The sequence below is a fragment of the Rhizobium sp. P28RR-XV genome, assembly GCF_012641385.1.
GTDB lineage: Bacteria > Pseudomonadota > Alphaproteobacteria > Rhizobiales > Rhizobiaceae > Rhizobium.
In genome coordinates, this window is sequence record NZ_JABAIG010000009.1 from 225,258 (window position 1) to 282,160 (window position 56,903).

The window sequence follows — 56,903 nt, forward strand, 5'->3', positions numbered from 1 at the left end:
GGGCCGAAGAAGGTATTCCTGCTCGGACCGGAGCGCGATATCGGCATCCTCGAAGACCTTGATGTTGAGCGTGTCGACGCCGGCGAGGCGGAAAGCATCGTCTGCACCGGTTTCTTCGATGACGAGACCGAAACGCCCGACGACTACACCGACATGCTGACGGCTTGGTCCGCCCGCAAGGTGCCGATGATCTGCGCCAATCCGGATCTCGTGGTCGAGCGTGGCCACCGGATGATCCCCTGCGCCGGCGCCATGGCTGCCTATTACGAGCGGCTCGGGGGTGAGACGCGCATCGCCGGCAAGCCGCACCAGCCGATCTATGATGCAGCGCTCGCCGCGGCCCGCGAAGTGCGCAGTGAATTCCCGCTGTCCCGCGTGGTCGCGATCGGCGACGGCATGCCGACCGACGTGCGTGGCGCGCTCGATTATGGCCTCGATCTCCTTTATATCAGCCATGGCATCCACGCCCGCGAATATGTCGTCGAGGGCCATACGGATGAGGCCGCTCTCGGCGCCTTCCTGGCGCGCGAGCAAGCTTCGCCGAAGTGGTGGATGCCGCGCCTTGTCTGAGGAGAGTGGCAGACGATGACCGTTTTCCATCGCAACGAGACCCGCGAGCCGCTTCCCGATGCCTTGAAGGGCGGTGTGGTCGCCATCGGCAATTTCGATGGTGTGCATCGTGGCCACCAGTCCGTGCTCACACGCGCACTGGAGATCGCCAGGGAACGCGGCATTCCAGCGCTCGTGCTGACCTTCGAGCCGCATCCGCGCACCATATTCAAGCCCGAGCAGCCGGTCTTTCGGCTGACACCGGCACCATTGAGAGCGCGTCTCCTGGAAGCGCTCGGCTTCAACGCCGTCATCGAATATCCCTTTGACCGTGCCTTCTCGCAGCGTTCGGCGGATGAATTCGTCCATTCGATCCTGATCGACTGGCTGCATGCCTCCGAAGTCGTCACCGGTTTCGATTTCCATTTCGGCCACGATCGCCAGGGCGGTCCGGCCTTCCTCATGAACGCCGGCAGCCATAACGGCTTCGGCGTGACGCTCATCGATGCCTTCCGCGATGAAAATACCGAGGTCATCTCGTCGAGCCGTATCCGCACACTGCTGGCCGAAGGCGATGTCGCCCAGGCCGCAGGCTTGCTTGGATATCGCTTCACTGTCGAGGCGCCCGTCATCGGCGGCGAGAAGCTGGGTCGGACGCTCGGCTTTCCCACGGCAAACATGCAGCTTCCATCGGAAATATCGCTGAGATCGGGCATCTATGCCGTGCGCTTCCGCACGGCCGATGGTGTCATCCGTAATGCCGTTGCCAGCTACGGACGCCGCCCGACGGTAACAGACAATGGCGCGCCGCTGCTCGAGACCTTCGTCTTCGATTTCAGTGGCGATCTCTACGGCCAGATCTGCTCCGTCTCCTTCTTTGGTTACCTCCGCCCCGAGCTGAAGTTCGATGGCCTGGACCCGTTGGTCGCGCAGATCCGCAAGGACGAGGAAGAGGCGCGGGCGCTGCTCGCCGGCGTTCAGCCGCTAAGCGATCTCGATCGCGTCATCGCGTTCGACTGATTTTATTCGGCATGCTGCGCGCGGAGATTGCGGCGGTGCAGTATGTTTTTGCCTTGAGCGGGGTAGGAAGATGCTGCAATGCTCATATAGCTGGGTGCGAGTCGCGGCACCCATTTTTCCGAGAGGCGCACGAGATGGACAAACGTTTCGGAACGGCAGCCTGCTGGCTGCTCGTCATTCCCTACATAGGCTTGCTTTGGGTTCCCTTCTATAACAGTCACGATCCGGTGCTGTTCGGTTTCCCCTTTTTCTACTGGTATCAGCTGGCCTGGGTGCCGATCACTGCCGTCCTGACATGGATCGCCTACCGGAGCATGCGCCATGACGACTGATATCGATCCGACAGCACTCGCCGTCTTCATCTTCTTCCTGGCGCTCGTCACGATCATGGGCTTTGTAGCCGCCCGCTGGCGCAAGCCGAAGACCCTTGCCCATATCGACGAATGGGGCCTTGGCGGCCGCAGCTTCGGTACCTGGATCACCTGGTTCCTGGTCGGCGGCGATTTTTATACCGCCTATACCGTGATCGCCGTTCCGGCCTTGGTTTACACGGTCGGCGCCTATGGCTTCTTCGCGCTGCCCTATACGATCGTCGTTTATCCTTTCGTCTTCATGGTCATGCCGCTTCTCTGGAGGCGCGCGAAGGATCACGGCTATGTCACCGCGGGCGATGTGGTGCATGGTCAATATGGCTCGCGCGCACTCGAACTGGCGGTCACTCTGACAGGTGTCATCGCAACGATGCCCTATATCGCCCTGCAGCTCGTCGGCATGACGGCGGTCTTCAAGGCGCTGGGACTTCATGGCGAACTGCCGCTCGCGGTGGCCTTCATCATTCTGGCGCTCTATACCTATTCGGCCGGCCTTCGCGCCCCGGCGCTGATCGCCTTCGTCAAGGACATCATGATCTATATCGTGGTGATCGCGGCCATTGCCCTGATCCCCGCCAAGCTTGGCGGCTATGCCAATGTCTTTGCGGCAGCCGATGCGGATTTCCAGGCCAAGGGGGCGGGCAGCCTGCTTCTCGGCGGTAACCAGTATGTCGCCTATGCGACGCTGGCGCTCGGTTCGGCGCTGGCCGCCTTCATGTACCCGCACACGCTCACCGGCATCTTCGCCTCCAACAGCGGCAATACCATCCGCAAGAATGCGGTGCTGCTGCCGGCCTATACGCTGCTGCTGGGTCTCCTGGCGCTGCTCGGTTATATGGGCCATGCGGCAAATCTGAAGCTGGACAGCGCCAATGACGTGGTGCCGGCGCTGTTCCAGACCCTGTTCTCGAGCTGGTTTGCGGGCTTCGCCTTCGCGGCCATCGCCATCGGCGCGCTCGTTCCCGCGGCCGTGATGAGCATCGGCGCAGCCAACCTCTTTACCCGCAACTTCTGGAAGGCTTACGTCGATCCTCAGGTTTCTGATGCTGGCGAGGCGAAGGTCGCCAAGATGACCTCGCTCGTCGTCAAGATCGGCGCGCTTCTCGTCATCATTTTCCTGCCGACGCAGTTCGCGCTCGATCTCCAGCTTCTGGGCGGCATATGGATCCTGCAGACGCTGCCGGCGCTGGTCTTCGGCCTCTATACCAAGTGGTTCCGTGCGCCCGCCCTGCTTGCCGGCTGGTTCGTCGGCTTCTTCGGCGGGACCTACCTCGTGTGGGATGCCGGCTGGAAACCACTGCACATGGTTGCGCTCGGAGACGCAAGCTTCACCGTCTATACGGGGCTGTTGGCGCTGGCCGCCAATATCGCTGTGTCCGTGATCCTTAACGCCGTCATGCCGGCGCGCGCGACAGCACGCGCCTGACGGGCCGGAGCTCCTCATCGGCCGCGGGCGGCAACGTCCGCGGCTTTTCCGTGCGTTGCCGGCGTTGTTTCCTCTTCCTTTCCGTGGAAAAAACGCCTATGAACCGGCGACCATGACCCAATTTCGGCTGAGCCACTCGATACGAATTATTGGCCCGGCCTTCCGCGCGCTGTAAGCTGCCGGAAGGTCCGGGTTTTCGGCGTCTCGTTCACGAGGCGCTTTCCGCCGCCGAAAAATCCCCATATGGCTGCGCCAGTTCAGGCGCAAGACGCCCGAGACACCGAGGCAATTGTCACGACTATGACCGATACCGCTGAAAAGATGGATTACTCCAAGACCCTTTACCTGCCGGAAACCGATTTTCCGATGCGCGCCGGGCTGCCGCAGAAGGAGCCGGAGCTGGTGAAGCGCTGGGAGGAGATGAACCTCTATAAGAAGCTCCGCGCCTCCGCTGCCGGCCGCGAGAAGTTCGTGCTGCACGACGGCCCACCCTATGCCAACGGCCACATCCATATCGGCCATGCGCTGAACAAGATCCTGAAGGACGTCATCACCCGCTCGTTCCAGATGCGCGGCTATGACAGCAACTATGTCCCCGGCTGGGATTGCCACGGCCTGCCGATCGAATGGAAGATCGAGGAAAAATACCGCGAGAAGGGCAAGAACAAGGACGAGGTTCCGGTGAACGAGTTTCGCCAGGAATGCCGCGATTTTGCTGCCGGCTGGATCAAGATCCAGTCCGAGGAGTTCAAGCGCCTCGGCATCACGGGTGATTTCGACAATCCCTATCTGACCATGAATTTCCATGCGGAATCCCGCATCGCCGGCGAGCTTTTGAAGATCGCCCGCACCGGTCAGCTTTACCGCGGTTCCAAGCCGGTCATGTGGTCCGTCGTCGAGCGCACGGCCCTTGCCGAAGCCGAAGTCGAATATGCCGACGTCGAGAGCGATGCGATCTGGGTGAAATTCCCGGTGGCTGAAGGCTCGGCTGGTCTCGCCGGCGCCTTCGTCGTCATCTGGACGACCACGCCGTGGACGATCCCCGGCAACCGCGCGATCGCCTATTCCTCGCGCGTGTCCTACGGACTCTATGAAGTCACGGAAGCGGTCAATGACTTCGGCCCGCGCCCCGGCGAAAAGTTGATCTTCGCCGACAAGCTGGCAGAGGAATCCTTCGCCAAGGCAAAGCTGCAGTACAAGCGCCTGGGCGATGTGACCGCCGACGATCTGGCCGCACTCACCTGCGCCCATCCGCTCGCTACACTCGGCTATGGCTTCAAGGTACCGTTGCTTGATGGCGACCACGTGACCGACGATGCCGGCACCGGCTTCGTGCACACGTCTCCCAGCCACGGCCGCGAGGACTTTGATGCCTGGACGTCGCACGCCCGCGACCTCGAAAAGCGCGGTATCTCCTCCACCATTCCGTTCCCGGTCGATGACGCCGGCTTCTATACCGCCGATGCCCCCGGCTTCGAGGGTGGCCGTGTCATGGACGACAACGGCAAGAAGGGCAATGCCAACGATCTCGTCATCAAGGCGCTGATCGAGACGAATACGCTGTTTGCGCGCGGCAGGATCAAGCACTCCTATCCGCATTCCTGGCGCTCGAAGAAGCCGGTCATCTTCCGCAACACGCCGCAGTGGTTCGTCTACATGGACAAGGACTTCGCGGACGGTTCGACGCTGCGTACCCGTGCGCTCAAGGCGATCGACGATACCCGTTTCGTGCCATCAGCCGGCCAGAACCGTCTGCGCGCCATGATAGAGCAGCGCCCGGATTGGGTACTCTCGCGCCAGCGTGCCTGGGGCGTGCCGATCGCGATCTTCGTCGACGAGCAGGGCAACATCCTGCAGGATGACGGCGTCAACGCCCGCATCCTCGAGGCTTTCGAACAGGAAGGCGCCGATGCCTGGTTCGCCGAAGGCGCGCGCGAGCGTTTCCTCGGCGAGAAGGCCAACGAGCCCTGGACGCAGGTCATGGACATCCTCGATGTCTGGTTCGATTCCGGTTCGACCCACACCTTCACGCTGGAAGACCGTCCGGACCTGAAGTGGCCGGCTGACGTCTATCTCGAAGGCTCCGATCAGCATCGCGGCTGGTTCCATTCGTCGCTGCTCGAAAGCGCCGCGACCCGGGGCCGCGCGCCCTACGACACGGTCGTCACGCACGGCTTCACCATGGACGAGCAGGGCCGCAAGCAGTCGAAGTCGCTCGGCAATGTCGTCGCTCCGCAGGACGTGATGAAGGATGCCGGCGCCGATATCCTGCGCCTCTGGGTCATGACCACGGACTATTGGGAAGACCAGCGCCTCGGCAAGGCCATCATCCAGACCAATGTCGATGCCTATCGCAAGCTGCGCAACACTATCCGCTGGATGCTCGGCACGCTGGCGCACGACAAGGGTGAAGTGATCGCCTATGCCGACATGCCGGAGCTGGAGCGGCTTATGCTGCATCGCCTCGCCGAACTCGACGAGCTGGTGCGTGAAAGCTACGACGCCTTCGACTTCAAGCGCATTGCCCGCGCCTTGATCGATTTTGCCAATGTCGAGCTTTCGGCCTTCTATTTCGATGTCCGCAAGGATGCGCTCTACTGCGATGCGCCGTCGAGCCTGCGCCGCCGCGCTTCGCTCGCCGTCATCCGCACGATCTTCGATTGCATGGTGACGTGGCTGGCGCCGATGCTGCCCTTCACCACGGAGGAGGCATGGCTGTCGCGCAATCCCTCGGCGGTCTCGGTTCATCTCGAGCAATTCGTCGCCATTCCCGCTGAATGGAAGAACGAGGCGCTGGCCGAGAAGTGGAAGAAGATCCGCGCCGTGCGCAGCGTCGTCACCGGCGCACTGGAAATCGAACGCAAGGACAAGCGCATCGGCTCATCGCTGGAAGCTGCCCCGGTTGTCTATGTCGCCGATCCGGAGCTGATGAAGGTACTTGAAGGGCAGGATTTCTCCGAAATCTGCATCACCTCGGGCATCACCATCCTTGGCAGTGAAGGTCCGGCGGAGGCATTCCGCCTTGATGACACCGCTAGGATCAGCGTGGTTCCGAAGCTTGCCGAAGGCCGCAAATGCGCCCGTTCCTGGCGCATCACCGCCGATGTCGGTTCCGATCCGGAATATCCGGATGTCTCGGCTCGCGATGCCGCGGCATTGCGAGAGCTGATGGCTGTCAACTGAAGAAAGTTGCCGGATGAATTGCCTTTGCGGCGTTCATCCGGTAAAAGCTGCCTGAAAATGGCCCGATTTTTACGGCAGTTGCCGTCTATTGGGGTCCTGTTACGTTTATTCCGGCATGGCTGGGAAGGGTTTTCATGAGAGCGATGCATAAGGTTCGTATCGGCGTCAGCTTGGCGGCACTTGTGGTTGGCTGTGGCGCAATGTCCGGTTGCCTGAGCAGCCCGACCTATGGCACCGACAAGACGGCCGGCGTGCAGCTCCTGGACGACCTCGGCGATATTGCCTCTGTTTCGGCCGCAACGCCGAAAGCGAAGGGCGTGAAATATCCGAACCGCCCCGGTCTGGTTGTCGGTGGTGCCAAGGATACTCTGACCGCGCCGCAGGAGTCGCTGGCAAGCAAGGACAATCCGGCTTGGCTCGAATCGCCGGAAGACGCCCGCAAGCGCCTTGCCGAAGAGGCCGACCAGAAGAAGAACGACGTCAATTATCGGTCGCCGCTGGCCCAGGCCGACAGCAGCAGAAACCGTATGACGGAGGCCCAGCAGACGGCCGCCTATCGCGCCACGCGCCAGGATCAGGCCGGCACCTATATCGACCAGCGCCGCTATCTGATCGACCCGCCGCAGCAATATCGCCAGGTTTCCGATCAGGCTGCCCTCAGCGATCTCGGCACGCCCGAATCCAAGAAGGAAAAGAAGCGCAAGAAGGATGCGGAGGCTGCGCAGCAGTCCAACAACAGCAGCTGGTGGAAGCCCTTCCAGTAAGAAGCTCTCGAAGCGGCAGCCCTAATCTGCCGCTTTCAGTCTTCGGAGCGTTTCGCTTGAAAGAAGCCTCTGAGGATATCGGCGGATGCGGTCTCGCCGAGGCCGGAATAGACCTCCGGCGCATGATGGCAGGTCGGCTGATGATAGAAGCGCACGCCATTGTCGACGCCTCCGCCTTTCGGATCCTCGGCGCCATAGTAAAGACGACGGATGCGCGCGAACGAAATGGCCGCGGTGCACATGGTGCAGGGCTCCAGCGTGACGTAGAGATCGGCGCCCGTGAGACGCTCCTGGCCAAGCTCCTCGCAGGCCAGGCGGATGGCGACGATTTCCGCATGGGCGGTGACGTCGTTGAGCTCGCGGGTGCGGTTGCCGGCCGTGGCGATGACCTTGCTGCCGAGAACGACAACGGCGCCGATCGGCACTTCGCCACGCTCTCCGGCGCGGCGCGCTTCGGTCAAAGCAAGCTCCATGAATTGATTTGTAGCCGCCATTCAAGTTTTTCCACTTAACCGCAAGGGCGTGACCTGATAGGAACACGCGTTAAAAATTCAGGCAAACAACAAATGACAATGAATGACAAGCCCAAGCGGCCTGGGTCGAAGCCCTTTGCTCGCGACAAGCAGACGAAATCGGATGGCGCGAAGCCGGCAAAGGCCGCGGCCGTCAAGGCGGCGGATGAAACCGTGACAGGGGATGGAAAGGCCGAGCGCATTTCCAAGGTGATGGCGCGCGCCGGCGTGGCGTCGCGCCGCGATATCGAGCGCATGATCCTGGATGGCCGTGTCAGTCTGAACGGCGTGCTGCTGGATACGCCCGTGGTCAACGTGACCCTGGCCGACAAGATCGAGGTCGACGGCGTGCCGATTCGCGGTATCGAGCGCACGCGCCTGTGGCTCTATCACAAGCCGGCTGGCCTGGTGACCACCAATGCCGATCCGGAAGGGCGTCCGACCGTTTTCGACAACCTGCCGGAAGAGCTACCGCGCGTCCTGTCGATCGGCCGCCTCGACATCAACACCGAAGGCCTGTTGCTGCTGACCAATGACGGCGGCCTGGCCCGCGTTCTGGAGCTGCCGACGACCGGCTGGCTGCGCCGCTACCGTGTCCGCGCCCATGGCGAGATCGATCAGGAAGCGCTCGACAAGCTGAAGGAAGGCATTGCCGTTGACGGTGTGCTCTACGGCTCGATCGATGCGACGCTCGACCGCACGCAAGGCTCCAACGTCTGGATCACCATGGGCCTGCGTGAGGGCAAGAACCGCGAAATCAAGAACGTGCTCGGCGCGCTCGGTCTGGAGGTCAACCGCCTGATCCGCATCTCCTACGGCCCGTTCCAGCTCGGTGAGTTGCCGGAAGGCCACGTGCTTGAGGTGCGCGGCCGCACGCTGCGCGATCAGCTGGGTCCGCGCCTGGTCGATGAGGCCAAGGCGAATTTCGATGCCCCGCTCTACAATGCTCCTGCTGTTGCCGATGCCGAAGAGGCGGATGCCAAGCCGGCTCGCACTGCCCCGGTTCGTGCGGCCAAGGAGGAGCGCCCGCGTCGTGAACGTCCCGAAGATAAGCGCGAGCGCGCCCTGAGCCGTCTGGACACGAAGCGCGACGCCAAGCACGACGATCGCCGCGAAGGCGGCCACAAGGACGACGACCGGGCAAAGCGCCAGCCGCTCGGCCCGCGTCGCAGCGCCAATGTCTGGATGGCGCCCGGTGCCCGCCCGCTGGGTGAGAAGGCAGCCGCAAAAGCCGCCAAGAACGTGAGGACCGCCGCGAAGCGCGGTGAGGCGGAACGTCCGCAGCGCAGCGGTTACGACCGTCCGGACGAAGGCCCGCGCGTTCGCGTCAACCGCGTCGACGAGGCGGATGGCGAATGGATCCGTTCGAGCGAAGAAGCTCCGCGTAAGGCGCGCGGCGATAATGATGACTTCGACCGCAAGCGCTCCGAACGTCCCCGTGGCGACCGCCCGTTCGGCGATCGTCCTCCGCGCGGCGACCGGCCCTTTGGCGACAAGCCCCGTGGTGATCGTCCCTATGGTGACAAGCCTCGCGGTGACAGGCCATTCAGCGATCGTCCGCGCGGCGAACGTGGCTCGCGACCGGAGGGTGGTGATCGGCCCCGCGCGAAGTCTTTCCAGGGTGAAGCCCGCTCGGAGCGTTCCTTCGGGGATCGTCCGGCGCGCAGTGAACGCCCATATGGCGACAAGCCGCGCGGTGACCGTCCGTTTGGCGACAAGCCCCGTGGCGACCGGCGTCCGCGCGCCGAGGGAGACGAGCGTCCGCGCGGCCGGTCTTTCGGCGGCGAGCAGCGGTCGGAACGTCCACGCGGCGATCGCCCCCAGGGTGATCATCCGCCGCGCGAGCGCCCGTTTGCGGATCGAGCTCCGCGTGGTGATCGGCCCTTCGGTGATCGCCCGCAAGGCGAACGGTCCTTCGGTGATCGGCCACCCGGCAAGCCCTTCGGCAAGAAGCCGGGCGGCGGCAAATCATTTGGCGGCAAGCCCGGCGGAAAGCCTGGTGGCCCGCGCGGCTTTGGCGGCAAGCCGGGTGGCGCAGGTCGCCCGTCCGGCGGTCCACGTGGCGGCTCCGGTCGCGGTGGCCCCGGCAGGGGCGGCCCCAAGGGCGGCAGGGGCTGACGCGCGGTGAGGATCGTCGGCGGTGAATTTCGCGGTCGCTCTCTTGCAACGCCGAAGTCGAACGATATTCGTCCGACGGCGGATCGCACGCGCGAAAGCCTCTTCAACATCCTGAGCCACGCCTACCCTGACGCCATCGACAGCACGCGGATGATGGACGTCTTTGCCGGCACTGGCGCCGTCGGGCTGGAAGCGGCCTCGCGCGGCTGCCGTCATGTGCTCTTCGTCGAAAGCAGCGTCGAGGGCAGGGGTCTTCTCTGGGAAAATATCGATGCGCTTGGCCTTCACGGCCGCACACGCATGCTCCGTCGCGACGCAACGGATCTCGGCAGCGTCGGCAATCTCGAACCTTTCGATTTTCTCTTCGCCGATCCGCCCTATGGCAAGGGATTGGGTGAGAAAGCCTTTGCTGCAGCGGCCGCCGGCGGCTGGCTCGTGCCGGGAGCGCTTGCGATCATCGAGGAGCGTTCCGACGTAACCGTTGCCGCGCCGCCGGATTTCCTGTTTCTGGAGGAACGGACCTTCGGTGACAGCAAGATGCATTTCTTCCGTTATCAGCCGAGGACGGCGTAACGGGGGAAGGAGAAGGATATGGGCGATTATGCTGATTTCGTCGGCAGCGATTACCCGGTTGCCGCCTCCGGCATGCCGAGCGTCGCGGTCGCCTTCGGCTGCGGCGGCGCGCGCGGGCTCGCCCATATTCACATCATCGAGGCGCTGGACGAACTCGGCATCCGCCCGGTCGCGATAGCAGGCTCTTCCATCGGCTCGATCATGGGCGCGGCCATGGCGGTCGGCATGACCGGCGCGGAAATCCGCGACCATACGCTTGCAACGGTCGGCAATCGTCCCGCCGTGCTCAACAAGATCTGGAGCTTGCGGCCGGTCAACATGCGCAGCATCCGGTTCGGCCAGTTCAATCTCGAACGCATCCTTCGCACGTTCCTGCCGACCACATTTCCGGAGAATTTTTCGGAATTGCACATACCGCTGAAGGTGGTGACAACGGATTACTACGATCAGGCTGAAGTCGTGATCGAAAAGGGCGAGCTCTTTCCGGTGCTTGCGGCTTCCGCCGCCATTCCCGCCGTCTTCATGCCGGTCAGACTCGGGGATCGCGTGATGATCGACGGCGGCATCATGAACCCGGTTCCTTACGAGCATCTCGCCGGACTTGCCGATATCATCATCGGCATCGATGTTGTCGGCGGTCCCGAAGGCGGCGGCCGGCATATTCCGAACCGCATTGAAAGCCTGTTCGGGGCAGGCCAGCTAACCATGCAGTCAAACATTGCGCTGAAGCTGCGCCTGCAGGCACCGCAGATTTTCCTGCGCCCGGCCGTCGGCCGCACAGGCGTCCTCGATTTCCTGAAGGCGCGCGATATCCTCGCCATGTCGGCTGGCGTCAAGGACGAACTGAAATTTGCCCTCGACCGCGTGATGACGGCGAAGAATTAGAGCGGCTCACGGGAATTGAGTGACGCCACTTTCCCTGGCTGCACAAACGGCAGCCTAAACCCGCTCCGGCTCCTCTTGCGGCAACGCCACCAGATCGTCGACGTCGCTGTAGGTATCGGCGGCCCGTTTCGGCTTGACCAGCGGCTCCGGCTTGACCGGGCGGGAATAGAGCATGTCGGTGCCCGCCTGCAGCCCTTCGCTGACCTGCAGCACCAGCCTTTGCTCATCGCGCTTGCGGATATCCTCGCCGATCTCATAGGCTTCGGCCTCGCTGACGCCAAGCGCTTCCAGGGTGCGGCGGCCGAAGAGCAGACCGGATTCCAGCGTCTCGCGCAGCTCGTAATCGACGCCCTTGTGGCGCAGCTCGATCGAATGAACGCGGTCATAGGAGCGCACGAAGATGCGCGCATGCGGATAATCGGTCTGCACGAGCTCGACGATCTTGTCGGTCACCTCCCGCGAATGCGTGCTGACGACGACGATCTTGGCGCGGTCGATACCGGCGGAGCGCAGCACGTCCTTGCGGGTTCCGTCGCCGAAATAGATGCGGAAGCCGAAGCTCGATGCCTGGCGGATGCGGTCGGCGGAGAAATCGATGACGGTCACGTCACGGCCGCTCGCAAGCAGGATTTGCGCGGCAATCTGGCCGAAACGCGAAAACCCGATCATCAGTACGTCGGAGCCGGCACCTTCGAAGTCCTCGTCCAGCTCCTCCTGCGTGTCGCCCTTCATCAGCCGCTTCGCAAGCGCGGAACTTAGCGGTGTCAGCGCCATCGACAGCGTGACGATGGCGATCAGCATCGACGCGGTGTTGGCCGAGAAGAGGCCGCCGCTGGCGCTGGCGGCGCTGAAGAGCACGAAGCCGAATTCGCCGCCTTGCGGCAGCAGGCCGGCGATGCGGACGGCATCATTCCGCGGCGAGCCCGTCGCGCGGCAGAGGGCATAGATCACGATCGCCTTGATGATCATCATGACCGGGACGGCGAGCAGGATCAGCACCCAATTGTCGAGAATCACCTCGAGTTTCAGCGACAGGCCGACGGCAATGAAGAAGATAGCGAGCAACACGCCGCGGAAGGGCTCGATATCGGCTTCCAGTTCGTGACGATAAGAGGATTCGGCAAGCATCACGCCGGAGAGAAAGGCGCCCATCGCCATGGAAAGTCCGGCGAGCTGCATCAGCGTCGCAGAACCCATGACGACGAAGAGGGCGGCTGCGATCATCGCTTCCCGCGCGCCGGTGCGCGCGATCACCTGGAACAGCGGCGTCAGCAGATAGCGGCCGGCGATAACCATTGCCGCCACGGCGCCGATCGCGATCGCAAGATCGGGGAGCGGATTGGTGGTTTCCTTCGGTCCGTCGAGAACGGTGATGAGCGCCAGCAGGGGCACGATGGCAAGATCCTGCAGCAGCAGCATTGAGAAGGAACGCTGCCCGTATTTCGTATTGACGTCGCCCTGCTGTTCCAGAATCTGCATGGCAAAGGCGGTCGAGGAGAGCGCCAGGCCGAAGCCGATGATGATGCTGCCCTTCCATCCGGCAATTCCGCCGAGATAGGCGGCAAACATCAGGACGAGACCGCTTAAAATCACCTGCGCCGAGCCGAGGCCGAAAATATCCCGCCGCATCTGCCAGAGGCGCGAGGGCTTCAATTCCAGGCCGATGATGAACAACAGGAAGACGACGCCCAGCTCCGCCACGGCAAGAACGGCTTCGCTGTCGCCGATGCCGTGCAATATCGGGCCGATCACTACACCGGCCGCAAGATAGCCAAGCACTGTCCCCAATCCGAGTTTCTTGAAGATCGGCGCCGTAACGACGGCGCCTCCGAGCAGCATCAGGGTTTCGGTGAAGAGACTATTGGTGGCGGACATCGTCTATTTCTTTCCATGGGCAGGCGGTATTGCGACGCATGATCATGATAAACAACCATGCGTGAAGGGATTAGAACAAGAATCGGCTTTGCCGCCCTTGATGCTTCATGTAGTGCACAATAAATGGAACGCGAAGGAAAGGCCAAGTCATGACCTCTGAAATCGATTCCGCCGCTCTGCTTTCCCGCGCCAGCCAATTGATCGATCTCGCCCGGAAAGCCGGCGCGGATGCGGCCGATGCCGTCGTGGTGCGATCGAGAGCCCATTCCGTCAGCGTCCGCCTCGGCAAGGTCGAGGGCACGGAGTCGTCGGAAAGCGACGACTTTTCGCTGCGGGTCTTCGTCGGCAATCGCGTGGCGAGCGTTTCGGCCAATCCCGGCTTCGATCTCAACGCTCTTGCCGAGCGTGCGGTCGCCATGGCCAGGGTTTCGCCCGAAGATCCTTTTGCCTGCCTTGCCGATGAGGCGGATCTTGCCAAGAGCTATCCTGATCTCGAACTGTTCGATCCGACCGAGGTCTCCTCGGAGCAGCTGCGGGAAGCAGCGCTTGCGACCGAAGCGGCCGCACTCGCCGTTTCCGGCGTCACCAACTCCTCCGGCGCCGGCGCTTCCGCCGGCATGGGCGGCCTGGTGCTCGTCACGTCGCATGGTTTTGCCGGCCATTATATGGGTTCCCGCTTCGGGCGCTCGGTCAGCGTCATCGCCGGTGAAGGCACCGGGATGGAGCGCGACTATGATTTCGACAGCCGTCTCTATTTTGCCGAGCTGGATGCGGCCGAGGAAATCGGCCGTCGCGCCGGCGAACGTGTGGTCAAGCGCCTCAATCCGCGCCAGGTGCCGACGGGCAAGAACGTCACCGTCGTTTTCGATCCGCGCGTCGCGCGCGGCTTCGTCGGCCACATCGCCGGCGCGATCAACGGCGCTTCCGTCGCCCGCAAGACCAGCTTCCTGCGCGACAAGATGGGCCAGCAGGTGCTGAAATCAGGCCTTTCGATCACGGACGATCCGCTAATCGTGCGCGGCCCGTCCTCGCGGCCCTTCGATGGCGAGGGCGTGTCCGGCAAGCGGCTCGTCATGATCGAGGACGGCGTGCTGCAGTCCTGGTTCCTATCCACGGCGACGGCGCGGGAAATCGGCGGCGGCCTGAAGACCAATGGCCGCGGCGTGCGCGGTGGCACCGCTGTATCGCCCGCGTCCACCAATCTCGCGCTTGAGCCGGGCGATATTTCGCCGGAAGAGCTGATCCGCAGCGTCGGAACGGGCTTCTACGTCACCGAGCTGATCGGCCAAGGCGTCAACATGATCACCGGCGAATACAGCCGGGGCGCGACCGGCTTCTGGATCGAGAACGGCGAATTGACCTTCCCGGTTTCGGAGGTGACGATCGCCTCCAACCTGAAGGACATGTTCATGCGCGTGACGCCGGCGAACGACATCGATCGCGATTTCGGTGTCGCCGCTCCGACGCTTGCGATAGAAGGCATGACGTTGGCTGGCCGCTGAAAAAACGAGCGGAGATTGGAATTTGTGAATGATCGATAGCCAGAAGGCCGGCCGGTTGAGCGATGTGGACCTGATCGTGGGTGCCGCGCTCGAGGCGGGCAAGATCGCTCTCGGTTTCTTCCGGCAGTCGCCGGAGGTCTGGTGGAAGAATAACGGCCAGTCCCCGGTCAGCGCTGCCGATTTCGCCGCCAATGAAAGTCTTGCCGCCACCCTGCGCTCGGCGCGGCCGGATTATGGCTGGCTTTCCGAGGAAACCGATGACGATGCCGCGCGGCTGAAGCACGAGACCGTCTTCGTCGTCGATCCGATCGATGGCACCAGAGGATTTCTCTCAGGCTTGGATCTCTGGTGCGTCAGCGTTGCCGTCGTCACCGATGGGCGGCCCGTGGCGGGAGTTCTCTACGCGCCGGCGCTGGACGAGTTGTTCGTGGCGACGACCGATGGGCAGGCTCTGAAGAACGGCAAGCCGATCAGCGTTTCCCATAGGGTCGGCGATGCCATCCATCGGCTGGCGACCGGCGAGGATATGCTGAAGAGCTTCGATCCTGACTTCCGCAAGACGGTCGAGCGGGTGAAGCATGTTCCCTCGCTTGCCTATCGTCTCGCCATGGTGGCGGATGGGCGGCTCGAAGGAACCATCGTCAAGCGCAACTCGCATGACTGGGATCTGGCGGCCGCCGATCTTATTCTGGAGCGGGCCGGCGGTGCCCTCGTGGATCTCGCGGGCAATGCCTTGCGCTACAATCGCGCCGAGGTATCGCATGACGAACTTTGCGGGGCATCGGCATCGCAATTACCGGAGTTTCTCCGTCAGCTTTCTCACCGACGAGACGGTTGACCTTTCGGTCAAAATCCCTCAGATGAAGAGCGGAGGGGGACGATAGTAGAAAGAGACGAAAATGACTGATACCAGCGGCAAAAAGCAGCTCCTGCACCTCGTCTTCGGCGGTGAATTGGAAAACCTCGAAGAAGTTCAATTCCGGAATCTCAACGAGCTCGATATTGTCGGCATGTATCCCGACTACGCGAGCGCGCTGACGGCTTGGAAGTCCAAGGCGCAGCAGACTGTCGACAACGCTCACATGCGTTATTTCATCGTCCATCTGCATCGCTTGCTCGATCCGCAGGAAAAAGCGGCATCCTGAGGCCGCATCACCGAATTTGCATTTGATATCTCCATCCGGTGAGGCGTTCTCGCTTTAAATCCGGCCATGAAGCAGTATCCTTGACACAATAAGAACGAAAATCCGGCTGCTTACTCGGCCGTCTGACAATCGGGATTTGGCATAGATGATGATCAGCTGGGATAGGAGGCGATCGAAATGAGTAGCCTCAGGGCGCGTCTTGCCTTGAGCGCCTATCGTTTTGGCGGGATCGCCGTCTATCCGTTCATCGGGCCTTATCTCGCTGTTCGGGCGGCGAAGGGCAAGGAGGAGAGCTCCCGCAAACTGGAACGCTCCGGCTATGCGAGCGCCAATCGTCCGCAAGGGCCGTTGATCTGGTTCCATGCGGCAAGCGTCGGCGAGACATCGGCCGTCATCCCGTTGATCCGCGAAATCCGCCGCCGCGACATTCACGTCATTCTGACGACGGGCACGATCACCTCGGCCAAGGTCGCGCATCAGCGCCTCGGCGAGGAGGTCATCCATCAGTATGTTCCTCTCGATCTTAAGCCGGCCATTAAGCGTTTCCTCGAATATTGGCAGCCCGATTGCGCCATTTTCGCCGAATCCGAGATCTGGCCGACGACCATCACGGAGCTCGGCCGCAGGCGCATTCCGCAAATCCTCGTCAATGCCCGCATGTCGGATCGCTCCTTTGCCCGCTGGAGCCGCCATCCCACGCTTGCCGAGGCGCTGTTTGAAAATCTGGCCCTGGTCGTGGCTCAATCGGACCTCGACGCCGAACGCTTCCGTGATCTCGGTGCCGTGCAGGTGATCAGATCGGGCAATCTTAAGGTGGATACGGACGCGCCGTCCCACGATGCGCCGACGCTTGCCGGCTACATGAAGCAGGTCGGCGACCGAAAGACCTGGGCCGCGGTCTCCACTTTCGACGGTGAGGAAAATGCCGCGGCGTCCGTCCACAAGATGCTGAAGGAGCACAACGGCCAGCTCACCATCATCGTGCCGCGTCATCCCGAGCGCTGCGACGCGATCGAGGCGATGCTCGCGGAACAGGGTCTGAAGGTGGCGCGCCGCACCCGCAACGATATTCTCTCGCCTGAAGTCGACGTCTTCCTCGGCGATACGATTGGCGAGATGGGGCTTTATCTGCGGATGACCGAAGTCGCCTTCATGGGCAAATCGCTGTTCAACGAAGGCGGCCAGAATCCGCTTGAGCCGGCCATGCTCGGCTGCGCGATCCTGACCGGCGGCCATGTCCAGAATTTCCGCGACTCCTATCAGTTGCTTGCCCGTCGCGGCAGCGCCCGCATGGTGCGCGACACCGAGATGCTGGCGCGCGGCGTGCATTATTTGCTGACCAACGACACGGCACGACGCAGCATGATCGATGCCGGCTTCGCAGCCGTGCATGAAATGCGTGGTGCGCTGGCGGCAACGGTGAAGGGGCTGGAGCCCTATATCAATCCGCTTTCGGTGAAAGCGCGGCTGATGCCGAAGACGATGGCGAACGGTTGAGAAGGGAAGGGCATGGCGGCGGTCAAGCTGGGAGCGATTGCGGGCATTCTTTTCGACAAGGACGGCACGCTGCTCGACTATGACCAGAGCTGGCTGCCGGTCAACCGCGAGCTCGCCAGGATCGCCGCCGGGGACGATCCGCTTCTCGCCGATCATTTGCTCTCCGCATGTGGCATGGACCCGATCTCCGGCCATATCGTGCCCGACAGCCTGCTGGCCGCCGGCAACACCAGGCAGATTTCCGAGGGGCTGGTGGCCGCCGGCTCGAAAATGGATGTCGCCGAGCTGGTGGAGAAGCTCGATGCGCTCTTCGCGCACACAGCCGACTTCTCTTCGCCGGTCACCGATCTCGCCGGTTTCTTTCGCCGACTGCATGAGCGGGGTTACAAGCTCGGCGTTGCCTCCAGCGACAACGAACGCTCCATTCGCCAGACGGCCCGCCGCTTCGGTTTCATCGACTATCTCGATTACATTGCCGGCTATGACAGCGGTTTCGGCACCAAGCCGGAGCCGGGCATGGTACTCGGCTTCTATGCGGCGACGGGCCTTTCGCCGGCGCAGGTCGCAGTCGTCGGCGACAACAATCACGACCTCCATATGGGGCGCAACGCCGGCGTCGGTCTGACCGTCGGCGTGCTGACGGGCACCGGCTCGCGCGAAACGCTGACGGCAGCATCGGACTATTGCCTCAACGACATTACCGAGCTGGAAAGCCTGCTCATGCCGGTCGCCCAATCGGCCTGATCCTGGCAATGGCTTGCTTTTTCACGCAATCCGGCTTTTCTTGCCGCCTTGCTGGAGCAATTCCGGGAAAAGGGCGTAGCGGTTTTCCGTCCGGAATTGCTTAGAAACAAAGGCTAGAGCGTTTTCGCGATTTGAAGAAAAACGGAAACGCCCTGGCGGCACAAGAATAGGGCTGGATTAGACGCATGGTATCGGAAGCCCCACCTTTCTGGTGGCGAAAACCGGATTGGCGTGCCTGGGGGCTCTCGCCCTTTTCCTTCCTGTATGGCCGCATCGCCGGGCACCGCATGGTGCATAGCAAACGCGCTTCCGTGCCGGTGCCGGTCATCTGCGTCGGCAATTTCACCGTCGGCGGTGCCGGCAAGACGCCGACGGCACTTGCGCTCGCCCAGGCTGCAAAGGCCAAGGGGCTGAAGCCGGGCTTCCTGAGCCGAGGCTACGGCGGATCGCTCGATGTCACGACGATCGTCGATCCCACGCATCACCACGCCACGGCCGTCGGCGACGAGCCGCTGCTGCTTGCCCGCGAGGCGCTGACGGTGATTGCTCGTCGTCGGGCCGATGGCGCGGAAAGGCTCGTGCGCGAGGGCGCCGACCTCATCATCATGGACGACGGTTTCCAGAGCGCTCATCTTGCCATCGACTACGCTCTTCTGGTGATCGATGCCGGCAGAGGCGTCGGCAACGGCCATCTCGTTCCTGGCGGTCCTGTGCGTGCGCCGCTGCGCACCCAGCTTCTCTTCGCATCCGCCCTTTTGAAGGTCGGCGAGGGCAATGCCGCCGATCGCGTCGTTCGGCTTGCGGCAAGGGCCGGAAAGCCCTTCTTTGCCGCGAGCGTTAGAGTGCGCGGGCAGGAGGATTTGCGCAGCCGCAAGGTGCTCGCCTTTGCTGGTATTGCCGATCCGGCCAAGTTTTTCCGCACGGTCGAGACGCTGGGGGCCGATATCGCCGTCCGGCGCAGCTTCGGCGATCATGAACATCTCGGCGAAGACGACGTCACCGACATGCTCGACATAGCCTCGCGCGAAGGGCTGGAGATCGTCACCACGTCCAAGGACTACGTGCGCCTGATCGGACATCATGGTCGCGCCGGCGAATTGCTGCAGCGCTGCAAGGTGATCGAGATCGACATGGTCTTTGATGATCCGGGGGCGCCGGCACTGATCATCGACAGGGCGATCGCGGCCGCGCGCGAACGGCGCTTGCGGGAAAAGCGCAACAGCAAAGCAGCTTAAAGCCAGGTTCAGTTATCCAGCGCGGAAAATCAGCGCTTCTGATTAGGCAGCGCGCCGGCGCGCTTCTCGGCCTCGAGCGAGGTGATGACATCGGCATAGGGCTCCTGCCGGGCAACGCTCCAGTAGCGCAGCTCATCGAGAGCGATGTGCTTGCCGGTCATGGCGCAGATGACGTAGGAGCCAGGCATCAGGATCTGGAAATCGCCGTCGAGATAGCGAACCTTCGCCTCGCGGTTTCCATGTCCTTCGAAAAGATTCATCTGACGCCGTCCTTGATCTCTGTCATCTGTTTGCCATACCGCACTACAGCGCCGCGCGTCAAATATGACGCGCAAAGGTCGCTGTAGCACTTTAAATCTGCTGCATAATTTTATCCCTAAACCAATTTCGACTTAAGGATGAAATTATGCAGCAAGCGCAACTTTTCCAGACCATTTCCCGGAAAAGTTCCGTTTGGAAACGGCTGCTGTCAGCTGCGCCCGAAGAGCCGCTCGATGTCCGAGAGCTTCAGCTCTATATAGGTTGGCCGGCCATGATTGCACTGTCCGGAGCCGGGCGTGGCCTCCATTTGCCGCAAAAGCGCATTCATTTCTTCCGGGCGCAAACGCCTGCCCGATCGCACCGAACCGTGGCAGGCCATGGTTGCGGCGACATATTCCAGCTTGGCGGCAAGGCCGGCGGCGGTATCCCATTCGGCGATCTCGTCGGCTAGCTGCCGCACCAGGCCCTGCGCGTCGACCTCGCCGAGCATGGCCGGCGTCTCCCGCACGGCAACTGCGCCGGGGCCGAAGCGCTCGATGGCAAGCCCAAGCTCCCCGAGTTCCTCGGCAAACGCCATCAGCCGGTCGCAATCCTCTTCGGGCAGGTCGACGATTTCGGGAATGAGCAGGACCTGCGAGGACAGGCGTTTCGAATGCAGGGCTTTGCGCATGGCCTCGAACACCAGCCGCTCGTGCGCTGCATGCTGGTCGACGATGACAAGCCCGTTCTCCGTCTGGGCGACGATATAGTTCTCGTGCAGCTGCGCGCGGGCAGCCCCCAGCGGAAAGCGCGCCGGCTCCTCGGCCCGCACCGGTTCCACCGGGGACGCCACCTCGGCACGCGCGGTGGGCATGACAAGTCCCTCGAAGGTCGCCTGCGGTCTTTCGGCAAATCTGTAGCCCGCCGTAGCTGCGGGGCTTCCATAGGGACGGGACGGCGACGTTTCGGCCGTCCAAGGCGTCGGGGGCGGCGAGGGTCGCCAACCCGGCTGAAAGCCGGAGCGCCCGGTGGTGAAGGCGCGCAACATGCCGTCGGCGCCGGTCGTCGCGGCGCGGTCGCCCTCGCGCGCCAGCGCTTCGCGAACGGCACCGACGATCAGGCCGCGCACCAGCCCCGGATCGCGGAAGCGCACATCGGATTTGGCCGGGTGCACGTTGACGTCGACCAGCGCCGGATCGAGCGTCAATGAAAGCACGGCAATGGGATAGCGCCCGGCGGGAATGGTTTCGGCATAGGCACCGCGGATCGCCGACAGGATCAGCTTGTCCTGTACCGGCCGGCCATTGACGAAGGCATATTGATGCGCCGAGTTGCCACGATTGAAGGTCGGCACGCCAGCAAAGCCGGTGAGGCTCACATCCTCGCGCTCGGCGTCGAGCGCAATGGCATTGTCCTTGAATTCGGCGCCAAGTATCTGCGCCATGCGGGCAAGATGATCGTCACCGGTCGCTGGGAGTTCTAGCGTCGAGCGGTCGCTGCCTGACAGCACGAAGCGCACGCGTGGAAAGGCGATCGCCATGCGCTTGACGACCTCGGTGATCGCGGCCGCCTCCGCCTTCTCGGTCTTCAGGAATTTGAGGCGCGCCGGGGTGGCGAAGAACAGGTCGCGCACCTCGACGATCGTGCCGGTATTGGCGGCCGCCGGGCGTAGATGCAGAACCTTGCCGCCGGCAACGGCAATCTCGGCGCCGCCGTTCGCACCCGCCCTGCGGCTGGCAATTGAAAGCTTTGCCACCGAGCCTATGGAAGGCAGGGCTTCGCCGCGGAAGCCGAGGGTGCGGATATCCTCCAACGTTTCGGAGATCTTCGAGGTGCAGTGGCGCCGGACTGCGAGCTCAAGGTCGGCCTCTCCCATGCCGGAGCCGTTATCGGTCACCCGCAGCAAGGCCTTGCCGCCGCCGGCGGTCGCGATCTCGATCCGCGTCGCGCCGGCATCCAGCGCGTTTTCGATCAGCTCCTTGGCAGCACTTGCCGGGCGTTCGATGACTTCGCCGGCAGCGATCTGGTTGATCAGTGTTTCGGAGAGTTGCTTGATGGCCATGGTGTCATTGTCGTGGATTCGCGGCAGCGTGAAAAGAGGAAAGGCGATCGGCTTGTCTTCATCCACCCGTTTCCGTTCCGGCGCCGAACGATTTTAGGTCGGATCGGTCTGAAAGCAGAATCCGTTGGAATCAAATAGGTAGAGAGCATGATGTCCTCCGAAAACCGCTGACACTTTTCGGCGTTATCGTCCCAGGGGCTTTGTTAAGAAATTTAATCAATGTTTAAGGGAATGATGACAGGTTGTGGGACGAGAAGCTTGAAATGACTGCAGGTGGCGCGCTTCGTGCATGCTGACGGCTCTTGATGGCAGGTTGGTGGCCGTCAACTTCCATGAGCCAGGTGCCATCTGCTTCAAGTGCACAGGCCAGCATGCAACTTTTCAAACATGTCTTTTAGAGCGAACGCCGCACCGTCGGTTCGCCGTGCTGTGAAACTGGTAGAGTGTGGGAATCGGACGAATGACTGCCGAGATTGACAAGGCAGCTCTGGCAATGGCGACCGCGGATGCGCCCTTCGGCGGCAATCTGCAGGCGATGTTCTTCGACGCTTTCTGTGACGGTCTTTCCAGCGCCTTCTTCGCCTATGACAAGAACGATCTGTTGCTGTTCGCCAGCCGCCAGGTTCTGAATTTCTTCCCGATCCAACCGGAATACCTGCAGCCGTCGACGCGATTGCGCGACTTCCTCGGTGCCGTCTTCGACACGGGCATGCGGCCTCAGGCAAATCAGGCCAAGACGGCCGCCAACCGCGACAGCTGGATATCGCAGCGCATCGCCTCGCATTGGCGCGAGCGTTTCGAGACGACGGAGCATTTCACCGACGACCGTTGGGTGCGTATCAGCAAGCGGCGGCTATCCTCCGGCATCGGCTTCTGCATCATCTCCGACGTCTCCGAGGCAAAGAAGCGCGAGGAGCAGTGGCGCGTCGATATGGAGCGCGTGCAGCTCACCGAGGATGTTCTCGACAACCTGCCGTTCCCGGTGTTCGTCAAGGACCAGAATCTCATCTATGTCGCGGTCAACAGGGCGTTCTGCGACAAATACCAGACCGCGGCCGATGAGGTGCGCGGCCGCAAGAGCCTCGATCTGTTTTCCACGGATCTTGCCAATCGCTTCCACGAGAGCGACCGACATGTGATCGAGACCGGCGAGATGTCGATCTCGCGGCAGCGCCAGATTGCCCGCGACGGCATCGAGCGCGATATCGTCACGCGCAAGCAGCGTATCGGCAAATCCGGCCGCTATTTCCTGGTCTGCACCATGCAGGACCTGCCCAAGGACGGCGGCGATTTCGATGAATTCGCGCTTGCCTCGCACATCCGGGAAAACAGCGACCGCTCCTATCGGCGTGCCTATGTTCCCATGGCCGCATTGCAGACCATTACGCGCCGCCCTGCCGCCATGGAAACCTTCGTCCCGGAAAATTTCAGCGGCCGCAAGGTTCTCGTCGTCACGGCTGACTTCGCCGCGGAAACGGCCGCGCTGAAAACGCTCGAGAAATACGGCTTCGAGGCCTGCGTCGTTCACAATGAGAATGAAGAGGCGGCGTTTCTGGATGTGGCGAGCGCGCACGGTGTCAAGATCGATCTTGTCATTGTCGACAACCAGCTGGGCAAGCGCGGCATCGAGCTGGCCGAACGGCAGAACCTTGCCGCCCTGTCGCTGGATGGCTCGCAGCTTGCCACGGAACTTGCCTTCCTGATTGCCCGCCATTTCAACCGCAATATCCGCGGCGAACCTGGGAATGCCGCGGAATCGGGGCTCCTGCCGGAATGGCGGCGCACGGCCGGCGATGATCGCCGCGCGCAGATCCTCGTTGCCGAAGATAATGACATCAATCAGATCGTCTTTTCGCAGATCCTGGAAGGGTTGGGATACAGCTACGTGATCGCCGCAAGCGGCGATGAGGCGGTGCGGTTGTGGCAGGAGCATCGCCCGGAGCTGATCCTGATGGATATTTCGCTGCCGGGCCTGAACGGCTTCGAAGCCGCCAGGCTGATCCGCGGCGCGGAAAAAGGCAGCGGTTTCCATACGCCGATCGTCGGCGTGTTGACGCAGGCCTTCGAGCGTGATCGCAAGGAGTGTGGGGATGCCGGCATGGATGATGTCATCCTGAAACCGGTCAGTCCCGACATCATCGAGACGGTGTTTCAGAAGTATATGCGCAGCCCCCACAAGGCGCAAAATAGATAAATGTTACAAGGAGATCGCCGGTGACGGCAACTTATCGCCGGCATTGAATCACCGTCCTCCCGCTATCCTTTGTTAAGACTTCGCCGTCATGCTTTTGCAGGGTGGAGAAAACGTCGGGACCGCATATGAAATCGGCTGAAATGCTGCCAGGGCCAGTCAGTCAAGAGCCACAGGCAATCGCTTATACCGATCCGCTCACCGGATTAGGCAATCGACATCGCATGCGCGAGCGCACGCGTTCGATTTCGCTCGAACGGGCCAGCGATCCGGCACCCTTCACCATCGGCATCGTCAATCTGGATGCCTTCAAGCCGATCAACGACCTGTTTGGCGTCGAAGCCGGTGACGAGATTCTCTGCCAGGTCGCGCATCGCCTCAAGGCCTGCATCCCCGACGGAGCGATGGTGACGCGCCATGACGGGGACGAATTCGCCTTTGTTCTTCCCTTGGTCTTCGAGCGCGTCGGGGCCGAGAAGTTCGGGCAGATGATCCGCGAGGTGCTTTCGGCGCCCTATGATCTCGGCGATCGCAATGTCAGGCTTTCCGCCTCTTTCGGCTTCGCCATCCATCCCTTCGCCGGGGAGGAATTCGACGACCTCCTGAAAAATGCGGAAACTGCGCTCTATCGCTCCAAGCGTCGCGGCCGTGGGCAGATCACCGTCTATTCCAGGGAGATCGCTCAGGAAATGAAGCGCGCAACGCAGCTCGAGCAGGCGCTGCGCAATGCCATCATTTCGGATGCCATCGATGTGCATTTCCAGCCGATCGTTTCGCTCGCCAACAATATGGTTGTCGGCTTCGAGGCGCTTGCCCGTTGGAACGATCAGGATCTCGGCTTCGTTTCCCCGGCTGTCTTCGTGCCGCTCGCCGAGGAGCGCGGCTTTATCGATGCCCTGTCCGAAACCCTTTTGCGAAAGGCGGCGGAGGCGGCGCTTTCCTGGCCGCGCGAGCTTTTCCTGTCCTTCAATTTGTCTTCGGCGCAATTGATGGATCCCGGCACCAGCAGCAGCATCCTTGCCATCCTTGCGCGTGCCGGCCTCGATCCGCATCGCCTCGAGCTCGAAATCACCGAAACCGCGGTCGTGAGTTCGGCCGACACGGCGCATCGCATCATAGCCGATCTCCGCGCCGCGGGTGCGCGCGTCTCGCTTGATGACTTCGGCACCGGTCAATCCAGTCTCGGGCGCTTGCGCGAATTCATCTTCGACAAGGTTAAGATAGACCGCGCCTTCGTCTCCCGTATGAATTCGGATCGGGTGTCCGAACATATCATCAAGGCGGTGCTGGCCATGTGCGAGGGGCTCGAACTGCGGGTAGTAGCGGAAGGCATCGAGGAACATGCCGAAGCGGCGAAACTGAAGTCACTGGGCTGCGCCATGGGGCAGGGCTATTATTTCGGCAAGCCGGCAGACAGCGCCGCAACGCTTCGTTATCTGCAAAGCCATTATTTGGAGCTCAGCAACGAACGCGAGATCGCCTAGGCGAACTCCAGGAAGTCCAGGAAAAACGCATAGCGGCTTTTCGTTCTCACAAAAACAAAGAAAGCGGCAGCCGGGAAGGGCCGCCGCTTCTATATTCGCCTGACCATTATTTTAATTGACCATTATTTTACTTATTGGTGGTCGACGAAGTCGTGGTGTTGTCCGTCGCCGGCATTGTCGACGTACCCGCCGAGCTTGCCGCCTTCTCGGAAGCCTGCATTGCCAGCGTCTTGAATTCCGGCGCGGCCTTCAGCGAGTCGGCCGTTTCGGTCGTCGTGAGCTTAACCGTGCCGTCCTGCGGATTCTGCGTGGCATTGATCTTGTCGAACGGTACGGCGACGCTCTTCTGGCCGATGCCAAGGAAGCCGCCGACGCCGACGACTGCGGCGACAACACCGCCCTGCTTCTGCAGGATCAGGTCGTTGATGCTACCGATGCTTTCGTTCTGACCATTATAGACCGACTGGCCCATATAGGTCTTGGCACTGATCTGATCAGCCGACTGCGTGGTTAAGTAGCCGGCCTGTTCGGTGCCACTTGGCGAAGCGGGTGCCTGAGCCTTGGTCTGCGGCATCGAGCTATCCGGCTTTGTAGCGTCCGGCGTCGCCGGGGCGGATTGCGTCACCGGCGCGTTGCCGGTATTGCCAGCGCCCCCGTTCGACGGTTGCTGCGCCTGAGCGAACGCCATCGGCGAAAGCACCGAGGCCGTGGCGAAGATTGCGCCTGCAGCGACAGAAGTGAAGAGTTTCCCAGTCATCGTGAACCTACCTTTCATTCTGATGGGCATGCTTATCGAGTGCGCATGCTTACCAGCGCGAGTGGAACCTCCATTTACCGACATTCCTCGTGTCGGTTATAAAGGCAAATGGTTCACTAGGGTTTTAGTTCCGTCAAAAGTTGCAGAAGTCGATGGCTGCAAGTTGAAAATTGTAGAAATACAGCATGAAAACAATAGGTTGACGTTTCAAAAAACAACCTGTGGAGTGGCTGAACTGAAAAATGGATCGATACGGATTTCAGGTTTTTCGCAATCCGGCGGATGCTGATACGGCATTGATCGTCAAAGCAAATCCCTCTCCAGGCACCGAGCGCCTGAGGAGGGTTTTCAATCAAAGCTTGTACTGCGGGTCAAAGACGCCCTTCACGGTCAGTCCGAGTTCCAGGAGCGCGCCGGCCTGGGGTTGCATGGAACGGGCTTCGTCATCAAGCCCTTCCCAGGCGGTCGTCACGGCCAGCCGGTCCGCATTCTTGCCGATGAAGGCCGGGCAGGAAGGCTGCATGGCAGGCACGCGAAAACGCTCGATGCGCAGGCCGTCCGGGCTGTACTTGTCGACAAAACCGGAGCCCCAGCGCGCATTCCAGATATAGCCATCGGCATCGCAGACCGAGCCGTCGAGGCCGCCCGGGTCTTCCATGCTGTCGACCATGACGATCGGCTCGCCCGTCGGCAGTCCCGTCTCCGGGTCGACAAGCACGCGCATGAGCTGGCTGACGCGCGTATCGGTGAAATAGCCGATCATGCCGTCGGGCGAGAAGCAGATGGAGTTCGGAATGCTGATCTGGTCGAAGATCTTGGTGACCTTGCCGCCGGCGACATGATAGATGGCGCCTGCCTGCATCTCGGCGCGCTTGCCCATGGTGCCGATCCAGAGCGATCCGGAAATATGCGTGCGCCCGTCATTGGAACGGTTCTCCGGCTTGTCCGCCTCAATCGCCGCATAAAAGCTCAGCTCGCCGGTGGCGATATCACGAAGGAAGAGCCCCTGTTCCGTGGCGATCATCTGCCGTTCCGCATCGACGCGGGCAAGCACGCTTGCCATCATCGGCAGCTCGTGAACCTGTTTCTTGCCGGTCGGCAGGTGCAATTCGTGCAGTTCCTTGCCGAGGATATTGAACCACCAGACGGTGTCCGTGTCGGGGTCGTAGGTCGGGCCTTCACCCAGGACGGATGACGTGTTGCAAAGAATATTGCCCTGAAAATCATGAATATCGGTCATAGTCAGGCTCCTATGGCTGCATCATAGGCATAGATGGTGGCCTTGGCACGTTCGGCAACCTCTGCCGTGGTCATTCCAGGCTTGTAAAGGCTGGTGCCGAGACCGAAAGCCAGGATGCCCGCCTTGGTGTAGTCGGCAAAATTCTTGTCCGAAACGCCACCGACCGCGGCGATGACGAGTTCCGGCGGCAGAACAGCGCGGATAGCCGTGATGCCGGAGGCGCCGAGCACGCCGGCGGGGAAGAATTTCAGGCCAGTGGCGCCGGCGCGAGCGGCTGATAGAGCCTCCGTTGCGGTGAATACGCCGGGCATCGTCACCATGCCCTTGTCGCGGGCGCGGCTGATGACCGCAGGCTCGACATTCGGTGTGACAAGCAGCTTGCCGCCCGCGCCGTCAAGCCTATCGACATCTTCAACCGTCAGCACGGTGCCTGCGCCGATCAGGCAATCGGCGGGCGCCATCTTGGCGGCAATCTCGATGGAACGGAAAGGCTCTGGCGAATTCAGCGGAATTTCAATCGCGCTGAAGCCGGTCTCGATCAGCGCACCGACGATATCGGCCGTTTCCTCCGGCTTGATGCCGCGAAGAATGGCGATGAGCGGGCGCTTCATGGGCGGGAAGGGGATGCGGGTCGTCATCAGTGTTTGCTTTCTTTCTTGAACCAGATCGCTTCGGCCGCGGCGGAAAGCCCGCGACGGACGGCGGCATCGGCGTCGATGGTCGTATAGGGAAGAGATAGGGCGCGGAACGCATCCTCATAGAGAGCCTGGAGGCGGCCGGAAGCGACAAGCGTAATGGCCGCATTCTGCCCGGCTGACGCAAGCGCACCGGCAAGTTCGGCACCGATCAGCGTGCCCGAGATTACCGCCTGCGCGCCGGCGGACGTCAATCCATTCAAAAGTTGGCCGGAGCGCGCGGTGAACAACAGGTTGGTCGCCAGGGCAGGTTTGTCGAACGCTGCCCCGAGAGCCATTTCGAATGCCTTGGTATCGGCTGGCATGTCTGCGGCGCCGGCAACGGCATGCGACAGGATGCTGTGCTTGGTGATGATGTCGAAGAGCTCACCGGTCATGAAGGTGGAAAAGCCCGTCACCTGGCCGTCGAGCACGCGCACCCATTTCGAATGCGTTCCCGGCATGCAGACGAGCTGTTCGCCCTTGGCATCGGCGACGATCGCACCGAACAGCTGCGTTTCCTCGCCGCGCATGACGTCAGGCACCTGCCGGTTGCGCTGCGCAAGGCCCGGCAGGATGCGGATGTCACGGGATTGTCCGGGCACGGCGACCGCGCCGGTGAGGATCGCGGCAAGCGATGCCGGCGTGTCGATATATCCGGCCTCCACCCAGCCCTGGCGCGCTCCGGCCATACCGCAGACGATGACGGGGATATCGCCGGGTGCCGAGACGGCATCCAGATGGGCCTGCAGGACCTTGGCAAAGCCGGTCTGGGCTGCCGCGGTCATGCCTTCGCCGCTCCGGCGCTCTGCCAGAATGCCGCCGTCCTCGCCGATCAGCCACAGCCGGAAACTGCTGGTGCCCCAGTCCACCGCGACATATGCGGGCTTGGTCATGAGAAATACTCCAAAGTCTTTCGTTAGAAGATGCCGCCATCGACGGTGATGGCTTGTCCGGTCATGGCGCCCGAGCAGTCCGACGCCAGGAAAAGCACCGGTCCGACCAGATCCTCGGCGCTCAGCACGCGCTTGAGGCATTGCCGATCGATGGTCTTGGCCATGCCCTCTTCGGTCAGCCATAGGTCGAGCTGCCGCTGGGTGATGATCATGCCGGGCAGGACGGCGTTGACGCGAACGTTCTCAGGGCCGAGGCGCCCGGCAAAGCTCTTGGTCAGCCCGAGGATGCCGGACTTTGCCGCCGCATAGGAGGACAGCAGCGGCGGGTTGGTCTTGAAGACGATCGAGGAAAAATTGATGATCGCGCCGCCGCCGGCGCCCCGCATGCCGGGGACCGCCGCCTGCGAGACGAAGAAGACCTGTTTGAGGTTGATCGCCTGGTTGTTGTCCCAATATTCCTCGGTCGTCGTGTCGATATCGTGCCGGTCGTCCCAGGCTGCGTTGTTGACGAGCACCCGGATTGCGCCGAGATCGGATTCCACTGCTGCGACCGTGCTTTTGATGGCGCCGACATCGCGCAGGTCGGCGTGATAGAAAACGACGGGATGGACGGATCCTGCCGAAAGCCTGGCGGCCAGCGCCTTGCTCGGCTCCTCGGCGACGTCGATGAAGGCGACCTTCGCACCCTGCCTGGCGAAACCCCCTACAAGGGCTGCACCGATGCCGGAGCCGCCGCCGGTGATGAGCACGGTTCGATCTTTCAGGTCGGGAAATTGCGCGTGCGTCTCAGCCAAGATCTCTCCTCCGGAATAGGTCGTGAAGTTCCATTATCTGGAACGACATTTGACTATGTGGAATTATCGGATTACCCTTCCATCGTGTCAAGGATAACGCTGCAGTGCCAGCGATAAATGAAAGGGCATGGATCTGAATCCGGAGGGCGTGAAAGCGAATGGCCGCGGCGACCGGGAAACCGGAACGCTTGGGAAGCTCGTCGCGCTGCTCGATCGCGTTGCGCTTGCGGATGGCCCCATGCGCTTTACGGACATTCTTTCGCTGTCCGATCAGCCGCGCGGCACACTGCATCGCCAATTGTCACATCTCGTCGAGGAAGGACTTCTGGAGGTCGATCGCGACGGTCGCTATCTCATCGGCCTGAGGCTTTTGACGCTCGCCTCGCGCAGCTGGGCGCGCAACGAATTCCGCGCCGTTGCCGAGCCGCATTTGCAACGTCTGCACGACGTCACCTGCGAAACCGTGCATCTCGGCGTTCTGCATGATGCGGAGGTCATCTATCTCGACAAGGTGGAGGGACGGCAGTCCGTTCGCATGTATTCGCAGATTGGCAACGCCTCGCCGGCCTATTGCACCGGCGTCGGCAAGGCGGCGCTTTCCGCACTCGACGATGCCGAGCTTGCGATCCGGATCGCCGCTCTCGAATTCCGCCCTTACACGCAACAGACGCTTCGCAACGCCGGAGAGCTGCTCTCGGATATTTCGGAGATCAGGCAGCGCGGCTATGCGTTCGATATCGAGGAGCATGAGAGCGGCATATGCTGTGTTGCGGCTCCGATCCGTTCGGATGACGGTCACATGCTGGCCGGCGTCTCGGTCACAGGACCGGCCTATCGTGTCACGCCGCAGAGCTTGCAGGCATGGGCGCCCCTGGTGGTGGCCGCGGCTGATTCGATCATGATGGATATGCGCAATCGCATGGGTCCCAAACGCTAGTTCCGCAAATTCTCGTCGCGGCTGCCCAGAGCTTGTCAATTTTAATGCTGCCAATGCTGGACCTTAGCCAAATTGCCCGTTTATCTGGAATTTTACAGTTGAGATATGCGGAAGAGCTGCCATTATCCGCAAATGATTGCTGGAATCATAGAGGAATTGGCGAGGTTATGACCAGGCGACATAGTAACGATCGTTGAAGCTGCCACAAATTTCGAAAACTTATATTTCGGTAGGTGCCTGATAGCGGCGCTGGTGCATTAATCTCATGGGACAAGATACGGAATTTCGTATTTTTTTCCTCTTTTACTAAAGAAGACTGATGATGGCGGCACTGGTACAGGCGGGAACGCCTCCTCGCGGCGAGGACTATATCGAGGAAATCGGCAGGCTGAAGACTCAGTTTGATGTGTTCCGTTTCATGAAAGGGCTGACCGAGGCCTATCGTTGTCGCGCTTTCATGGTGCTTAATCTGCCGCCGATTACCTCTTTCGAACTGCAGAGCAATTCGGTGATCAACAATTGGCCGGCCGAACTGCTGTCGATTTATGATCAGGAGGGACTGCTGCCGACCAGCCCCGCATTGCTGCGCTTGCGCAGTTCCACGCTTCCTTTCATCTATGAGGTGGTGGCGAGCCCCAATCGCGAGGCAGGCAAATCGCAGCTCGTCGTCACCTTGTTCGAGCGCTTTCGCATGACGCGCTTCCTCTATCTGCCGACCCATGATGCCTCGGGCCTTCGCGGCGCAGTCTCTTTGGCCGGGGATCGCGACCCCTTTTCGTCCGAGGAGATCAAGGATCTTTCCTACATCGCAATTCACGTCTTCGATCGGCTGGCGGAAATCCGCAATCTCGATGTTCGCGTCGTCGATGCCCTAACTGACCGCGAGATCGATTGCCTGAATTGGACTGCGGCCGGAAAGACCAGCGCGGAAATAGCCGAAATCCTTGCGCTGTCCGAACACACGGTCAACCATTACCTCAACCGCGCTACCAAGAAGCTCGACACCGTCAACCGCACACAGGCCGTTGCCAAGGCACTCCGCGTCGGGTTGATCAAATGATCCTTGCGGCTCGCTGAGGTGCCGCCGTCGTCAGCTTCAATTGCCGGCAGGACTTAAATGTATTGATCGAGATTCGGGCAGCTCGTGAATGAATTTTGTGCGCTGCGAATAAAATATGATGAAGAGCATCGCCGACGTCAGGCCCCATCATGCCGGGCATTACTCATCAAATATTTGAAATATGGTGATTTTTTCCATTTTGTGAAAACTGGCACGCTTCCTGCTTGTTAAATGGCAGAGGTCCAGAGGGGACTTTGATAACAGCGCCGACGAAACGTGCGCGGATCAAACAACCGTCGCCGATGCCGTCGCCATAGCTTCTCCGGGCGAAGGGCGTTGGCGGCGGTTGTTGCTTATTGGGCACGCTCATAAGGATCGAAGCGGCCGACGAGGCGATTTTCCCAGGCTTGCCCTATTTCTTCCGAGCGGTTGCCCTACTTCGGCCGGCGAAACGTCTTTCCGGATTGGGAGACCGCGGCTGGTGGGGTCATAGATGGACCCGGCGGACTTGCCGGCCGCAACGAAGGCGCTTTTTATCGGCAGCGCCTTGAATTTCGTTTGGCGAAGTCCCGCCGCTCCACTATCTAAACCGGAAAGCGTATGGCCCGAGCGGCCGATGCTGCGCTCCGGATGAAGATTGTGCAGTGAGGATGGAATGGCAGACATCACCAAGGAACAGGTGCTGGAAACGTTGAAGACGGTTCGCGGCCCGGACCTGGAGCACAATATCGTCGAGCTCGGTATGGTGTCGGATGTCTTCATTTCCGACGGCAAGGTCTATTTTTCCATTACCGTTCCGGCCGAGCGCGCCAAGGATCTCGAGCCGATGCGTCTTGCCGCCGAGCGCGTCATCAAGGAAATGCCCGGTGTCAAAGGCGCCCTGGTCGCGTTGACGGCCGACAAGAAGGCCGGCGCGCCCGCCGCCCGGCCGGCGCCGGCGCAAGCTGCCCCGCACGGCCATTCGCATTCTCATCCGCACGCGCCGCCGCCGCAGCCTCGTGCCGCCAAGATCGGTGTACCCGGTGTAGGTGCCATCATTGCGGTTGCTTCGGGCAAGGGCGGCGTCGGCAAGTCGACGACGGCGGTCAATCTTGCCTTGGGCCTGCTTGCCAACGGCCTGCGCGTCGGCATTCTGGATGCCGATATCTATGGCCCTTCGATGCCGCGCCTCCTGAAGATTTCCGGACGTCCCACCCAGATCGACGGACGCATCATCAATCCCATGGAGAATTACGGCCTCAAGGTCATGTCGATGGGCTTCCTCGTCGAGGAGGAGACCGCGATGATCTGGCGCGGGCCGATGGTGCAATCCGCGCTCCTGCAGATGCTGCGCGAAGTGGCCTGGGGCGAGCTCGACGTCCTGGTCGTGGATATGCCGCCCGGCACGGGCGACGTGCAGCTGACCATGGCGCAGCAGGTGCCGCTTGCCGGTGCCGTCATCGTCTCGACGCCACAAGACCTGGCCTTGATCGATGCGCGCAAGGGCTTGAACATGTTCCGCAAGGTCGAGGTTCCTGTCCTCGGCATTGTCGAGAATATGAGCTATTTCATCGCGCCGGATACCGGCGCCCGATACGATATTTTCGGCCATGGCGGCGCGCGGAAGGAAGCCGAGCGCATCGGCGTGCCTTTCCTAGGTGAGGTGCCGCTGACCATGGGAATCCGGGAAACCTCGGATGCCGGCACGCCGCTCGTCGCTGCCGAGCCGGACGGTATCGTTGCGAAGATTTATCGCGAGATCGCTGCCAAGGTTTGGAAGCAAGTGGAGGGCACACCGCAACGCGCCGCCCCGTCGATCGTATTTGAATAATTCGCGGGAGACGTATCGGCTTTCTGTATAGCGACGGATTGTCTTGTCGGCATCCTGTGCTATGACTTCGCAAGATCATCGAAACTGCGGTGAAATCGCGCAATGAAGAGGTTGTGACTTGATTCTTTGCGAGCTTTGCTGCATATGCGCCGCCGGCGTGGAACTGGCCGGGCGTTTCCGATGACCGCCCTCCGCCGCATGGTGGTTTTATTTCGTCCGAGCAGGCGGCTTCGCCAGGACGGACGAAGGATTGGTACAGCAGCGCAATGGAACATGGACACGGATTCCGGCCGGACCGGCGGGATATGACCGGGGTTTTATGAGCTTTTTTCATTCGCCATTGGTGGGATCGCAGCGAGTGCGCGCAAAGTGCCTCGGCCTTTGCGCCGTCTCCGCTGCTGCGGGAGCAAGCAGTTGATAACTGCCTATTGCTCAGATTCCAAACCGCTTCAGCTCCCCGATCTCTCGGCCGCCGACCGGTTGCCTGACAATGCCACTTGGATCGACATGGTCGATCCCACGCGCGAGGAAGAAGCCGATATCGAGCGGCTGCTCGGGTTCGAAGTACCGACGCGCGAGGACATGAAGGACATAGAGCCTTCCAGCCGGCTCTATGTCGAGAACGGCTCGGTCTTTCTGACCGCTTCGCTGTTGTGGAAGGCCGATACCAATCTGCCGATGCTCACCGACGTCGCCTTCATTCTGACGGGACACCGGCTGGTCACCATCCGCTACGCACAGCCAAAATCCTTCGCATTGTTCATCGCGGCCTTGCAGCGCATTCCGCAGGAGCGGCGCACGGGCGTCGCGCTGCTTGCCAAACTTCTCGAAACCATCGTCGACCGTACCGCCGAGGTGCTTGAACAGACCGTCGCCGGTATCGATATATTGTCAGTGCACGTATTCGGCGATCGTGTGAAGAAAATCCGCCGCCCGGCAAACTATCTGGAAGAGAAGCTCAAGGACATCGCAGGCTATCACCGCACGCTCAGCAAGGTGCGTGACAGCTTGAGTTCGCTATCCCGGCTGCTGACCTTCCTTCACGCCATCCCCGCCATGCAGCAGGACCATGAAGCCAAGGACCTGTGTCGCAATGTCTCGCGGGATGTCCAGTCCTTGTCCGAGCACGCATCCTTTGTCGCGGGAAACATCACCTTCCTGCTGGATGCATCGCTCGGGCTGATCAATATCGAGCAGAACGCCATCATCAAGATCTTTTCGATCGCTTCCGTGGTGTTCCTGCCGCCGACGCTCGTGGCGTCCGTCTATGGCATGAATTTCGAGCATATGCCCGAGCTGCATTTCGCCTACGGCTACCCGGCATCGTTGTTGTTGATGGTGGTTTCCGCCATCGTTCCGTTTTTCTTTTTTCGCTGGAAAGGCTGGCTCTGAGAGTCTAGTGATCCTGAATGTCTAACGAAACCCATCATTCTCCCGACGGGAAAATGAACGCTCGTAAACTCGCATACCTCGCCCTCGGTTCGGTCGGCGTGGTCTATGGCGATATCGGCACGAGCCCGCTCTATGCCTTTCGCGAGGCCCTGAAGCCGGTAGCCGCTGATGGTTTGACGCGCGGCGAAGTCATCAGCGTGGTGTCGCTGATGTTCTGGACGCTGACGATCATCGTCACGATCAAATATGTCCTTTTTCTGCTTCGCGCGGACAATGACGGCGAAGGCGGCACGCTGTCGCTGCTGGCGCTGTTGATGAAGACGGCGAACGGCCATACCGCCATTCTGATGCTGCTGGGCCTGCTGGGCGCCGCACTCTTCCTCGGCGATGCGATGATCACCCCGGCGCTTTCGGTTCTGTCCGCCGTCGAAGGCCTGAAGCTGGTTACCCCGCAGCTGTCGGACTATATCGTCCCCATATCGGTTGCGATCCTTGCATTGCTTTTTGCGATACAGTCGCATGGCACCGGCGCGGTGGCCCGTTTCTTCGGGCCGATCACCGCCCTCTGGTTCATCGTCATGGGTGTAGTCGGCATCATGCACATTTCCGATGACTACAGCATCCTGACGGCGCTCAATCCCTGGTATGCGGTGAGCTTCCTCATGCGGGAAGGTTTCCTCGGCGTCGTGGTGCTCGGTGCGGTGTTCCTGACCGTGACGGGCGCTGAAGCGCTCTATGCCGACCTTGGCCATTTCGGCCGCCGCCCGATCCAGTGGGCCTGGTTTGTGCTGGTGTTCCCGTCGCTGACGCTGAATTACTTCGGCCAGGGTGCCCTCGTGCTGCGCGAGCCCATGGCCATGTCCGATCCGTTCTTCCTGATGTTTCCGCATTGGGCGATCCTGCCGGTGGTCATTCTCGCCACCATGGCGACGATCATCGCCAGCCAGGCCGTCATCACCGGCGCCTTCTCGCTCACGCGCCAGGCTATCCATCTCGGCTTCCTGCCGCGCATGGAAATCCTGTTCACCTCCGAGACCAATACCGGCCAGATATTCCTGCCGTCGGTCAACACCGTCCTGTTCTTCGGCGTCATCTTCCTGGTCCTGGCCTTCAAGACGTCGGACGCCCTGGCGACGGCCTATGGTATCTCGGTCACCGGCGCGATGGTCGTCACCTCGATCATGGCCTTCGAATTCGTCCGCGTTCGCTGGAACTGGACGCTGCCCATGGCTGTTGCCGTGCTCACGCCGCTGCTGCTCTTGGAATTCGTCTTCCTCGGCGCCAACCTGCTGAAAATCCATGATGGCGGCTACGTTCCGGTGCTGATCGCAACCGCCTTCACCGTCATTATGTGGACCTGGCGCCGCGGCACCGCGATCCTGATGGAAAAGACGCGGCACACCGATATCCCGCTGTCGTCCTTCGTGAGCTCCATCGAGCGCAAGAGCGACCACTCGCCCGCCCATGTGCCGGGCACGGCGATCTTCCTGACCAGCGATCCGGAATCCGCGCCCGCCGCACTGCTGCATAATCTGAAGCACAATCACGTCCTGCACGACAAGAACGTGATCCTGACGATCCGTACCACCAACAAGCCGCGTGTCCTCCAGGAGGACCGCTATTCGGTCGAAAAGGTTTCCGACCGCTTCTCGCGCGTCGAGCTGCGCTTCGGCTTCATGGAATCGCAGAACGTTTCGCAGGCGCTCGCGACCCTGCGCAAGACCGGTCTGAAGTTCGACATCATGTCGACCTCCTTCTATCTCGGTCGCCGCAAGCTGGTACCGGACGCCAAGTCGGGCATGCCGCACTGGCAGGACCGGCTCTACATCGCGCTCGCCAATGCCGCGACCGACCCTTCAGACTACTTCCGCCTGCCGGCCAACCGCGTGGTGGAACTGGGCTCGCACGTCATCATCTGAGCTCGGCAAGATTGCTCTTCCTTCGAAGGCCCGGTGGATATCCGCCGGGCCTTTTCTCTTAGGGCTGCGAGCTCGCGGTATTCACGACCACAGATTTGCCCGAATTAACCATCCATCAAGGTTAATGGGAGATTATTCCGGCTCCTGGTTTCGAGTGCCGTTTGGAGTCCGGTGTTGTCCCGCTCGCGTTATGTCAGCCGAAAATTGAGTTTCTTGCCGAAAAACTGGACTTCGCCCGCCGTCTTCGGGCTCTGTGCCTGGCTGATCTTCCCATCTCCAGCCGCCTACGCTGATCTTGCCGGCCTCCTTTCCGGCATCGACAGGGAAGGGGCCAATTGGCGCATGGTGATGACCGCCTCGCCGGCCGGCTCCACTCACCAGGCGGAGTTGGCCTTCGGCGATGCCAAGACGGCGGCCGCGGTGGGCGACGGCGGCCTGGTGCTGCCGGACGGGCGGCGGGTTGCTTTCCAGTCGGAGCAAAAGGGCAGCGATCCCAGACCAGATGAAGAGCGGATCAACCGCCAGGACAAGAAAGGCCGCATCGTTGCCGTTGCGCCGATGCAGCCGCCAAAGGATTTCTCCGCGGGCTCGGTATTGGAGCGGCAAAGCATGCTGTTTCGGCCGGAATCCGATACCGGTGAGCGCACCGCCTTCCTGAAGCCGAAGCTCGACGGCAAGGAAATCCAGATTGCCACCGCCTTCTACAAGAAGCAGCCGCCGAAGCTGGACGACGAAGTGCCGGCCTATCTGGCAAACCTCATCACCAATCAGAATGCCGATGTTCTGGCTGCTGCCTATGCATCGCCGACACCGGACTATGCCCGGGTTTCGCCTTTCGATTCCATCCTTGCCAAGGATCAGGACGGCGAAGGCCGTTTCGTGCCGCAGATCGGACCGAAGGATCATCTGTGGGCGGCCAATGTCCTGCCGCCATCGGTATTCTCGTCCGATGAGCAGCAATGCCTTGCGACCGGCATCTATTTCGAGGCGCGCGGCGAGTCCGTGAAAGGGCAGGCGGCCGTCGCCCAGGTCATCCTCAATCGCGTTCGCAATCCCGCCTATCCCAAAACCATCTGCGGCGTGGTCTATCAGAACGAGGATTGGCGCAATGCCTGCCAGTTCTCCTTTGCCTGCGACAGCGTCAAGGATCGGGTCAATTCGCCGGAACACTGGCGCATCGCCCGTCAGGTCGCGATGGCGGTAACGGCCGGCAAGATCTGGTTGCCGGAAGTCGGCTCCGCCACTCACTACCATGCCGTCTACGTCCGGCCGAAATGGGCGGCCGAGATGGTGAAGGTCGGCCGCATCGGCATGCATATCTTCTACCGCACTTATGGCGGCGGCTGGAGCTGAAGCATTCGAAGTTTGTGGATTGGTCCTAAGGAGCGCAGTGGCGACTGGCAAAAAAGCCATAGAAAAGCATGGGCTGAAGAGGAATCTTCGGCTCAGTTTTCGTCCGGCACGGCTCTTTCAATCTAACGTTATGATTTAATTGGGCTAATTTATGGCTGGACAGATGGCGTCTACGCCTTGACTATGCTTTTTCCTAAAACTATGTTGCGCGCGACTTCAAAACGGGCCGGAAGGTGGCGAAACCTGCTGTTCGTTTACGCGTTGACCGGGGTATAGGGATAACGCGCGACGAAAAGGGGGAGGATATCACCATGACGGACGACCGCGACGAAAGTCTGGAACAGCGGCGGGCGCAGCTGGGAGCCGAATTGGCGAGCAAGCGCGCTGCCGCGAAAGAGGATGAATACGGGGAGGTTCGCGCCGAGGAGGGCCGTAAAGGCTATGCTCAGGCGATGAAGCTTTCCAGTGAATTCATTGCCGCCATTATCGTTGGCGCTGTTCTGGGCTATGTCTTCGACCGTTTTGTCGGTACGGCGCCGTGGGGCATGATTATCTTGCTGCTTCTCGGATTCTGTGCCGGCGTGCTGAATGTGCTGCGCTCTGCGGGCAAGGTGGCGACACCGGAGCTGAATGAGCAAGACCGAGACAAGAAATGAGCGGAAGCGACGCTGCGGCGCCGTTTCCAGGTGAGAGGCATCCGCTCGCTCGAGCGGGAAAATGAAAGAGAACCAGCGGTGGCAAACGGACCTACCCATCAGTTCCTGATCTTCAAGATTATTCCGATCGATATCGGTGGAATTGATTTTTCGTTCACCAACGCTTCCTTGTTCATGGTCGCCTCCGCAGTGATTTCCGCGGGCTTCCTCTATTTTGCCAGCGCGCAGCGCAGCGTCATTCCGAGCCGCGCTCAGTCGGTTGCGGAGATGGCCTACGAATTCATCGCCTCGATGCTGAAGGAAGGGGCGGGAACGAAGGGAATGAAGTTCTTCCCGCTGGTCTTCTCGCTCTTCATGTTCGTGCTGACGGCAAACCTGCTCGGCATGGTTCCCTATTTCTATACGGTCACCAGCCAAATCATCGTCACCTTCGCTCTGGCGCTGCTGGTCATCCTCACCGTCATTCTCTACGGCTTGATTAAGCACGGCTTCGGCTTCTTCAAGCTCTTCGTGCCGCAGGGTGTTCCGGGTATCCTTCTGCCGCTGGTGGTGGTGATCGAGATCATTTCCTTCCTGTCGCGGCCGATTTCGCTCTCCGTTCGTCTTTTCGCCAACATGCTGGCCGGTCATATCACGCTCAAGGTGTTCGCAGGCTTCGTCGCCTCGCTCGGAGCCCTTGGCGCGCTTGGCATTGGCGGCGCAATTCTTCCCCTCATCATGACCGTCGCCCTCACCGGTCTCGAGTTCCTTGTCGCCTTCCTCCAGGCTTACGTCTTTGCGGTACTGACTTGCATGTACCTCAACGACGCGATCCATCCGGGTGGCCACTAAGGATAAAGACATTGGCGTCTAAGGGCGTCAGTCATTCACCGCACAACCATTTCAAAGGAGTTCAACATGGACGCGGAAGCAGCAAAGTTCATCGGCGCAGGTTTGGCTTGCTTTGGTATGGCCGGCACGGCTCTCGGCCTCGGCAATATCTTCGGCAGCTACCTGTCCGGCGCACTGCGCAATCCGTCGGCTGCTGACAGCCAGTTCGGCCGTCTGGTATTCGGCTTCGCCGTTACGGAAGCTCTGGGCATCTTCTCGCTGCTCATCGCTCTCCTCCTGCTCTTCGCCGTCTGATATCAGCGGCGTCATAGATCACGGTTCGCGGGCAGCGAGCCGTGATTCTTTGCATTTGCAGACCACCTGGAGGTGAGCATGTTTGTGACCCCGGCATATGCTGAAGAAGCACCGCCGGCCGCCGGCGAGGTGCATACGGAAACGGGTGCGCCGAATGAAGGCCATCACGCCGGTGTTTTTCCGCCGTTTGACCATACGACGTATCCGTCACAGCTGCTTTGGCTGGTGATCACCTTCGTCATCTTCTATGTGGCCATGCAGAAGATCGTCATTCCGCGCGTTGGCCGCATCCTGGAAAGCCGGCACGACCGGATCGCTCAGGATATCGAAGAAGCTTCTCGCCTGAAGGCCGAAGCCGATGCCGCCGTCGCGACCTATGAAAGCGAATTGGCTGCCGCGCGCGCCAAGGCAAATTCGATCGGCGCAAGCGCCCGCGACGCTGCCAAGGTCAAGGCCGAGCAAGATCGCAAGACGATCGAGGCAAGCCTTTCCGAAAAGCTCAAGGCTGCGGAAGCCCGCATTGCCGAGATCAAGACGAAGGCTTTTGGCGATGTCGGTGCCATTGCTGAAGAGACGGCTGCGGCCGTCGTCGAGCAGCTGGTCGGCAACGTCGCCGGCAAGGCTGATGTCGCTTCGGCTGTTGCCGTAGCATCCGCGAAGCGGGAGGGCTAAGTTATGACGTTTGGTCTTGACGAAACTTTCTTTGCATTCGTCGCGCTTATCATCTTCATCGGTCTCATCGTCTACCTGAAGGTTCCGGGCATGATGGCGAAGTCGCTGGACGATCGCGCCGACCAGATCCGCAACGAGCTGGCAGAAGCCAAGCGTCTGCGCGAAGAGGCTCAGCATCTGCTGGCCGAATATCAGCGCAAGCGCAAGGAAGCCGAGGCTGAAGCCGCGAATATCGTCGCCGCAGCCGAGCGCGAAGCTGACATGCTAACGACGGAAGCCCGGAAGAAGACGGAGGAATTCGTCGCCAACCGTACGGCTCTCTCCGAGCAGAAGATCAAGCAGGCTGAAGCCGATGCGATGAAGGCGGTTCGTTCCGCCGCCGTCGATCTGGCGATCGCCGCTGCTGAATCGGTGCTTGCGAAAAAGGCCGATGGCAGCGTCCAGTCCGGCCTCTTCAACGATGCCGTCAAGGAAGTGAAGACGCGGCTGAATTGAGCTGCGGAACATCGAAATTTGACAAGGCCCTGCTTCGGCAGGGCTTTTTTATTGGGGAGAGGGCACGCCGTCATGTAGAGCCGATTGCTGCCGCATGACGCCGGTTCAATGCGCAGTTTTGCGCAGGAGGTTAGTCCTTATGGTGGGATGCGCAGGCTCCTGAGCTTGTCGAAGGGGTCGGGTGCTGAAGAAACGCAGACAAATCCCTCTTAATAGTGGCTATTCGATTTCTCGCAGGTTAATCATCGCCGCAACGAGCGGCTAGATGAGGAGTCTAGGGGAGGACAGATGCAGGCAATAATGGACGAAGAGCCGTTTCGCCAAGGCCATCTTATCGTGCGGCCCGTTCGCCCCTGGACCCAGGGCGTGCATGCTCTGCTGGCTGCCTTGCCGCCGCGTGGCTTTGATGCCGCTCCGCAGCCGGACGGATTTGACGACGTTTGGGAAAGAGTGACCTATCTGCCTGGAGTCACGGGCGACCTTGATAGCAACATCGAGATGCGCTCGGAGCAGATTCTGCAATCGGCCGCCCGATTGCTGCGCCGGTATCATCATAGTTCCGCTCTGGTCCAGCGGGATCTTGCCGCGGCCTATCTGTGGCAACTGCCGCCCCGCCTGCCGTCCGAGGTCATCTGCCACGGCGATTTCGCGCCTTATAATGTCGTCGTGAACGACGGCGAGGTGACCGGGGTCATCGATTTCGAGGCAGCCCATCCAGGTCCGCGGATTTGGGATCTGTCCTATGCGGTCTATCGCTGGGCGCCATTGTCCTCAAGCATGGCAGTGGAAAGATTGGATAGCCTTGCCAGCCAAATCCAGCGTGCGCGCATCTTCGTCGACGCCTATGGGATGCGGCTTGAGGAGCGCAGTTCCCTTCCGGCCGCCATCGTCGAGCGGCTTGAGGCATTATTGACCTTCATGGAACGGGAAGCTGCGCGCGGCATCGAGCGTTACCGCCGGAATCTGCAGGATGGGCATGACCGGATCTACAGGGAAGACATTGCCTATGTTACGAAATGGTCGCCTCAGATCGTCGCGGGGTTGACGAATTGAGGTCTCAGACGGCTTCCCTCTTGAGCGGGCGGAAGCTCATGCGATGCAGGGAGCAGGGACCGTGTTGCTCGATGCCGGCGCGATGCTGAGGCGTACCGTAGCCGGCATGGGCGGCAAAGCCATAGGCGGGGAAGACGACGCCTGCGCGTGCCATCATCCGGTCTCGCGTTACCTTGGCGACGATCGAGGCGGCTGCGATCGAGAAGGAGCGCGCATCGCCCTTGACCACGGCTTTTCCGGGGCAGGCTAGCCCAGCGGGCACATCGAGCCCGTCGGTCAGCACATAGCTTGCCGGAACCGCCAGCCCGCAAATGGCGCGCCGCATCGCATCCAGGCTTGCCTTGCGGATATCGGTCGTGTCGATGCGGGTAGCACTCGATGAGGCGATGGAGATTGTCGCCGTCGCAAGGATCTCGACGAACAGCTCCTCGCGCCTGGCGGTGGTCAACTGTTTGGAATCGTTCAGCCCATTCGGAATGCGGTCTGGATCGAGAATGACGGCGGCCGCCACGACCGGTCCTGCGAGCGGACCTCTGCCAGCCTCGTCTGCCCCGGCGACCGGCCAATGTCCGGCCCGGCGCGCGATCAGTTCCAGCTCGAAGGTCGGGACGAGCGGGATGTCCTCGAATAGCATTGGAGAATCGGGTGGTGTGCTGCGTGGCATGCGGCGAAGCTCGCACACCACCCGATCTCCTGCAAGCCCCCGGTGGATCAGGGCGGCGAACCGGGGGGCTTTTCCAGCGGGTACAGGGAAAACCCGCAAGGAATGTCAGAGCAAGGACAGCTGAACGCCGCTGCCGTCGGGCGGCACGAACAGGTCATCGCGCAATGCGATATTGCGGCGCGTGAGTTCGAGCCGGCGCGTCGCCATTTCGAAGCGGCGGCTGATCTGCCAGGCATAGGGGCCGGCGCCCTTCATGCGCTTGCCGAATTCGGCATCATAATCCTTGCCGCCGCGCATCGAGCGGATCAGCGACATCACATGGCGATAGCGGTCCGGATAGTGCTGCAGCAGCCAGTCGCGAAACAGTGGGCTCACCTCCAGCGGCAGCCGTAGGATGACATAGCTTGCCTCCAGCGCGCCGGCGGCCTTGCCGGCATCGAGAATACGTTCGATCTCGTGGTCGTTGAGCGCCGGGATGATCGGAGCCACCATGACCGAGGTGCGAATGCCGGCCTCGCTGAGCGCCTGGATCGCCTCCAGCCGCCGCGGAGGTGTCGCTGCCCGTGGTTCCATGGTGCGCGCCAGCTTCCGGTCGAGTGTCGTCACCGACAATCCCACCCGCACCAGGTTCTTGGCGGCCATTTCCTGGAGGATGTCGATATCGCGCATGATCAGCGCCGATTTGGTGACGATGGCAACCGGGTGGTTGGCCCGGTTCAGTACCTCGAGGACCTGGCGCATGATCCGCCACTCCTTCTCGATCGGCTGATAAGGGTCGGTATTGGTGCCGATGGCGATGACGCGTGGCTTGTAGCCGGGCTTTGCCAGCTCGCGCTCCAGCAGCTTGGCCGCATCCGGCTTGGCAAACAGTTTCGATTCGAAGTCCAGACCCGCAGACAGGCCCATATAGGCATGTGTCGGCCGCGCGAAGCAATAGATGCAGCCATGCTCGCAGCCGCGATAGGGATTGATGGAACGATCGAAGGGAATATCGGGGGATTCGTTGCGCGTGATCGCCGTGCGCGGCTTTTCCACCTGCACCTCGGTCTTGAAGGGCGGGAGCTCTTCCCATGTCTGCCAGCCGTCGTCGACTGTCTCACGCTGCTGCGGCTCGAACCGGCCGCTCGGATTCAATCCGGCGCCACGTCCGCGCCGGCGCTCCACGTCGATCCTGAGACCGGCGTCGGCGATCAAAGCGTTGGCAACGTCTGCCGTATTGGCAGGCGCGAATGCGGCCTGCCCTGCAAGGGACTGCTCGTTCATCGGTCGCTCCAGGGCGGTTCATGCCATCGCATGCCGCGTCTAAGATGATTAAATTCCTATCCGACAAATGAGAACATTGCAAGAACAAAATCCGGAATCATCATCTTCCGCCTCACGCATTCGAAGCGTTTGGCGATGGGCGCGCCGCGATTTCGGGGCGATGTATCACGCTTTTCTTAAACGTCAGGCCTCGAGGGTTAGGTGCTGGCAATAAATTGTGCGTCGCTCTATAAATGGGCAATGTTGACGGTCATCATCGAATGCCAGGATCACGAACCGGAGCTGGCGCAGACATTGGCGGCATTGGTGGCAGGCGCGGTCGAGGGGCTGGTCTGCGATGTCGTCGTGCTCGATCATGGTTCCAGGGACGGCACGTCGCGGGTGGCGGATGCCGCCGGATGCCGCTTCTATTCGCAATGGGATATCAAGGACATACTGCGTTCGGCACGCGGTGACTGGCTGCTGCTGGTCGAGCCCGGTGCGCGGCCGCAGGCGGGGTGGATCGACGAGATCGCGGAATATGTCTCCCTGAACAAGGCGCCGGCACGCTTCACCGCATCGCGCGGTTATCGCCGGCCTTTCCTGCAGCGCATTCGCAGAGGCATGCCGCCTTTGGAGCTGGGATTGCTCTTGTCGAAGGCGCAGGCCATCGCCGCCGCCAGAACCGGGATGCGGCTGGCCGAATTTGCCGAGGGCCGGAAGAGCCGGAGCCTTTCAAGCGAGCTCATACCCTCGTGGGTGGCGCGCGCGGCACGATAGCGCTTCGCTTCCGTTCCAGATTCCATTTGAAAAGCTGCAAATACCTGCGATAATTTTCCTGTGGCGGCACCTTACGCGTGTCGCGTCGGGCACCGACCATGAAGATGCCGATATGCGGCGGAACAGGTCAGCGGCACACTCCTTGTCCGCCGGGATACCGGCGAAAGGAGGTGCGTCATGAAACGCACGATGCTTTACCGCCTCTTGGCAATGGCTCTCATGTCAAGTGCAATTCTTTTTCCCGGCGTTGCAAACTCCCAGGCGATGCTGGTTTGCGCCCAGCGCGTCGATATCGTTGCCTTTCTTGGCGACAATCTCTCTGAAAAGCTCTCGGCGGTCGGCAAGCTTGGTGCCGATACGATCGTGGAGATCTACGCCGCCGAAAGCGGTAGCTGGACACTATTGATCAGCGACGCTTCGGGCCGGAGCTGCATCATCCTCAGTGGCGACAATTGGGAATTAGTTCCTATATTGCCGGGGCCGAAGGCATAGCAGGCTGATAATGCCTTGCCATGCGCAGGATCTACTGACAGCGCCGCGCGTCTTTCAAGACGCGCGGCGCTGCTATACTTTGAAATGCTACCTAATTTTTTGGCTTATCCCTTTCGCACAGGGTCACGCCAGTAGTTGTACAAGAGCCTTGCGGTTCCTCGGCTTCGAGACTGAAAAGCCGCGCTGAGCGGTAGGTAGACGTGCTGATCAATCAGCGCGAATCCGGCGGGGCTACCAATCCGAGGGCCAGCGTCATATCGTTGATGATCCCTAGACGCCCTTCAATCAACGCAATTTTCTCCGGCGTATCCGCACATGATGCCTCGATGTCGATAAACAGTTGCTCGCAACCGCCTGGCGTGACGGTGCCGAACATCTGGCCTGGTTCGTCGCTGATATTTCGCCAACCGTGTCGAACATGCGGCGGCAGAACTACGACGGTGCCGGGAGGCGCATCGAACTCTTCGTCACCGCATTGGAAGCGATAGAGTCCACGGATGACGCGAAAGACTTCGGTCTCCCGCGTGTGGATGTGAGGCGCTGGACCGTGTCCCGGTGGAGTGAAGGTTTCCCACATCCCGAATGCGCCGCCAGTCTCGGCGGCCGTGGCATGGATAACAACCTTTGCACCAAATGGGGTTTTTGCTACGCGCTCTTTGCCTGGCAAGGACACAACTGCATTCCGGAAGGTCGACATGGCCATCTCTGCATCGGTTGCAATCTGCGTATTGTATAGCATATCTCAAGTGTTTGGTGAGAGCTGCGAGTTCGTTTTTGGTCGGAGCGGTCTTTCATCACTGGAAGTGCCGCCTCCGGTTGCCGCGGAAGACGAACTCGTTGGCGTAGATGTCGACATGCTTGTCGCGGACGCCGTGGTAGGTCCCCTAGCTCGATCTCTTGAAGTTGGCGCACTTTGGGCGCCTGAAGCCACTTCGCCACCGGTTCTTCGCCAGATCCTCCGCATAGGCATAATCGTCTGGGAGGTCCGATGTGAACTTCTCCAGCGATGGCGGCTTGTCGTTTGCCCAGCGCGTCGGAAACAGGCTCTCACTCATCCAGCCCCTATATCGAAGCAGGGTAGACACGTCATGCGAGAACGCTAGATGGGATTAGCACCTGTGTGAACGGGATAAGTCATTAATCTTTCTCCCAACTCGATTCCGATTTGGGGAATTATGCGGTAGAGCCGCCGCGCCTCAGATGCTCGTCGAGGCGCGGCATGATCTCCACGAAATTGCAGGGCATATGGCGGTAATCGAGCTGCGCCTTGAGAATGCCATCCCAGGCGTCCTTGCAGGCGCCGGGCGATCCCGGCAGTACGAAGATGAAGGTGGCGTTGGCGACACCGCCAGTTGCCCGCGACTGGATCGTCGCCGTACCGATCTTGTCGTAGGAGATGCGATGGAAGACCTCGGAGAAGCCGTCCATGCGCTTCTCGAACAGCGGCTCCAGCGCTTCGGGAGTGACATCGCGGCCGGTGAAGCCCGTGCCGCCGGTGGTGATCACCACGTCGACCGCATCGTCCTTCGTCCAGGCTTCCACTTGCGCGCGGATGCGCTCCTTGTCGTCGGGAACGATGGCGCGGGCCGCCAGCCTATGGCCGGCTTCTGCGATGCGCGCGACCAGCGTATCGCCGGACCTGTCGTCGGCGGGCGTGCGCGTATCGGAAACGGTCAGCACGGCGATGCCGACGGGAATGAAGGATCTTTCGCTGACTGAGCCTGCCATCATGCCTCTCCCGCAATCGTTTCCGTCACCTTGAAATACCAGCCCGGCTTCTGCCTGTGAAGCGAGGCGGCGGCCTCCTCCGCCCGTTCGGTGCTTTCGAAAATCCCGAAGCAAGTAGCACCGGAGCCGGACATGCGGGTCACGATCGAATTTTGGCTTTCGATCAAGCCGGACAGCATCGAAATCTCGCTGCAGATCGAGCGTGCCGATGGTTCGAGATCGTTGCGCAGATTCCGGATCACCTCGATCCACTCGCCATATCCTTGCGGCATCTGCGATGGAAACAGCAATGGCGGATTGTCCTTGCGGGAGAGATGGCGAAATACGTCCGGCGTGGAGATGCCGACGAGCGGATTGCCGAGAACCATGGGGAAAGAGGGAAACGCCGGCAGCAAGTCTATCGCCTCGCCAATTCCGCGCGCCACCAGCGGCTTGCTGGCAAGGCACATCGGCACATCGGCGCCAAGCTTCAAGGCGATGGCCGTGACCTTCTCGTCAGGCAGCGCGAGCCGCCACAGCCGTATTAGCCCGCGCAATGTGGCGGCCGCATCCGCCGAGCCACCGCCGATACCCGATGCGATCGGCAGGTTCTTTTCAAGATGGATGTGAACGGCGGGCGCGTCGAAGCCCGCTGCGTGGGCAGCCGACCGCAGCAGATCGCGCGCCTTGAGCACGAGATTGTCGCCAGCCTCGCCATCGGCCGACAGTAGCGGGCCGAAGCGCCCGGAGAGGCTGAAGTCGTCATAATCGCCGGCGCGAAAGGCGAGGCGATCGCCATGGCGGGCAAAACTCACCAGCATATCGAGAAGATGATAGCCGTCGGCGCGGCGGCCCGTAACATGCAGTGCAAGATTGATCTTTGCGGGCGCTTCCTCCACGAGGTCGAAATCGCCCGCTGCCAAGACCGTGTTCATCGGAAGACTTAGGACTTCTTGTCGACCGGCGCCGGAGCGTTCGTGTCGGGCGAAGGCGCGGGCGCAGGGTCGGGTAGCTTGCTCTTGTCGACGGTCCTCGGATCGTTATCGAGCACGGGCAGGCCCTTCTCGACCTTTTCCTTGATCTTCGGAATATCGGCTTCTTCGGGTTTCGAGGCGAGCGCGCGGTTCCACTGATAGACAGCTTCGAGCTTGCGATTGACACGCCAATAGGCGTCGCCCAGGTGATCGTTGATCGTCGGGTCGCCGGCTTTCAGCTGCGCTGCCCGTTCCAGCTCGTTCACCGCGTCGTCGAAGCGGTTCAGGCGGAAATAGGCCCAGCCAAGGGAATCAACGATGTAGCCGTCATCCGGCTTCAGGTCGACGGCCTTCTTGATCATGTCCAGGCCCTGGTCGAGGTTCATATTCATGTCGACCCAGGAATAGCCGAGATAGTTCAGCACCTGCGGCTGATCCGGGTTGAGCTCCAGCGCCCTCTTGAAGTTCGGCTCGGCATCCGGCCACTTCTTCAGCCGCTCATAGGCGATGCCGCGCTGGAAGAACACGGCCCAATCGCTGCGCTTCGGCACCGGGCCGATGATCTGCACGGCCTTGTCGTAGTTATCGGCCATGGCCTGGAAATCCTTGGCGTCGGAAAGGACGCTTCCATAGGCGAGATAGCTACGAACGTCGTTGGGATCGGAATCGATCAATGCTTTCAGATGCTTGCGGGCATCGTCGACCTTGCCGGACTGGGCAAGCGCAAGGCCGAGCTGCAGCTCGGAAATACGGGCCATCGGCGAATCATCCGGCACCTTCTTGTAGAAGGCGACGGCGCGATCGGTCTGCTCCTGCTTTTCAGCCAGTCCGCCGAGGAGTACCAGCGTATCGGCAGCCTTCGGATCGAGCGAATTGGCAATCTGCAGGTAGAGCGAGACGACATCTTCGGCACCGTCGCGGTTCAGCGCGGCGCCGATGGTGAAGAGCACGGCAGCTGCACCCTGGCTCGCATTGGTGACCTGCTGGTCCGGCGTACCGCCCTTGGTGATGCTGTCACGCAGCGCGTTCAGCGGTGCGTAATTGCTGACAAGATTGTCGCCGACCGAGATCGCATCCAGCGCCTTCTGCTTGTCGCCGGCCTTGGCTTCGAGGCGTGCAAGCGCCATGACCGCGCGCATGAAGGTATCGGGTGCCGTTGCGCCGCCCGTCTTGTCGAGGATCGCGTCGTTGAGATGCGAGCGTGCCGATTTAAGGTCACCCAACGTCAGCGCGATGGCGCCGGCATGATAGTTCTTGAAGATGTTGAACCAATCCGGTCCCTTCATCTTGTCGATCATCGAGATCGCTTCCTTGCCGCGGCCGGATCCGGCGCGGGCCCAGGCGGAGAGCAGGTTGGTCATCATCCGGTCGAGATCGTTCGGACCGTTATATTTGAGAATTTCCTGTGCCGTCCGGTATTCGTGTCGGCGAATGGCATCCATGCCGCGCACGATCGTGGTGACGCGCTCGACCGAAGGATCGTTTTTCAACTCGTTGGCGTATTTGACGCCCTCTTCCAGATTGCCGTTGAGCAGCAGCGAGATCATCAGCCGTTGGCGGATTTCCGGATTGCCGGGGTCGATCATCAGCGCCTTTTTATAAAGCGCGATGGCGGTGTCGTAGTCGTGGTCGACATCGGCCGTGCGGGCGGCGAGAAACGCGCCTGCGAACGTATCGACGCCATCGGGATCGAAAGCAACCGGAGCGCTGGCCTCCGGCGCCGCTGCCGCCGGCTTGTCCTCCGCGCGCGCGCCAGTCAGGGCGGGCACCGAAAGGATTGCCGCCAAGGCTACGCCCGAAAGGAAACGGATGGCAAGTCTCTGCCGCATTAGAAAGCCTTTCATCAAGGAAACGGCCGGCGAAGTCGCCGGCGGCATAACGCATTCCTGTCAACTGATTCACAACAGGATGGCTTTTTTGAAGCGGCCCTGCAACAAATTCGGGTCGCCGCTATCAATTAACGCGTTCGATGCAGAAATCGATCACTTCGAGAAGTGCCGATTTCCAGGGCGTTTCCGGCATAGGCGCCAGAGCGTCGCGCGCGATGGTGCCGTAGTGCACGGCACGGGCAATTGTGTCGGCCAACGCGCCGTATTTCGTGATCAGGCCGAGGGCCTTTTCAAGATTTTCGTCGCTGTTGTTGCCGGTTTCGATGGCGTCACGCCAGAAGGCGCGTTCCTTTTCGGTGCCGCGGCGATAGGCGAGGATCACCGGCAGCGTGATCTTGCCCTCGCGGAAATCGTCGCCGACATTCTTGCCGAGATCGGCAGCCTTGCCGCCGTAGTCCAGCGCATCGTCGACGAGTTGAAAAGCGAGGCCGAGATTGGTGCCGTACGACTTCAGCGCATTGCGCTCCGCCTTGCCGGCGTTGGCGACGATCGGTCCGACTTCGGCCGCAGCGGCGAAAAGTGCGGCGGTCTTGGCGCGAATGACCGAAAGATAATCGTCTTCGGTCGTTTCCATGTTCTTGGAGACCGAGAGCTGCAGCACTTCGCCCTCGGCGATGACGCAGGCAGCCGAGGACAAGACGTCGAGCGCATCAAGCGAGCCGACTTCCACCATCATGCGGAAGGCCTGGCCGAGCAGGAAGTCGCCGACCAGAACGCTCGCCTGGTTGCCCCAGATCATGCGGGCAGTGGACTTGCCGCGGCGCAGATCGCTTTCATCGACCACATCGTCATGCAGCAGCGTGGCTGTGTGCAGGAATTCGACCGATGTCGCCAGCTTGATGTGATTGTCGCCCTGATAGCCGTAAAGTGCGGCGGAGGCGATCGTCAGCATCGGCCGCAGGCGCTTGCCGCCGGAGGAGATGAGATGCTCCGCAACCTCGGGGATCATCTGCACATCGGAGCCGGCCTTGGACAGGATGAGCTGATTGACGCGTTCCATGTCCGCCTTGGTCAGATCCACCAATGGCTTGATGGATGCCAGTTTATTCTTGCTTTCTTCCAGCGGTATCACGACGCCCAACGATCCGGACTCCTGTTCATTTTCTGCAAAGCACAATAAGAAGGGGCGAAAGAGGCGGCAAGAGGCGAATTGTCTCGTCGCGTAAATTTGACAGGAATTCTAGGGCTTATGCACGAGCTGATCCGCACCAATGACCCGGTCCTTCTCTCCTTTGCGGAGAGCCTGATGAAGGATGCCGGAATTCATTGCCTGGTGGCGGATCAGGCGATGAGCATCCTGGAGGGATCTCTCGGCATGCTGCCGCGCCGTTTTCTGGTGGAGGAAGAGCGTGCGGATCAGGCGCGGCGTATCCTGATCGATGCCGGTCTCGGCGACGAGCTGCGCCCGGCGCGGACCTGAGGTTCGCCATGACCGGCAGCCCCTCCGAAACCATCGATGCCTTTCATCGCGGCGCTTTCCACATCGTCCAGCCGAAGGGCAGGGGGCACCGCTCCGGCATGGATGCCATGCTGCTGGCGGCACTCGTGGCGGACGACCGCGCAATCAGGGTAGCCGATCTCGGCGCGGGTGCGGGGGCCGCTGGAATGGCCGTCGCGTCTCGGCTCGACCAGGCGGAGGTGGTGCTGTTCGAGCGCTCGCCCGATATGGCCGAGTTCGCTCGCAAAAGCCTGCTTCTGCCTGACAATGCGCGTTTTGCGGACCGTGTCTCGGTCATCGAAGCCGACGTTACGTTGACCGGCAAGGATCGCAACGAGGCGGGCCTGGTCGACGACAGCTTCCATCACGTCATCATGAACCCGCCCTTCAACGACGCAAGCGACAGGCTGACGCCAGATGCGTTGAAGGCCGAGGCGCATGCCATGACGGACGGGCTGTTCGAAAAATGGATCCGCACGGCAGGTGCGATCATGATCCCCGGCGGCCAGCTCTCGCTCATCGCGCGGCCGGAATCCATCGGCGAGATTATTGCCGCCTGCGGCCGCCGCTTCGGCGGTATCGAGATCACGCCGATCCATCCGCGCGAAGGCGAGAATGCCGTGCGCATCCTGGTGACGGGAATAAAGGGCTCGCGAGCGAGGCTGGCGCTGCGTGCGCCCTTGATCATGCATGGCGAGGGAACGCATAAATTTTCCGATTTCGTCGACGATCTGAATAATGGCCGCGCCGCCTATCCGCGCCGATAACCTATCGTCGCTTAGGCATCAGGGCACGAAATACGATCCGCAATGTTGCGTTTGCCGTTTCCGTGCATACATCACGGGGCAGCAAACATCATGATTCAGGGATGACGAATGGTTGAGTTCTTGAGACGCATGCTTCCGAAGCGCTTCCGCAAGGAGCAGGTGATCGTACCCGTTGTCCGCCTGAGCGGCGTCATCTCTTCCGGAGGTGGGCCTCTGCGGCAATCGCTGAACCTGGCGGGCGTGTCGCCAGCGCTTGAAAAGGCGTTTGACATGAAGACGGCGCCGGCCGTTGCCATCATCGTCAATTCGCCGGGTGGTTCTCCAGTGCAGTCGCGGATGATCTACAATCGCATTCGCGATCTTGCCGCCGAGAAAAACAAGAAGGTTCTGGTCTTCGTCGAGGACGTCGCGGCATCCGGCGGCTATATGATCGCGCTGGCAGGCGATGAGATCATTGCCGACTCCACGTCGATCGTCGGTTCCATCGGCGTCGTGTCCGGTGGCTTCGGTTTTCCGGATCTCTTGAAGAAGATCGGCATCGAGCGGCGCGTCTATACAGCCGGCGAGAACAAGGTGATCCTCGATCCGTTCCAGCCGGAGAAGGAAAAGGACATCGAATATCTGAAGAGCCTGCAGCTCGAAATCCACAAGGTCTTCATCGACATGGTGCTGGAGCGGCGGACTGGCAAGCTCTCGGCGGACGAAACGGTGTTCTCCGGTCTCTTTTGGACCGGCAATCGTGGGCTGGAGCTTGGCTTGATCGACGGCCTCGGCGACATGCGGCAAGAATTGAGGAAGCGCTTCGGCGACAAGGTCAAGCCTACGCTGGTCACCACGCCGCGCAGCCTTTTTGGCCGCAAGGCTCCGGGCATTTCGCTTGGCGGCATGGACGGCATCGGCGTGGGGCTTGCATCCGGGCTTGCCGAAGCGGCAGAGGACAAGGCATTGTGGAGCCGGTACGGATTGTAGTCGGGAGCGCTGCCTGATGCCCCAGATCATCTTCTTCATCGTCGCCGTCGGCGGCATCTGGTTCTTGTATCGGCGTTTTGTGCGGGATGCCCGGAGGCTCGCCGAAAAATCACGCCGCGCCGAAACGGAACGCCGCACCGGCGCCATGGGAACCCTGGTCAAGGATCCGAAGACGGGAGAATATCGTGTGAAGCGTGAGGATGAATAGAATGCGCCTGTCTCGGTGACGTGAGGCGCAGGGGCGTTTGCGCTGCAAAGCCTTGACCCGTTCGCCCCGCCGTGGCACCTGTCCGCCCAACTATTCGCTAGCAGAAGAAATCAATTCCCATGACTGCCAATGTGCCCGACCACATGAACCCGAAGCGCTCTTTTCAGGCGCTGATCCTGACGCTGCACAATTATTGGGCCGACAAGGGTTGCGCGGTTCTGCAGCCCTACGACATGGAAGTCGGCGCCGGCACGTTCCATCCGGCCACCACCTTGCGCTCGCTGGGTCCAAAGCCCTGGCGGGCCGCGTATGTCCAGCCGTCGCGCCGTCCGTCCGATGGTCGCTATGGCGAAAACCCGAACCGCCTGCAGCACTACTACCAATATCAGGTCATCCTGAAACCCAATCCGCCGAACCTGCAGGAACTCTATCTCGGCTCGTTGAAGGCGATCGGCCTCGATCCGCTGCTGCATGATATCCGCTTCGTCGAGGACGATTGGGAAAGCCCGACGCTCGGCGCATGGGGCCTCGGCTGGGAATGCTGGTGCGATGGCATGGAAGTCTCGCAGTTCACCTATTTCCAGCAGGTCTGCGGCATCGAATGCGCGCCCGTCGCCGGCGAGCTGACTTACGGTCTGGAGCGTCTTGCGACCTATGTCCAGGGCGTCGACAGCGTCTATGACCTGAACTTCAACGGCCTCGAAGGCGAAGACAAGATCACCTATGGCGATGTCTTTCTTCAGGCCGAGCAGGAATATTCGCGGCATAATTTCGAATATGCCAATACCGAGATGCTGCACCGCCATTTCATCGATGCGGAGAAGGAATGCCAGGCCTTGCTGGCCGCCGGCGCACCCGGTGACAGCGAAAACCATCGCCTGCACAAATGCGTCTTTCCGGCCTATGACCAGTGCATCAAGGCGAGCCATGTCTTCAACCTGCTCGATGCCCGCGGCGTCATCTCGGTAACGGAGCGTCAGAGCTACATCCTGCGCGTGCGCACACTGGCCAAGGCCTGCGGCGAGGCCTTCCTGCTGACGGATGCCGGCGGTGCCAATTGGAACCAGCAGGCCGCTTGAGCCTGAAATGCGATCGGAGCGCTTGAACGGGCGCTCCTCAAGGCCGCGGTTCGTAGAGTATCCCTTTTTCAACGTCCGGCAATTTCCCCGGGATTGGGCAATGCTAGCCCAATCTTGGCCCTCCACCGCCGTTAAAGCCGGGTGACATTACCGCCAAATCTGCCTAGTGTCCCTGTGGTTGCAGTCGCCACGGGGGATTTCAGATGCTTATTCTTCTCGCGATCATAGTGCTGGCCGCGCTCTATGTCGTCTTCGCCTATAATGGGCTCGTCCGCGCGCGCCAGGTGGCGGAGGAGGCCTGGTCCGGCATCGACGTGCAATTGAAGCGTCGCGCCGATCTGATCCCCAATCTGATCGAGACGGTCAAAGGCTATGCCGGCCATGAGCGCCAGACTTTGGAAGAGGTTGTCGAACTCCGCAACAAGGCGCAGGCCGTGCCGGCTGGGGATGTCGCTGCCCGAGGTCAAGTCGAGGGCTTGTTGTCGCAGGCACTCGGCCGCGTGATCGCGCTCGCCGAAGCCTATCCCGATCTCAAGGCCAATACGAACTTCCTCGAATTGCAGCGCTCGCTGGAGGGCTTGGAAGGCGAAATCCAGATGTCGCGCCGCTATTACAACGGCGCCGCGCGCGACCTGAACGTCAAGGTCGAGACCTTCCCGAACAATCTCATCGCCGGCCCCTTCGGCTTTGCCAAGCGGGCCTATTTCGAGATCACCAACGAAGCGGATCGCGCCGTTCCCACAGTAAAGTTCTGAGATTCCCGCTATCGGTTTTTCATGCGAGGCGGTAAAGGAAGCCGACCGACGGCCATCGGCCGCCTTCCTGACTGACCAAAGAGAATGATGATGGGTAGAGCCAAACTCACGATTATCCCGCCGGGCAAGCCTTTGACCGGACGCGCCATGCCGCCGGGATCGAAGTCGATCACCAACCGCGCACTGCTGCTGGCAGGCCTTGCCAAGGGCACGAGCCGGCTGACCGGCGCGCTGAAGAGCGACGATACCCGCTATATGGCCGAGGCGCTGCGCGCCATGGGCGTTGTCATCGACGAACCCGATGACACGACCTTCATCGTGACCGGCAGCGGCAAGCTGCAGGCGCCGGCAGCTCCTCTTTTCCTCGGCAATGCCGGAACCGCGACGCGCTTTTTGACGGCTGCCGCCGCCCTGGTCGAAGGCAAGGTCATCGTCGATGGCGATGCCCATATGCGCAAGCGGCCGATCGGCCCGCTCGTCGACGCGCTCCGCTCGCTCGGCATCGATGCCTCGACCGAAACCGGCTGCCCGCCGGTAATAGTCAACGGCACCGGCCGTTTCGAGGCCAACCGCGTGCAGATCGATGGCGGCCTGTCCAGCCAGTATGTTTCGGCGCTACTGATGATGGCCGCAGGCGGCGACCGCGCTGTTGATGTCGAGCTGCTCGGCGAACATATCGGCGCTCTGGGCTACATCGATCTCACGGTTGCGGCCATGCGTGCTTTCGGCGCCAAGGTGGAGCGCGTGAGCCCCGTCGCCTGGCGTGTCGAGCCCACCGGCTATCATGCCGCCGACTTCCTGATCGAGCCGGATGCCTCCGCCGCGACCTATCTCTGGGCGGCCGAAGTGCTTGGTGGTGGCAAGATCGATCTCGGCACGCCGGCGGAGCAGTTCTCGCAGCCGGATGCGAAGGCCTATGATCTGATCTCGAAGTTCCCGCATCTTCCGGCCGTCATCGACGGTTCGCAGATGCAGGATGCCATTCCGACGCTTGCCGTCCTTGCCGCTTTCAACGACACGCCAGTGCGTTTTGTCGGCATCGAGAACCTCCGCGTCAAGGAATGCGATCGCATCCGCGCGCTGTCGAGCGGCCTGTCGCGCATTGTTCCGAATCTCGGCACCGAAGAGGGCGACGATCTGATCGTCGCATCCGATCCCAGCCTGGCCGGCAAAATCCTGCCTGCGGAGATCGACAGTTTCGCCGATCACCGCATCGCCATGAGCTTCGCGCTGGCTGGCCTGAAGATCGGCGGCATCACTATTCTCGACCCCGACTGCGTCGCCAAGACCTTTCCGTCCTACTGGAACGTGCTGGCTTCGCTCGGTGTCGCTTACGAAGACTGACGCTTCGCCATCTCAGGGGAGGCTGAGCGCGGACATATTCCTGACGTGAAGCGGCGCCGGCAACGGCGTCGCGGCTATCCTTTTGGGGGAGTGATGACACGGCTTTGCGGGTTCTTCCTGGCTCTGTGCCTGCTGCTTTGCGCAACGATGGTAACGGCAGCCGAGCTCATCACCAGTTTCGATCAGGCGATCGCCCTGCACCATGACGGCTCCATGCGGGTCGTCGAGACGATTGCCGTGAATGCGGAGGGACGTGACATCCGCCGCGGCATCTTCCGGGATTTTCCGTTGACAATGACCGATGCCGCCGGCCGCGAGATCGAGGTGGATTTCAAGGTCGTGTCCATCGAGCGCGACGGCCAGCCGGAGGATTGGCACAGCGAGCG

The 56,903-nt window shown here is 61.2% G+C and carries 55 protein-coding genes (2 of these 55 cut by a window edge); 39 read left to right on the top strand and 16 right to left on the bottom strand.

Annotated elements, in window-relative coordinates; translation table 11 throughout:
• The 6 genes from HGP12_RS20430 to HGP12_RS20455 form a co-directional block, all read left to right on the top strand.
• Positions 1-570: the 3' portion of a TIGR01459 family HAD-type hydrolase gene (locus tag HGP12_RS20430; protein ID WP_168840902.1), read on the top strand. 279 nt of this gene lie to the left of the window's left edge; 570 of the gene's 849 nt are visible here — the last part of the coding sequence; its start codon lies beyond the left edge, outside the window; the stop codon is at positions 568-570.
• A 15-nt stretch (positions 571-585) separates the two neighbouring features.
• Positions 586-1,569: a bifunctional riboflavin kinase/FAD synthetase gene (locus tag HGP12_RS20435; RefSeq protein ID WP_168840901.1), complete on the top strand. Its 984-nt coding sequence runs from the start codon at positions 586-588 to the stop codon at positions 1,567-1,569.
• Positions 1,570-1,703: 134 nt separating this feature from the next.
• A complete protein-coding gene (locus HGP12_RS20440) occupies positions 1,704-1,901 on the top strand; it encodes a DUF3311 domain-containing protein (protein ID WP_168840900.1) in 198 nt (65 codons plus the stop codon).
• Positions 1,891-3,366, top strand: coding sequence for a monocarboxylate uptake permease MctP (gene mctP, locus HGP12_RS20445; RefSeq protein WP_168840899.1), 1,476 nt, complete (start codon positions 1,891-1,893; stop codon positions 3,364-3,366). The genes HGP12_RS20440 and mctP overlap by 11 nt, the downstream gene beginning before the upstream one ends.
• A gap of 300 nt (positions 3,367-3,666) precedes the next feature.
• Positions 3,667-6,549: an isoleucine--tRNA ligase gene (gene ileS / locus HGP12_RS20450; protein ID WP_168841102.1), complete on the top strand. Its 2,883-nt coding sequence runs from the start codon at positions 3,667-3,669 to the stop codon at positions 6,547-6,549.
• Between the two features lie 134 nt (positions 6,550-6,683).
• Positions 6,684-7,313, top strand: a complete 630-nt coding sequence (locus HGP12_RS20455; protein WP_168840898.1) for a hypothetical protein — start codon at positions 6,684-6,686, stop codon at positions 7,311-7,313.
• Positions 7,314-7,348: 35 nt separating this feature from the next.
• Here the strand turns inward: HGP12_RS20455 and HGP12_RS20460 are convergent, their stop codons facing one another.
• Positions 7,349-7,807, bottom strand: a complete 459-nt coding sequence (locus tag HGP12_RS20460) for a nucleoside deaminase (protein WP_168840897.1) — start codon at positions 7,805-7,807, stop codon at positions 7,349-7,351.
• Positions 7,808-7,879: 72 nt separating this feature from the next.
• Here HGP12_RS20460 and HGP12_RS20465 point away from each other — a divergent pair, with 72 nt between their 5' ends.
• The 3 genes from HGP12_RS20465 to HGP12_RS20475 are packed head-to-tail and all read left to right on the top strand — an operon-like array spanning position 7,880 to position 11,401.
• Positions 7,880-9,943 (top strand): pseudouridine synthase, encoded by a 2,064-nt coding sequence (locus HGP12_RS20465; RefSeq protein ID WP_168840896.1) that lies wholly within the window; start codon positions 7,880-7,882, stop codon positions 9,941-9,943.
• Between the two features lie 6 nt (positions 9,944-9,949).
• Positions 9,950-10,516 carry a 16S rRNA (guanine(966)-N(2))-methyltransferase RsmD gene (gene rsmD, locus HGP12_RS20470; protein ID WP_168840895.1) on the top strand — a complete coding sequence of 189 codons (567 nt, stop codon included), beginning with the start codon at positions 9,950-9,952 and terminating at the stop codon, positions 10,514-10,516.
• An 18-nt stretch (positions 10,517-10,534) separates the two neighbouring features.
• Positions 10,535-11,401 (top strand): patatin-like phospholipase family protein, encoded by an 867-nt coding sequence (locus tag HGP12_RS20475; RefSeq protein ID WP_168840894.1) that lies wholly within the window; start codon positions 10,535-10,537, stop codon positions 11,399-11,401.
• A 54-nt stretch (positions 11,402-11,455) separates the two neighbouring features.
• On the opposite strand, the gene HGP12_RS20480 is transcribed toward HGP12_RS20475, so the two are convergent.
• Positions 11,456-13,276 (bottom strand): monovalent cation:proton antiporter-2 (CPA2) family protein, encoded by a 1,821-nt coding sequence (locus HGP12_RS20480; RefSeq protein WP_168879624.1) that lies wholly within the window; start codon positions 13,274-13,276, stop codon positions 11,456-11,458.
• Between the two features lie 149 nt (positions 13,277-13,425).
• On the opposite strand from HGP12_RS20480, the gene HGP12_RS20485 reads away from it, so the two are divergent.
• The 6 genes from HGP12_RS20485 to lpxK all read left to right on the top strand — a co-directional run bounded on the left by HGP12_RS20485 (position 13,426) and on the right by lpxK (position 19,399).
• Positions 13,426-14,778: a TldD/PmbA family protein gene (locus HGP12_RS20485; protein ID WP_168840892.1), complete on the top strand. Its 1,353-nt coding sequence runs from the start codon at positions 13,426-13,428 to the stop codon at positions 14,776-14,778.
• Positions 14,779-14,806: 28 nt separating this feature from the next.
• Positions 14,807-15,616, top strand: coding sequence for a 3'(2'),5'-bisphosphate nucleotidase CysQ (locus tag HGP12_RS20490; protein ID WP_168840891.1), 810 nt, complete (start codon positions 14,807-14,809; stop codon positions 15,614-15,616).
• A 61-nt stretch (positions 15,617-15,677) separates the two neighbouring features.
• Positions 15,678-15,923, top strand: coding sequence for a DUF4170 domain-containing protein (locus HGP12_RS20495; RefSeq protein ID WP_034508466.1), 246 nt, complete (start codon positions 15,678-15,680; stop codon positions 15,921-15,923).
• A gap of 177 nt (positions 15,924-16,100) precedes the next feature.
• A complete protein-coding gene (gene waaA, locus HGP12_RS20500) occupies positions 16,101-17,420 on the top strand; it encodes a lipid IV(A) 3-deoxy-D-manno-octulosonic acid transferase (RefSeq protein ID WP_168840890.1) in 1,320 nt (439 codons plus the stop codon).
• A 12-nt stretch (positions 17,421-17,432) separates the two neighbouring features.
• Positions 17,433-18,164 carry an HAD family hydrolase gene (locus HGP12_RS20505; protein ID WP_168840889.1) on the top strand — a complete coding sequence of 244 codons (732 nt, stop codon included), beginning with the start codon at positions 17,433-17,435 and terminating at the stop codon, positions 18,162-18,164.
• Positions 18,165-18,349: 185 nt separating this feature from the next.
• Positions 18,350-19,399: a tetraacyldisaccharide 4'-kinase gene (gene lpxK, locus HGP12_RS20510; protein ID WP_168840888.1), complete on the top strand. Its 1,050-nt coding sequence runs from the start codon at positions 18,350-18,352 to the stop codon at positions 19,397-19,399.
• Positions 19,400-19,428: 29 nt separating this feature from the next.
• On the opposite strand, the gene HGP12_RS20515 is transcribed toward lpxK, so the two are convergent.
• Positions 19,429-19,659, bottom strand: a complete 231-nt coding sequence (locus HGP12_RS20515) for a DUF2093 domain-containing protein (RefSeq protein WP_168840887.1) — start codon at positions 19,657-19,659, stop codon at positions 19,429-19,431.
• Between the two features lie 209 nt (positions 19,660-19,868).
• Positions 19,869-21,701, bottom strand: a complete 1,833-nt coding sequence (gene mutL, locus HGP12_RS20520; protein WP_168841101.1) for a DNA mismatch repair endonuclease MutL — start codon at positions 21,699-21,701, stop codon at positions 19,869-19,871.
• A gap of 460 nt (positions 21,702-22,161) precedes the next feature.
• Between mutL and HGP12_RS20525 the strand changes: the two genes are divergently transcribed.
• On the top strand, positions 22,162-23,895 hold the full coding sequence (locus tag HGP12_RS20525; RefSeq protein ID WP_168840886.1) for a response regulator: 1,734 nt from the start codon (positions 22,162-22,164) through the stop codon (positions 23,893-23,895).
• 125 nt (positions 23,896-24,020) lie between these two features.
• Complete coding sequence (locus tag HGP12_RS20530; RefSeq protein ID WP_168840885.1) at positions 24,021-25,376, top strand: putative bifunctional diguanylate cyclase/phosphodiesterase; 1,356 nt, start codon at positions 24,021-24,023, stop codon at positions 25,374-25,376.
• A gap of 127 nt (positions 25,377-25,503) precedes the next feature.
• On the opposite strand, the gene HGP12_RS20535 is transcribed toward HGP12_RS20530, so the two are convergent.
• The 5 genes from HGP12_RS20535 to HGP12_RS20555 form a co-directional block, all read right to left on the bottom strand.
• On the bottom strand, positions 25,504-26,133 hold the full coding sequence (locus tag HGP12_RS20535; RefSeq protein ID WP_168840884.1) for a PRC-barrel domain-containing protein: 630 nt from the start codon (positions 26,131-26,133) through the stop codon (positions 25,504-25,506).
• A 352-nt stretch (positions 26,134-26,485) separates the two neighbouring features.
• Positions 26,486-27,373, bottom strand: coding sequence for an SMP-30/gluconolactonase/LRE family protein (locus tag HGP12_RS20540; protein ID WP_168840883.1), 888 nt, complete (start codon positions 27,371-27,373; stop codon positions 26,486-26,488).
• 2 nt (positions 27,374-27,375) lie between these two features.
• The gene (locus HGP12_RS20545) at positions 27,376-28,011 is read right to left on the bottom strand and encodes a 2-dehydro-3-deoxy-6-phosphogalactonate aldolase (protein ID WP_168840882.1); all 636 of its coding nucleotides are present in this window, start codon (positions 28,009-28,011) and stop codon (positions 27,376-27,378) included.
• Positions 28,011-28,943: a 2-dehydro-3-deoxygalactonokinase gene (locus tag HGP12_RS20550; RefSeq protein ID WP_168840881.1), complete on the bottom strand. Its 933-nt coding sequence runs from the start codon at positions 28,941-28,943 to the stop codon at positions 28,011-28,013. The genes HGP12_RS20545 and HGP12_RS20550 overlap by 1 nt, the downstream gene beginning before the upstream one ends.
• A 23-nt stretch (positions 28,944-28,966) precedes the next feature.
• On the bottom strand, positions 28,967-29,737 hold the full coding sequence (locus HGP12_RS20555; RefSeq protein WP_168840880.1) for an SDR family NAD(P)-dependent oxidoreductase: 771 nt from the start codon (positions 29,735-29,737) through the stop codon (positions 28,967-28,969).
• 127 nt (positions 29,738-29,864) lie between these two features.
• Between HGP12_RS20555 and HGP12_RS20560 the strand changes: the two genes are divergently transcribed.
• From HGP12_RS20560 to HGP12_RS20615, 12 genes are all read left to right on the top strand, one after another.
• A complete protein-coding gene (locus HGP12_RS20560; protein WP_168840879.1) occupies positions 29,865-30,674 on the top strand; it encodes an IclR family transcriptional regulator in 810 nt (269 codons plus the stop codon).
• A 319-nt stretch (positions 30,675-30,993) separates the two neighbouring features.
• Entirely contained in the window at positions 30,994-31,734 is a 741-nt protein-coding gene (locus HGP12_RS20565) for a helix-turn-helix transcriptional regulator (protein WP_409526842.1), read from the top strand.
• A 655-nt stretch (positions 31,735-32,389) separates the two neighbouring features.
• On the top strand, positions 32,390-33,544 hold the full coding sequence (gene apbC / locus HGP12_RS20570) for an iron-sulfur cluster carrier protein ApbC (RefSeq protein WP_168840878.1): 1,155 nt from the start codon (positions 32,390-32,392) through the stop codon (positions 33,542-33,544).
• Between the two features lie 414 nt (positions 33,545-33,958).
• A complete protein-coding gene (locus HGP12_RS20575; RefSeq protein WP_168840877.1) occupies positions 33,959-34,936 on the top strand; it encodes a magnesium transporter CorA family protein in 978 nt (325 codons plus the stop codon).
• Between the two features lie 53 nt (positions 34,937-34,989).
• On the top strand, positions 34,990-36,855 hold the full coding sequence (locus HGP12_RS20580) for a potassium transporter Kup (protein WP_409526841.1): 1,866 nt from the start codon (positions 34,990-34,992) through the stop codon (positions 36,853-36,855).
• Between the two features lie 174 nt (positions 36,856-37,029).
• Entirely contained in the window at positions 37,030-38,208 is a 1,179-nt protein-coding gene (locus tag HGP12_RS20585; protein ID WP_168840875.1) for a cell wall hydrolase, read from the top strand.
• 311 nt (positions 38,209-38,519) lie between these two features.
• Complete coding sequence (locus HGP12_RS20590; protein WP_168840874.1) at positions 38,520-38,864, top strand: AtpZ/AtpI family protein; 345 nt, start codon at positions 38,520-38,522, stop codon at positions 38,862-38,864.
• Between the two features lie 78 nt (positions 38,865-38,942).
• Positions 38,943-39,695, top strand: a complete 753-nt coding sequence (locus HGP12_RS20595) for a F0F1 ATP synthase subunit A (protein WP_168840873.1) — start codon at positions 38,943-38,945, stop codon at positions 39,693-39,695.
• A 66-nt stretch (positions 39,696-39,761) separates the two neighbouring features.
• A complete protein-coding gene (locus HGP12_RS20600) occupies positions 39,762-39,989 on the top strand; it encodes a F0F1 ATP synthase subunit C (RefSeq protein WP_004109844.1) in 228 nt (75 codons plus the stop codon).
• 78 nt (positions 39,990-40,067) lie between these two features.
• Positions 40,068-40,661 (top strand): F0F1 ATP synthase subunit B, encoded by a 594-nt coding sequence (locus HGP12_RS20605; protein WP_168840872.1) that lies wholly within the window; start codon positions 40,068-40,070, stop codon positions 40,659-40,661.
• Between the two features lie 3 nt (positions 40,662-40,664).
• Positions 40,665-41,156: a F0F1 ATP synthase subunit B gene (locus tag HGP12_RS20610; protein ID WP_168840871.1), complete on the top strand. Its 492-nt coding sequence runs from the start codon at positions 40,665-40,667 to the stop codon at positions 41,154-41,156.
• A 288-nt stretch (positions 41,157-41,444) separates the two neighbouring features.
• Complete coding sequence (locus HGP12_RS20615) at positions 41,445-42,209, top strand: phosphotransferase (protein ID WP_168840870.1); 765 nt, start codon at positions 41,445-41,447, stop codon at positions 42,207-42,209.
• A 4-nt stretch (positions 42,210-42,213) separates the two neighbouring features.
• Here HGP12_RS20615 and HGP12_RS20620 read toward each other — a convergent pair whose 3' ends face one another.
• On the bottom strand, positions 42,214-42,873 hold the full coding sequence (locus tag HGP12_RS20620; RefSeq protein WP_168841099.1) for a ribonuclease HII: 660 nt from the start codon (positions 42,871-42,873) through the stop codon (positions 42,214-42,216).
• Between the two features lie 105 nt (positions 42,874-42,978).
• Positions 42,979-44,136 carry a PA0069 family radical SAM protein gene (locus HGP12_RS20625; protein WP_168840869.1) on the bottom strand — a complete coding sequence of 386 codons (1,158 nt, stop codon included), beginning with the start codon at positions 44,134-44,136 and terminating at the stop codon, positions 42,979-42,981.
• Between the two features lie 240 nt (positions 44,137-44,376).
• Here HGP12_RS20625 and HGP12_RS20630 point away from each other — a divergent pair, with 240 nt between their 5' ends.
• Together HGP12_RS20630 and HGP12_RS20635 are read left to right on the top strand one after the other, a co-directional pair.
• Positions 44,377-44,895 carry a glycosyl transferase gene (locus tag HGP12_RS20630; RefSeq protein WP_168841098.1) on the top strand — a complete coding sequence of 173 codons (519 nt, stop codon included), beginning with the start codon at positions 44,377-44,379 and terminating at the stop codon, positions 44,893-44,895.
• A 177-nt stretch (positions 44,896-45,072) separates the two neighbouring features.
• Positions 45,073-45,387 carry a hypothetical protein gene (locus HGP12_RS20635; RefSeq protein WP_168840868.1) on the top strand — a complete coding sequence of 105 codons (315 nt, stop codon included), beginning with the start codon at positions 45,073-45,075 and terminating at the stop codon, positions 45,385-45,387.
• A 211-nt stretch (positions 45,388-45,598) separates the two neighbouring features.
• Here HGP12_RS20635 and HGP12_RS20640 read toward each other — a convergent pair whose 3' ends face one another.
• The 5 genes from HGP12_RS20640 to HGP12_RS20660 all read right to left on the bottom strand — a co-directional run bounded on the left by HGP12_RS20640 (position 45,599) and on the right by HGP12_RS20660 (position 51,038).
• Positions 45,599-46,090: a cupin domain-containing protein gene (locus HGP12_RS20640; protein ID WP_168840867.1), complete on the bottom strand. Its 492-nt coding sequence runs from the start codon at positions 46,088-46,090 to the stop codon at positions 45,599-45,601.
• A 470-nt stretch (positions 46,091-46,560) separates the two neighbouring features.
• Positions 46,561-47,115, bottom strand: coding sequence for a molybdenum cofactor biosynthesis protein B (moaB, locus tag HGP12_RS20645; RefSeq protein WP_168841097.1), 555 nt, complete (start codon positions 47,113-47,115; stop codon positions 46,561-46,563).
• Complete coding sequence (locus HGP12_RS20650; protein WP_168840866.1) at positions 47,115-48,029, bottom strand: 4-(cytidine 5'-diphospho)-2-C-methyl-D-erythritol kinase; 915 nt, start codon at positions 48,027-48,029, stop codon at positions 47,115-47,117. The genes moaB and HGP12_RS20650 overlap by 1 nt, the downstream gene beginning before the upstream one ends.
• 8 nt (positions 48,030-48,037) lie before the next feature.
• Positions 48,038-49,897, bottom strand: coding sequence for a tetratricopeptide repeat protein (locus HGP12_RS20655; protein WP_168841096.1), 1,860 nt, complete (start codon positions 49,895-49,897; stop codon positions 48,038-48,040).
• A gap of 124 nt (positions 49,898-50,021) precedes the next feature.
• Entirely contained in the window at positions 50,022-51,038 is a 1,017-nt protein-coding gene (locus HGP12_RS20660; RefSeq protein WP_168840865.1) for a polyprenyl synthetase family protein, read from the bottom strand.
• Between the two features lie 108 nt (positions 51,039-51,146).
• Between HGP12_RS20660 and HGP12_RS20665 the strand changes: the two genes are divergently transcribed.
• The 8 genes from HGP12_RS20665 to HGP12_RS20700 all read left to right on the top strand — a co-directional run.
• Positions 51,147-51,377, top strand: coding sequence for a DUF2007 domain-containing protein (locus HGP12_RS20665; RefSeq protein WP_168840864.1), 231 nt, complete (start codon positions 51,147-51,149; stop codon positions 51,375-51,377).
• A gap of 8 nt (positions 51,378-51,385) precedes the next feature.
• Entirely contained in the window at positions 51,386-52,162 is a 777-nt protein-coding gene (locus tag HGP12_RS20670; RefSeq protein WP_168840863.1) for a tRNA1(Val) (adenine(37)-N6)-methyltransferase, read from the top strand.
• 108 nt (positions 52,163-52,270) lie between these two features.
• Complete coding sequence (locus tag HGP12_RS20675) at positions 52,271-53,131, top strand: S49 family peptidase (RefSeq protein ID WP_168840862.1); 861 nt, start codon at positions 52,271-52,273, stop codon at positions 53,129-53,131.
• Between the two features lie 16 nt (positions 53,132-53,147).
• The gene (locus HGP12_RS20680; protein ID WP_168840861.1) at positions 53,148-53,339 is read left to right on the top strand and encodes an NfeD family protein; all 192 of its coding nucleotides are present in this window, start codon (positions 53,148-53,150) and stop codon (positions 53,337-53,339) included.
• Between the two features lie 119 nt (positions 53,340-53,458).
• Complete coding sequence (locus HGP12_RS20685; RefSeq protein ID WP_106996775.1) at positions 53,459-54,418, top strand: glycine--tRNA ligase subunit alpha; 960 nt, start codon at positions 53,459-53,461, stop codon at positions 54,416-54,418.
• A gap of 203 nt (positions 54,419-54,621) precedes the next feature.
• Positions 54,622-55,173 carry a LemA family protein gene (locus HGP12_RS20690; RefSeq protein WP_168840860.1) on the top strand — a complete coding sequence of 184 codons (552 nt, stop codon included), beginning with the start codon at positions 54,622-54,624 and terminating at the stop codon, positions 55,171-55,173.
• 87 nt (positions 55,174-55,260) lie between these two features.
• Positions 55,261-56,517 carry a 3-phosphoshikimate 1-carboxyvinyltransferase gene (locus tag HGP12_RS20695; RefSeq protein WP_205926570.1) on the top strand — a complete coding sequence of 419 codons (1,257 nt, stop codon included), beginning with the start codon at positions 55,261-55,263 and terminating at the stop codon, positions 56,515-56,517.
• 90 nt (positions 56,518-56,607) lie between these two features.
• Positions 56,608-56,903 carry the 5' portion of a DUF2207 domain-containing protein gene (locus HGP12_RS20700; protein WP_409526840.1) on the top strand. The gene runs 1,648 nt beyond the window's last position, so the window shows 296 of its 1,944 coding nt (coding positions 1-296); the start codon lies at positions 56,608-56,610; its stop codon lies off the right edge, out of view.

Coding starts and splice junctions, on each gene's coding strand:
- HGP12_RS20435 (WP_168840901.1), top strand. CDS start 586: ATGACCGTTTTCCATCGCAACGAGACCCGCGAGCCGCTTCCCGATGCC.
- HGP12_RS20440 (WP_168840900.1), top strand. CDS start 1,704: ATGGACAAACGTTTCGGAACGGCAGCCTGCTGGCTGCTCGTCATTCCC.
- mctP (WP_168840899.1), top strand. CDS start 1,891: ATGACGACTGATATCGATCCGACAGCACTCGCCGTCTTCATCTTCTTC.
- ileS (WP_168841102.1), top strand. CDS start 3,667: ATGACCGATACCGCTGAAAAGATGGATTACTCCAAGACCCTTTACCTG.
- HGP12_RS20455 (WP_168840898.1), top strand. CDS start 6,684: ATGAGAGCGATGCATAAGGTTCGTATCGGCGTCAGCTTGGCGGCACTT.
- HGP12_RS20460 (WP_168840897.1), bottom strand. CDS start 7,807: ATGGCGGCTACAAATCAATTCATGGAGCTTGCTTTGACCGAAGCGCGC.
- HGP12_RS20465 (WP_168840896.1), top strand. CDS start 7,880: ATGACAATGAATGACAAGCCCAAGCGGCCTGGGTCGAAGCCCTTTGCT.
- HGP12_RS20475 (WP_168840894.1), top strand. CDS start 10,535: ATGGGCGATTATGCTGATTTCGTCGGCAGCGATTACCCGGTTGCCGCC.
- HGP12_RS20480 (WP_168879624.1), bottom strand. CDS start 13,276: ATGTCCGCCACCAATAGTCTCTTCACCGAAACCCTGATGCTGCTCGGA.
- HGP12_RS20485 (WP_168840892.1), top strand. CDS start 13,426: ATGACCTCTGAAATCGATTCCGCCGCTCTGCTTTCCCGCGCCAGCCAA.
- HGP12_RS20490 (WP_168840891.1), top strand. CDS start 14,807: ATGATCGATAGCCAGAAGGCCGGCCGGTTGAGCGATGTGGACCTGATC.
- HGP12_RS20495 (WP_034508466.1), top strand. CDS start 15,678: ATGACTGATACCAGCGGCAAAAAGCAGCTCCTGCACCTCGTCTTCGGC.
- waaA (WP_168840890.1), top strand. CDS start 16,101: ATGAGTAGCCTCAGGGCGCGTCTTGCCTTGAGCGCCTATCGTTTTGGC.
- HGP12_RS20505 (WP_168840889.1), top strand. CDS start 17,433: ATGGCGGCGGTCAAGCTGGGAGCGATTGCGGGCATTCTTTTCGACAAG.
- lpxK (WP_168840888.1), top strand. CDS start 18,350: ATGGTATCGGAAGCCCCACCTTTCTGGTGGCGAAAACCGGATTGGCGT.
- HGP12_RS20515 (WP_168840887.1), bottom strand. CDS start 19,659: ATGAATCTTTTCGAAGGACATGGAAACCGCGAGGCGAAGGTTCGCTAT.
- mutL (WP_168841101.1), bottom strand. CDS start 21,701: ATGGCCATCAAGCAACTCTCCGAAACACTGATCAACCAGATCGCTGCC.
- HGP12_RS20525 (WP_168840886.1), top strand. CDS start 22,162: ATGACTGCCGAGATTGACAAGGCAGCTCTGGCAATGGCGACCGCGGAT.
- HGP12_RS20530 (WP_168840885.1), top strand. CDS start 24,021: ATGAAATCGGCTGAAATGCTGCCAGGGCCAGTCAGTCAAGAGCCACAG.
- HGP12_RS20535 (WP_168840884.1), bottom strand. CDS start 26,133: ATGACTGGGAAACTCTTCACTTCTGTCGCTGCAGGCGCAATCTTCGCC.
- HGP12_RS20540 (WP_168840883.1), bottom strand. CDS start 27,373: ATGACCGATATTCATGATTTTCAGGGCAATATTCTTTGCAACACGTCA.
- HGP12_RS20545 (WP_168840882.1), bottom strand. CDS start 28,011: ATGACGACCCGCATCCCCTTCCCGCCCATGAAGCGCCCGCTCATCGCC.
- HGP12_RS20550 (WP_168840881.1), bottom strand. CDS start 28,943: ATGACCAAGCCCGCATATGTCGCGGTGGACTGGGGCACCAGCAGTTTC.
- HGP12_RS20560 (WP_168840879.1), top strand. CDS start 29,865: ATGGATCTGAATCCGGAGGGCGTGAAAGCGAATGGCCGCGGCGACCGG.
- HGP12_RS20565 (WP_409526842.1), top strand. CDS start 30,994: ATGATGGCGGCACTGGTACAGGCGGGAACGCCTCCTCGCGGCGAGGAC.
- apbC (WP_168840878.1), top strand. CDS start 32,390: ATGGCAGACATCACCAAGGAACAGGTGCTGGAAACGTTGAAGACGGTT.
- HGP12_RS20580 (WP_409526841.1), top strand. CDS start 34,990: ATGAACGCTCGTAAACTCGCATACCTCGCCCTCGGTTCGGTCGGCGTG.
- HGP12_RS20590 (WP_168840874.1), top strand. CDS start 38,520: ATGACGGACGACCGCGACGAAAGTCTGGAACAGCGGCGGGCGCAGCTG.
- HGP12_RS20600 (WP_004109844.1), top strand. CDS start 39,762: ATGGACGCGGAAGCAGCAAAGTTCATCGGCGCAGGTTTGGCTTGCTTT.
- HGP12_RS20605 (WP_168840872.1), top strand. CDS start 40,068: ATGTTTGTGACCCCGGCATATGCTGAAGAAGCACCGCCGGCCGCCGGC.
- HGP12_RS20610 (WP_168840871.1), top strand. CDS start 40,665: ATGACGTTTGGTCTTGACGAAACTTTCTTTGCATTCGTCGCGCTTATC.
- HGP12_RS20615 (WP_168840870.1), top strand. CDS start 41,445: ATGCAGGCAATAATGGACGAAGAGCCGTTTCGCCAAGGCCATCTTATC.
- HGP12_RS20620 (WP_168841099.1), bottom strand. CDS start 42,873: ATGCCACGCAGCACACCACCCGATTCTCCAATGCTATTCGAGGACATC.
- HGP12_RS20625 (WP_168840869.1), bottom strand. CDS start 44,136: ATGAACGAGCAGTCCCTTGCAGGGCAGGCCGCATTCGCGCCTGCCAAT.
- HGP12_RS20630 (WP_168841098.1), top strand. CDS start 44,377: ATGTTGACGGTCATCATCGAATGCCAGGATCACGAACCGGAGCTGGCG.
- HGP12_RS20635 (WP_168840868.1), top strand. CDS start 45,073: ATGAAACGCACGATGCTTTACCGCCTCTTGGCAATGGCTCTCATGTCA.
- HGP12_RS20640 (WP_168840867.1), bottom strand. CDS start 46,090: ATGGCCATGTCGACCTTCCGGAATGCAGTTGTGTCCTTGCCAGGCAAA.
- moaB (WP_168841097.1), bottom strand. CDS start 47,115: ATGGCAGGCTCAGTCAGCGAAAGATCCTTCATTCCCGTCGGCATCGCC.
- HGP12_RS20650 (WP_168840866.1), bottom strand. CDS start 48,029: ATGAACACGGTCTTGGCAGCGGGCGATTTCGACCTCGTGGAGGAAGCG.
- HGP12_RS20655 (WP_168841096.1), bottom strand. CDS start 49,897: ATGCGGCAGAGACTTGCCATCCGTTTCCTTTCGGGCGTAGCCTTGGCG.
- HGP12_RS20665 (WP_168840864.1), top strand. CDS start 51,147: ATGCACGAGCTGATCCGCACCAATGACCCGGTCCTTCTCTCCTTTGCG.
- HGP12_RS20670 (WP_168840863.1), top strand. CDS start 51,386: ATGACCGGCAGCCCCTCCGAAACCATCGATGCCTTTCATCGCGGCGCT.
- HGP12_RS20675 (WP_168840862.1), top strand. CDS start 52,271: ATGGTTGAGTTCTTGAGACGCATGCTTCCGAAGCGCTTCCGCAAGGAG.
- HGP12_RS20680 (WP_168840861.1), top strand. CDS start 53,148: ATGCCCCAGATCATCTTCTTCATCGTCGCCGTCGGCGGCATCTGGTTC.
- HGP12_RS20685 (WP_106996775.1), top strand. CDS start 53,459: ATGACTGCCAATGTGCCCGACCACATGAACCCGAAGCGCTCTTTTCAG.
- HGP12_RS20690 (WP_168840860.1), top strand. CDS start 54,622: ATGCTTATTCTTCTCGCGATCATAGTGCTGGCCGCGCTCTATGTCGTC.
- HGP12_RS20695 (WP_205926570.1), top strand. CDS start 55,261: ATGATGGGTAGAGCCAAACTCACGATTATCCCGCCGGGCAAGCCTTTG.